The sequence below is a fragment of the Collinsella sp. Sow4_D11 genome (assembly GCF_052116465.1).
Taxonomy (GTDB): domain Bacteria; phylum Actinomycetota; class Coriobacteriia; order Coriobacteriales; family Coriobacteriaceae; genus Collinsella.
In genome coordinates this window covers 1-52,043 of record NZ_JBQKLA010000017.1, presented here as the reverse complement: position 1 = coordinate 52,043, position 52,043 = coordinate 1, and the positions used below count along the sequence as shown (strand labels likewise).

Annotated in this window: 43 protein-coding genes and 1 tRNA gene; 20 read left to right on the top strand and 24 right to left on the bottom strand. The window is 58.2% G+C overall.

The annotated features are described in order from the left end of the window. Both ACTQ40_RS07925 and ptcA read right to left on the bottom strand, forming a co-directional pair. On the bottom strand, positions 1-1,159 hold a 1,159-nt coding region (locus tag ACTQ40_RS07925), incomplete at its 3' end, for an APC family permease (protein WP_441563770.1). A gap of 266 nt (positions 1,160-1,425) precedes the next feature. Next, a complete protein-coding gene (gene ptcA / locus ACTQ40_RS07920; protein ID WP_427719844.1) occupies positions 1,426-2,496 on the bottom strand; it encodes a putrescine carbamoyltransferase in 1,071 nt (356 codons plus the stop codon). Positions 2,497-2,811: 315 nt separating this feature from the next. Here ptcA and ACTQ40_RS07915 point away from each other — a divergent pair, with 315 nt between their 5' ends. After that, positions 2,812-3,048: a response regulator transcription factor gene (locus ACTQ40_RS07915; protein WP_441062878.1), complete on the top strand. Its 237-nt coding sequence runs from the start codon at positions 2,812-2,814 to the stop codon at positions 3,046-3,048. 64 nt (positions 3,049-3,112) lie between these two features. Here ACTQ40_RS07915 and ACTQ40_RS07910 read toward each other — a convergent pair whose 3' ends face one another. Beyond that, positions 3,113-4,024: a response regulator transcription factor gene (locus tag ACTQ40_RS07910; protein WP_441555039.1), complete on the bottom strand. Its 912-nt coding sequence runs from the start codon at positions 4,022-4,024 to the stop codon at positions 3,113-3,115. Between the two features lie 241 nt (positions 4,025-4,265). On the opposite strand from ACTQ40_RS07910, the gene ACTQ40_RS07905 reads away from it, so the two are divergent. Continuing rightward, positions 4,266-6,071, top strand: coding sequence for an amidohydrolase (locus ACTQ40_RS07905; protein WP_441559333.1), 1,806 nt, complete (start codon positions 4,266-4,268; stop codon positions 6,069-6,071). A gap of 106 nt (positions 6,072-6,177) precedes the next feature. After that, positions 6,178-6,621 carry a helix-turn-helix domain-containing protein gene (locus ACTQ40_RS07900; RefSeq protein WP_441559332.1) on the top strand — a complete coding sequence of 148 codons (444 nt, stop codon included), beginning with the start codon at positions 6,178-6,180 and terminating at the stop codon, positions 6,619-6,621. 71 nt (positions 6,622-6,692) lie between these two features. On the opposite strand, the gene ACTQ40_RS07895 is transcribed toward ACTQ40_RS07900, so the two are convergent. The 4 genes from ACTQ40_RS07895 to ACTQ40_RS07880 all read right to left on the bottom strand — a co-directional run bounded on the left by ACTQ40_RS07895 (position 6,693) and on the right by ACTQ40_RS07880 (position 9,765). Beyond that, positions 6,693-6,863: a hypothetical protein gene (locus ACTQ40_RS07895; RefSeq protein WP_441563769.1), complete on the bottom strand. Its 171-nt coding sequence runs from the start codon at positions 6,861-6,863 to the stop codon at positions 6,693-6,695. A gap of 398 nt (positions 6,864-7,261) precedes the next feature. Next, positions 7,262-8,062, bottom strand: coding sequence for an SDR family NAD(P)-dependent oxidoreductase (locus tag ACTQ40_RS07890; RefSeq protein WP_123220203.1), 801 nt, complete (start codon positions 8,060-8,062; stop codon positions 7,262-7,264). 39 nt (positions 8,063-8,101) lie between these two features. Further along, positions 8,102-8,335, bottom strand: coding sequence for a hypothetical protein (locus tag ACTQ40_RS07885; RefSeq protein ID WP_441563767.1), 234 nt, complete (start codon positions 8,333-8,335; stop codon positions 8,102-8,104). Positions 8,336-8,439: 104 nt separating this feature from the next. Beyond that, entirely contained in the window at positions 8,440-9,765 is a 1,326-nt protein-coding gene (locus ACTQ40_RS07880) for an LPXTG cell wall anchor domain-containing protein (RefSeq protein WP_441563766.1), read from the bottom strand. A gap of 337 nt (positions 9,766-10,102) precedes the next feature. Between ACTQ40_RS07880 and ACTQ40_RS07875 the strand changes: the two genes are divergently transcribed. Further along, positions 10,103-11,320 (top strand): InlB B-repeat-containing protein, encoded by a 1,218-nt coding sequence (locus tag ACTQ40_RS07875; protein WP_441563764.1) that lies wholly within the window; start codon positions 10,103-10,105, stop codon positions 11,318-11,320. 129 nt (positions 11,321-11,449) lie between these two features. Here ACTQ40_RS07875 and guaA read toward each other — a convergent pair whose 3' ends face one another. Further along, positions 11,450-13,048: a glutamine-hydrolyzing GMP synthase gene (gene guaA, locus ACTQ40_RS07870; RefSeq protein ID WP_441563762.1), complete on the bottom strand. Its 1,599-nt coding sequence runs from the start codon at positions 13,046-13,048 to the stop codon at positions 11,450-11,452. Between the two features lie 268 nt (positions 13,049-13,316). Between guaA and ACTQ40_RS07865 the strand changes: the two genes are divergently transcribed. Then, positions 13,317-14,330, top strand: coding sequence for an asparaginase (locus ACTQ40_RS07865; RefSeq protein WP_441563760.1), 1,014 nt, complete (start codon positions 13,317-13,319; stop codon positions 14,328-14,330). A gap of 317 nt (positions 14,331-14,647) precedes the next feature. Here ACTQ40_RS07865 and ACTQ40_RS07860 read toward each other — a convergent pair whose 3' ends face one another. Next, the gene (locus ACTQ40_RS07860; protein WP_427719445.1) at positions 14,648-14,866 is read right to left on the bottom strand and encodes a helix-turn-helix domain-containing protein; all 219 of its coding nucleotides are present in this window, start codon (positions 14,864-14,866) and stop codon (positions 14,648-14,650) included. Between the two features lie 76 nt (positions 14,867-14,942). On the opposite strand from ACTQ40_RS07860, the gene ACTQ40_RS07855 reads away from it, so the two are divergent. Then, the gene (locus ACTQ40_RS07855) at positions 14,943-15,332 is read left to right on the top strand and encodes a hypothetical protein (protein WP_427719443.1); all 390 of its coding nucleotides are present in this window, start codon (positions 14,943-14,945) and stop codon (positions 15,330-15,332) included. 9 nt (positions 15,333-15,341) lie between these two features. On the opposite strand, the gene ACTQ40_RS07850 is transcribed toward ACTQ40_RS07855, so the two are convergent. The 4 genes from ACTQ40_RS07850 to ACTQ40_RS07835 form a co-directional block, all read right to left on the bottom strand. Then, the gene (locus ACTQ40_RS07850; RefSeq protein WP_154517947.1) at positions 15,342-15,725 is read right to left on the bottom strand and encodes a DUF1648 domain-containing protein; all 384 of its coding nucleotides are present in this window, start codon (positions 15,723-15,725) and stop codon (positions 15,342-15,344) included. Positions 15,726-15,736: 11 nt separating this feature from the next. Next, positions 15,737-16,813: a redox-regulated ATPase YchF gene (gene ychF, locus ACTQ40_RS07845; RefSeq protein WP_089572784.1), complete on the bottom strand. Its 1,077-nt coding sequence runs from the start codon at positions 16,811-16,813 to the stop codon at positions 15,737-15,739. Between the two features lie 127 nt (positions 16,814-16,940). Next, positions 16,941-18,284 (bottom strand): 6-phospho-alpha-glucosidase, encoded by a 1,344-nt coding sequence (locus ACTQ40_RS07840; protein ID WP_441049098.1) that lies wholly within the window; start codon positions 18,282-18,284, stop codon positions 16,941-16,943. Positions 18,285-18,438: 154 nt separating this feature from the next. After that, entirely contained in the window at positions 18,439-20,031 is a 1,593-nt protein-coding gene (locus tag ACTQ40_RS07835; protein ID WP_441563757.1) for an alpha-glucoside-specific PTS transporter subunit IIBC, read from the bottom strand. 368 nt (positions 20,032-20,399) lie between these two features. Between ACTQ40_RS07835 and ACTQ40_RS07830 the strand changes: the two genes are divergently transcribed. Together ACTQ40_RS07830 and ACTQ40_RS07825 are read left to right on the top strand one after the other, a co-directional pair. Then, on the top strand, positions 20,400-21,425 hold the full coding sequence (locus tag ACTQ40_RS07830) for a zinc-dependent alcohol dehydrogenase family protein (protein WP_441563755.1): 1,026 nt from the start codon (positions 20,400-20,402) through the stop codon (positions 21,423-21,425). A 65-nt stretch (positions 21,426-21,490) separates the two neighbouring features. Next, positions 21,491-22,246: a GntR family transcriptional regulator gene (locus tag ACTQ40_RS07825; RefSeq protein WP_441049093.1), complete on the top strand. Its 756-nt coding sequence runs from the start codon at positions 21,491-21,493 to the stop codon at positions 22,244-22,246. Positions 22,247-22,376: 130 nt separating this feature from the next. Here ACTQ40_RS07825 and ACTQ40_RS07820 read toward each other — a convergent pair whose 3' ends face one another. The 3 genes from ACTQ40_RS07820 to ACTQ40_RS07810 form a co-directional block, all read right to left on the bottom strand. Further along, positions 22,377-23,630, bottom strand: a complete 1,254-nt coding sequence (locus tag ACTQ40_RS07820) for a 4Fe-4S binding protein (RefSeq protein ID WP_154517950.1) — start codon at positions 23,628-23,630, stop codon at positions 22,377-22,379. A 151-nt stretch (positions 23,631-23,781) separates the two neighbouring features. Then, the gene (locus ACTQ40_RS07815) at positions 23,782-24,849 is read right to left on the bottom strand and encodes a glycerol dehydrogenase (protein ID WP_441563754.1); all 1,068 of its coding nucleotides are present in this window, start codon (positions 24,847-24,849) and stop codon (positions 23,782-23,784) included. Between the two features lie 151 nt (positions 24,850-25,000). Further along, positions 25,001-26,215 (bottom strand): iron-containing alcohol dehydrogenase, encoded by a 1,215-nt coding sequence (locus tag ACTQ40_RS07810; protein ID WP_117794788.1) that lies wholly within the window; start codon positions 26,213-26,215, stop codon positions 25,001-25,003. Positions 26,216-26,715: 500 nt separating this feature from the next. Between ACTQ40_RS07810 and ACTQ40_RS07805 the strand changes: the two genes are divergently transcribed. The 4 genes from ACTQ40_RS07805 to ACTQ40_RS07790 all read left to right on the top strand — a co-directional run bounded on the left by ACTQ40_RS07805 (position 26,716) and on the right by ACTQ40_RS07790 (position 31,434). Then, the gene (locus ACTQ40_RS07805) at positions 26,716-27,792 is read left to right on the top strand and encodes a hypothetical protein (protein ID WP_441563752.1); all 1,077 of its coding nucleotides are present in this window, start codon (positions 26,716-26,718) and stop codon (positions 27,790-27,792) included. After that, the gene (locus ACTQ40_RS07800) at positions 27,792-28,835 is read left to right on the top strand and encodes a hypothetical protein (protein WP_441563750.1); all 1,044 of its coding nucleotides are present in this window, start codon (positions 27,792-27,794) and stop codon (positions 28,833-28,835) included. The genes ACTQ40_RS07805 and ACTQ40_RS07800 overlap by 1 nt, the downstream gene beginning before the upstream one ends. Positions 28,836-28,880: 45 nt before the next feature. Then, positions 28,881-31,058, top strand: coding sequence for a MurT ligase domain-containing protein (locus ACTQ40_RS07795; protein ID WP_441563748.1), 2,178 nt, complete (start codon positions 28,881-28,883; stop codon positions 31,056-31,058). 299 nt (positions 31,059-31,357) lie between these two features. After that, a tRNA-Glu gene (locus ACTQ40_RS07790) sits at positions 31,358-31,434 on the top strand. Positions 31,435-32,007: 573 nt separating this feature from the next. Here the strand turns inward: ACTQ40_RS07790 and ACTQ40_RS07785 are convergent. Continuing rightward, a complete protein-coding gene (locus tag ACTQ40_RS07785) occupies positions 32,008-34,095 on the bottom strand; it encodes a glutamine synthetase III family protein (RefSeq protein ID WP_154517961.1) in 2,088 nt (695 codons plus the stop codon). A 495-nt stretch (positions 34,096-34,590) separates the two neighbouring features. Here ACTQ40_RS07785 and ACTQ40_RS07780 point away from each other — a divergent pair, with 495 nt between their 5' ends. The 8 genes from ACTQ40_RS07780 to ACTQ40_RS07745 all read left to right on the top strand — a co-directional run bounded on the left by ACTQ40_RS07780 (position 34,591) and on the right by ACTQ40_RS07745 (position 43,074). Further along, entirely contained in the window at positions 34,591-35,463 is an 873-nt protein-coding gene (locus tag ACTQ40_RS07780; protein WP_441563746.1) for a methylenetetrahydrofolate reductase, read from the top strand. Continuing rightward, positions 35,463-36,263: a hypothetical protein gene (locus ACTQ40_RS07775; protein ID WP_441563744.1), complete on the top strand. Its 801-nt coding sequence runs from the start codon at positions 35,463-35,465 to the stop codon at positions 36,261-36,263. Before ACTQ40_RS07780 ends, ACTQ40_RS07775 begins: the two co-directional genes overlap by 1 nt. Positions 36,264-36,335: 72 nt before the next feature. Further along, a complete protein-coding gene (locus tag ACTQ40_RS07770) occupies positions 36,336-37,259 on the top strand; it encodes a hypothetical protein (protein ID WP_441563742.1) in 924 nt (307 codons plus the stop codon). Continuing rightward, a complete protein-coding gene (locus tag ACTQ40_RS07765) occupies positions 37,244-37,765 on the top strand; it encodes a hypothetical protein (RefSeq protein ID WP_441563740.1) in 522 nt (173 codons plus the stop codon). Before ACTQ40_RS07770 ends, ACTQ40_RS07765 begins: the two co-directional genes overlap by 16 nt. Before the next feature lie 18 nt (positions 37,766-37,783). After that, on the top strand, positions 37,784-40,342 hold the full coding sequence (locus ACTQ40_RS07760) for a homocysteine S-methyltransferase family protein (RefSeq protein WP_441563738.1): 2,559 nt from the start codon (positions 37,784-37,786) through the stop codon (positions 40,340-40,342). Between the two features lie 108 nt (positions 40,343-40,450). Continuing rightward, positions 40,451-41,815: a PFL family protein gene (locus tag ACTQ40_RS07755; RefSeq protein ID WP_427719427.1), complete on the top strand. Its 1,365-nt coding sequence runs from the start codon at positions 40,451-40,453 to the stop codon at positions 41,813-41,815. A 412-nt stretch (positions 41,816-42,227) separates the two neighbouring features. Further along, positions 42,228-42,617 carry a hypothetical protein gene (locus ACTQ40_RS07750; protein ID WP_441563736.1) on the top strand — a complete coding sequence of 130 codons (390 nt, stop codon included), beginning with the start codon at positions 42,228-42,230 and terminating at the stop codon, positions 42,615-42,617. A 157-nt stretch (positions 42,618-42,774) separates the two neighbouring features. After that, positions 42,775-43,074, top strand: coding sequence for a YhbY family RNA-binding protein (locus ACTQ40_RS07745; protein WP_427795027.1), 300 nt, complete (start codon positions 42,775-42,777; stop codon positions 43,072-43,074). A 62-nt stretch (positions 43,075-43,136) separates the two neighbouring features. Here the strand turns inward: ACTQ40_RS07745 and ACTQ40_RS07740 are convergent, their stop codons facing one another. From ACTQ40_RS07740 to ACTQ40_RS07710, 7 genes are all read right to left on the bottom strand, one after another. Continuing rightward, positions 43,137-46,136 (bottom strand): AfsR/SARP family transcriptional regulator, encoded by a 3,000-nt coding sequence (locus tag ACTQ40_RS07740; protein WP_441563734.1) that lies wholly within the window; start codon positions 46,134-46,136, stop codon positions 43,137-43,139. Positions 46,137-46,672: 536 nt separating this feature from the next. Continuing rightward, positions 46,673-47,401 (bottom strand): glucosamine-6-phosphate deaminase, encoded by a 729-nt coding sequence (gene nagB, locus ACTQ40_RS07735; RefSeq protein ID WP_427747557.1) that lies wholly within the window; start codon positions 47,399-47,401, stop codon positions 46,673-46,675. Positions 47,402-47,673: 272 nt separating this feature from the next. Then, positions 47,674-48,141, bottom strand: coding sequence for a PTS sugar transporter subunit IIA (locus tag ACTQ40_RS07730; RefSeq protein WP_427719420.1), 468 nt, complete (start codon positions 48,139-48,141; stop codon positions 47,674-47,676). Positions 48,142-48,241: 100 nt separating this feature from the next. Beyond that, positions 48,242-49,579 (bottom strand): phosphoglucosamine mutase, encoded by a 1,338-nt coding sequence (gene glmM / locus ACTQ40_RS07725; protein ID WP_154517985.1) that lies wholly within the window; start codon positions 49,577-49,579, stop codon positions 48,242-48,244. Between the two features lie 123 nt (positions 49,580-49,702). Further along, positions 49,703-50,098: a 30S ribosomal protein S9 gene (gene rpsI / locus ACTQ40_RS07720; RefSeq protein WP_022094634.1), complete on the bottom strand. Its 396-nt coding sequence runs from the start codon at positions 50,096-50,098 to the stop codon at positions 49,703-49,705. A gap of 2 nt (positions 50,099-50,100) precedes the next feature. Further along, positions 50,101-50,544: a 50S ribosomal protein L13 gene (rplM, locus tag ACTQ40_RS07715; RefSeq protein WP_370450665.1), complete on the bottom strand. Its 444-nt coding sequence runs from the start codon at positions 50,542-50,544 to the stop codon at positions 50,101-50,103. A gap of 157 nt (positions 50,545-50,701) precedes the next feature. Then, a complete protein-coding gene (locus ACTQ40_RS07710) occupies positions 50,702-51,580 on the bottom strand; it encodes a patatin-like phospholipase family protein (protein ID WP_441563732.1) in 879 nt (292 codons plus the stop codon). Positions 51,581-52,043: the final 463 nt, after the last annotated feature.

Below are 52,043 nucleotides of genomic sequence, written 5' to 3'. Positions count from 1 at the left end.
GCTCGCGGTTCGGGTCGTTCTTGCGGAGGTTGAGGAACGCCGGGAACATCGGGATGTAGGTGAGCAGCAGGAAGACGACGGAGGTGCCGAAGAGCATCCAGAAGACGCCGTTGGAGATGGCGTCGACGGGAACGAGCTGCAGGCAGAGGACCAGGGAGGCGACGACGGCGTTGACCAGGTTGGCGCCGTTGGGCATGTCGTCCTCGGAGATCATCGAGGCGAAGACCTTGGGCATGTTGCCGTGCTCGGCGGCGTAGCGGGCGACGGAGTTGACGCCGAAGGACCAGGCGGCCATGTTGGCGAACAGGGTGATCAGGAAGGCGATGCAGATGACCTTGAAGAGCACGGAATCGCCCACCATGGTCTCGACTGCGACGATCATGCCGTAGTCGGGGTCGATGGAGTCGGCCGGGATGGCGGCGCCGATGCCGAAGCCAGCGAACAGGTAGATGGCGCCAATGGTCAGGCCGCCCAGGATGATGGACTTCGGAATGTCGTGGGTCGGGTTCTCCATGTCCTTGGCGAAGGTGCAGATGACCTCGAAGCCCGTGAAGTTGAAGATGATGATGGACAGGTAGCCCAGGGCGTTGGTGTTGGTGAGCTCGGGCAGGAAGGTGGCGGCGGACATGTCGTTCGCGAAACCGTTCTCCATGGCATACCAGATGCCCAGGGCGCCGACGATGACGGCAACGGCGACCTTGATCAGGGCGCCACCGTTGAGGACCCACTCGGAGTCGGCCGCCTTGGAGCGGCCCATGAGGTAGACGATCCACACGAAGGCGAGCTCGATGCCCATCTTGGCGATCAGGTTGAACTCGACGCCAAAGACCATGCCCAGGATGTCGGGGAACATGGTCGCCAGCGAGGCGATCCACAGCGGGTAGTTGACCCAGTAGTAGTACGAAATGCGGGCGCCCCACTTGTCGCCCAGGCCATCGCGTACCCAGTCGTAAATGCCGCCCTCGCCGTCATAGGTGGTGCCGAGCTCGGCGACGACCATGCCGTAAGGGAGCAGGAAGGTCAGGATCAGAAAGATCCACCAGAAGAACTGCTGGTTGCCAATGGCAGCAGCAGGAGCGGCGGCCTCGCAAACGAAGACGACGCAGATGATGGTCGAAATGACCGTCAGGAAGGAAAGCTTTTTCTTTCCGTCACTCATATTTAATCCTTTGCTCAGTCGTTTTCAGACAGGGCGCCAGTGCTTACGCGCAGTGGCGCAGATGATGGGCAGCAATAGACAAGCATCTGCTGCCGCCCATCAGAAAGCATCGTACAGGCCATACCACACGTCGGTGTAGATGAAGTCGGCGCCCTTGATGCACTCGGTTGTCGTCGGAGACTTTGCAGTTCTCCTCGCCGATGGCCATGAGGTCGCCCATCTCCTGCGAAGGCGGGCGAGCCGTAGCTCGCCCGACCTGGTACGTCTTACAGACCGTGCTTACCGAGAGCGGCCATGCGCTCATTGATGGTGGCGCGGTATGCCGCAGCCTTCTGCTCGTCGGGCTCGCTCTGGGGGCACAGAGTGGCCAGGATGGCGCGAATGGAGTGCTTGCGGTTCTCGGCCTCGACCCAGCACAGGGAGCGCTCGGGATCGTCCATGACCTCGTCGACGACCTCCTCGCCACGGTTGGCGGGCAGGCAGTGCATGAACATGCTGTTCGGACCGGCAACGTTCATCATATCCCAGGTCACCTGGTACTTCGGATAGAATACATCCATGTAGCTGGAGCTGGAGACTTCACTGTCGTAGAGGCCGTACCACACATCGGTGTACACGAAGTCGGCGCCCTCGATGCAGGAAATGTCGTCGGAAATGGTGATGGTGCCGCCGGAGACCTTGCAGTTCTCCTCGCCGATAGCCATGAGATGCTTGCCGAACTCGGCGCGCTCCTCATCGGTGCCTATATGCAGGCAGCCGTCGGGAATCTGATGTCCCTTCGGTCCGAACTGCACGAAGTCCATGCCCATCTTCGTGCAGATGAACATGAGCGACGCGCAGGTCTGGGTGGCATCGCCGATCCAGGCAAACTTGCAGTCCTCGATCTTCTTACCGGCGGGCAAGTTCTCGATCATGGTCATGAGGTCGCCGAGCTCCTGGGTGGGATGGTTGTACTCGCTCATGCCGTTGATGACGGGGGCCGCGGAGTACTTCGCCAAGCTCACTACATCCTTATGACGATCGACGCGGGCCATGAGGATGTCGACGAGGCTTCCCATAACGCGGCCGGAGTCCTCGATGGACTCATGGCCACCCAGCTGGATGGAGCCGGGGCCGAAGAACTGGGCGTGACCGCCGAGGTCGGTCATGGCCGTCTCGAAGGAGATGCGGGTACGGGTGGACACCTGCTGGAAGATCATGCCGAGGGTCTTGTCCTTCAGCAGGTGCGGGTACTCGCCGCCCTCCTTGATGAGCCCCTTCATGGCGATGGCCAGATCTACCATGCCGAGCAGCTCTTCTTTTGTGAAGTCGTTGGTGTCGATGTAATCTTTGACCATTGAAATCTCCTTCAAAATTCGTTGGCCGGACCGCCCCTTGCGGACCGCGCCCCCATGAAGCGCCCCGAAATGAGCGAGACGCTCCCTTGCGCCACACAGCATGGGGCGCACCCGTAGTTTTGAGAAGAAATAACCAGGATTATTTTCAGATTACATTAGCTCACCGCACACCTTACCCTGGCTAATCCTAGCTAATCCTAGCTAATCCTAACTAGTCCTAACGCCTAGACGGATTGATATTGAACTGGTTTCTTCGCCCTGTGCGCCGCTGTCAACACCTTGCGCCTCCGTTCTAAGGAACCGCCGAGCACCGACGTGCCCGACACCCAAGAATACGTAGACAAGCTGCTCCTCGCCTTCTGCGAGCACTGTCACCTGACCGCGCGCGAGCGCGTCATCTTGAAAGAGGTGCTGCAGGGCAAGGACAACCAGAACATCGCCAGTTCGCTGCAACTGGCCCTGGGCACTGTGAAGGCCCATGTGCACAACATTCTGAAGAAAACCGGCACCGCCACCCGCCAAGAACTCACCCAGCTGTTCTGGAAGGGATGAAGAACGGCCGTAGACGGCTGATCCCGTAGGGGGCGGCCGCATAGCCGCACCGACTCCCAGCCTCTCAGAGCCCGGCCCTTTTACGGCCACTCAGTTCCTTTCTAAGTTTTTGCGCAAGCTCGTCTCGGCTACTCACACCAAGCTTGGCGTAAATATTCGATATGTGGGTTTTCACCGTGTTGACGGAAATGCATTCTTGCTCAGCAATCTCCTTGTTCGATGCGCCCTTTTCAAGGAGCGACAGCAGTACTTCCTCGCGCTTGGTCAGCCCGTATTCGCGAGCAATCCAGGGCACAAGGGATTCCGCCAACCGCACATTACGTATCCGCCGATGATGTGCAAGAAAGACATACGCAGCCACGGTGAAGCAAAGCGCCATAATCTCAACGGGAACCCTACGAGGAGAGACAGAGCGCGCGCCGCCCTCCTGTCTAAAGGCCAAATACGTTGCCGCTTCCGCCAAGGCATATATGAGCACAAGTAAGAGCGAGAGAACCCATCGCCATCGGCTCATGCGTCGAAACTCTGCCGCCAAGCAGCAGATGCCGTACCCTATTACCCAGATCGCCAACAACCTGGTAAAGAGAAACTCGCGCCATAGTGCAACCGATTCGACTGACGAAGCGCCACTTGCCCATGCCACCATCATGCAAACTGCCCAAAAAAATCCCTCTACGAGAGAGAAGCTGCGCGAGAGCAAGCTGCCGAGAACGAGCCGATACAAGAGGATTACCACCATGTTGAATGCAAAGCGGAGCATAGGATAGGCGTTTCGCGTGCCCTCGAATTGCATCGCGAATTCCGGAACGAACTCATACATGAATACAGAACATATATCTATCGTATACAAAAGGAAGGTGAGCGCGACGAAGAGATAGCCCCGCCTGCGCTCGACATAATGCAGACTCCCATAGGCAGCACTGACAAACGCATAGGCGATGCAACTTGCCACATTGTAGAGAAAAGCGAGGGACACGACTCCTCCTTCATCAAGCGGCAACATTATAGAAGATTTAGCACCCAAAGCTAAAACTACCCCAACGTCCGATTTGTCTCCCTGCATTTTCGCTGTTCAGAGACAGGGGGATAGAAAATCATCCTCCGATTAATCTCAAATCCCTCTCTGTTTTTCTTAACAAAGGACCCCCTGACTCTTAAGGTTGAATTACTGCAGCGCAAAAAAGAGACAGCGCTGCAACCAAATTAAGGAGGGTCTTATGAGCACATCCCATCAGAAGCAACCTCTCAGCCGCCGTCGTTTCGTCATTGGATCGAGCGCCCTAGCGGCTGCCGCGTTCTCGGGCGGACTCTGGGGATGCGCATCCGGGGAGCAGCCTGGATCAAATGCCACGCCCGGTTCCGCCGATCAAAACATTGCCGATATCGTGCTCCGCAACGGCCATGTGCAGACCATGGTGTCAGAAAGCGATGTTGCATCAGCCGTCGCTATCGCGGGCAACAAGATCGTGTACGTGGGCGACGATTCGGGCATCGATGCTTTCGTAGGAGACAATACTCAAGTCATCGACCTCGATGGCAAGTTCGTCTCCCCCGGCTTCATTGACGGCCACATCCACGCCCCTGGCAACTGGTTCAACGCCCTCTTCCAGATCGACCTGACGGGGCTTACCACCAACGAGGAATACCTCGAGGCAATCCGCGACTTCGTGGAGGCCCATCCCGACGAGGAGGGCTACATCGGAGCGCCTTTCATGCTCAATGCCTACCAGCTTCCCGACGGCTCGAATCCCGGGCCCTCGAAAGAAGATCTAGATGCCATCTGCCCCGATAAGCCCATTCTCATCCACGACGTCTCCTACCACGCCGCTTGGGTCAATTCCAAGGCCCTCGAAATGGCTGGCGTAACTGCCGACACCCCCGACCCAGAAGGCGGCCTGTTCTATCGCAATGAGAAGGGAGAGCCTTCGGGGTGCGTCTCCGATGCCGCCAAGGGAATTGTGTTCGCCATCATGCCCAACACCATGACCAACGATAATCTGAAAAAGGCCATGCGCAAATTCATGAAGGAAGCAAACTCCTATGGCATAACCGGCATTACAAATATCACCCAAGGCGGTCTTGATATTATCGACATGTATCACGAGTTGGAGGACGAGGGCAATTTGACCCTGCGCATGCGCGTCGTCCCCACTATGAAAGAAGGCCGCACCTATGACGAGGTGCTTTCCGCCATCAAGTCCTACAACGACTCCGCCACAGACATGATTTCTTCGAATACCGTGAAGATTTTCTACGACGGAGTGACCGAAAGAGGCACCGCCGTCTTCCTGGAACCCTACCAGGAATCAACGGGACTCGGCGATCATTGGTGCGGCGAACCCATCTGGTCTCAGGAAGACTTTACCCGTCTTGTACACGACTTTGATGCAGAAGGCGTTCAGGTGCACGTGCACGCCATGGGCGACGGCGCCGTTCACGGCACCCTTGATGCCTTCGAGGAGGCTCGGGCGACCAATGGGAAGCGCGACGCGCGGCACACGATCACCCACGTATGCGCCATTACCGATGAGGATATCCAGCGCATGGCCGATTTGGATGTAGTGGCGAATCTCCAATTCCTGATGATGTACCACGATGATCTCATGGACCTGGAGCGCGCCTATATCGGCGACGAGCGCGCCATGGCGTTGTACCCAACAAAGCACTTGGCCGAGGCAGGCATCTGCATCAGCGGCTCCTCAGACGCCCCCGTCATTCCATTTGCCCCGCTCGATGCGATCGAGGTTGGCGTTACCCGCAACTCGCCCTATCCCGAGGAAGAGGACACCGACATGACCCGCTGGCCCGAACAGGGGCTCACTGCCTACCAGCTGCTCGAGGCCTACACCAAGAACGACGCCTACCAGAACTTCATGGACGATATTATCGGCACCGTTGAAGTAGGCAAGTTCGCCGATCTCGTCGTGCTGGACACCAACATTCTCGAAGCCGATGCCAAGGCCATCTCCGACACGCGCGTGATCTACACCATCTCCGACGGCCGCATCGTCTACAAGGGATAGAACCACGCCAGAAGGTGCCAGCATTACAGAACGGCTCACAAACCCTCGAACACAAGCCCCCGCGGCTCTGCGGTCATTAGTCCCGCAGAGCCGCGGGGGCCAATCTATGCGACTTCGCAGTCCTTACCGGCACTGCGGCAATACGCAAACACGCTGTATCCCGAAAGGGCTTCTCGCTCTCCAATTTGCTTTAGCGCACTTTACTACCGGCGAGAAAATCAGGTACTACCGTAAGCTTCGCGGGCTCTATCAGGGAGAGCTGGGCGAGAAAATCGGCGTCTCCAAGGGCGCGATCCGTCACTATGAGACGGATTTCAGGACTCCCAAGCAGCCTCAGGTGGAAGCCATCGCCGAAGCTCTCGACATCTCTCCGCTTGCCCTGAAGGACTTCAGGGTAGAGAACGCCCGAGACCTCCTGGGCCTCCTTCTGCAGCTGGAGGACGAGTTCGGCATCGTGCCTGTCGAGAATGGATCGGGCCTTTCAATCGATGTATCTGCCGAGAAGGCGCCCGCCGCTGCTTGGCCTCCCTCAGGGTCTCACTGTGTATAAGGTCGACGGCCAGCCCCCCTCAGCTCGATCACCGCCCTCAGCCTCGGCCTACTAGTCGTGTGCCTGTTCACCTAGGAGAAAGCATGCCAAAGGCAGCGCTGGACCATGGTTTGCGGCCAGGTCTCGCGCACGGCCCCGGAGAACCCGCCGTCGGGGGCGAGCGTGGGCCAGACCTCCCGGAACTCGGCCGTCCTGCTCCTGAAGGCCCGCCCGCCGCAGTAGGAGCAATAGACGGTCTTCATGGGCACCTCTTCCGAAAGGGTTTTTAACGGTTCCGGAAAAGGTTATATACCTGCGGGAACGATAGGCAACCGGACACACATTCTGTCCGAGCGGTTAAAAGCGGGCACGGAATTTATACGGCTGAAAAAGGGGCATCGACCTGCGCCGATGCCCCCAACGTGGACACACATTTTGTCCTATAAGCCTTAGCCAACAGATTGCCTGCACAAAAAACATGGCCACCCGCAAAGGGTGGCCATGTAGATTCTATCTGCAAGAAATCTTTTGCGTGCGTGGTGTGCTTTCGCGCATTCAGTCCTGCGCGCCTTCGCGCTTTCACACTCTAGCACGTTCACGCGTCCACGCTTTCCGCATTCTCGCGTTCGCGCTTTCGTACTGGTCTATTCGCCTGTACGAATTACCACGTGCGGGAATTCATCTGGCGGAACTGAGCAACGGTTGGAGCGTGCGAATTCATGCCGCCGTCAACGTTGATGATCTGTCCCGTGGTGTAGGTACTTTCATCAGAGCCAAAATATACGGCTGCATGAGCAATGTCTTCTGGGCAACCGTAGCGGTTAACCATGATGCTACCCAAGAAGATATCTTTGAGCATCTGAGGAACCTTCGCCTCGTTTTCTGGCGTAACAATCAAGCCTGGACGGATGCAATTGCAGCGGATGTTGTCTTTGCCGTATTGCAAGGCAACGTATTGCGTGAAGATGTCTACGCCCGCCTTGGCGCATGCATAAGCGGTAGAACCTAAGTCGCCTGCACATGATGCCATAGAGCCAATGTTGACGATTGCGCCGCCACCAATTTCTTTCATGTAGGGGATAGCGCACTTCGTTGCATAGAAGGTGCCGCGCAGGTCGCTTTCCAAAATAGCGTCCCACATTTCAAGGGTGAGCTCGTCAACACGACCGTCCTTGAGGGCAACGTTTGCTGCATTGTTTACCAAAATATCGAGCTTGCCGTATTGCTCTACAGTGTCTGCAATAAGCGCTTCGATGCTTGCTGGTTCGGTAATGTCGAAATAGTGGAAGCTTGCCTTGCCGCCTGCTTCAACAATTTGATCAACTACAACTTGGCCTTTTTCGGCACGACGACCACTAATAACTACCGTTGCGCCCTCGGCTGCGTATACCTTTGCAATACCGATGCCAATACCGCTGGTGGAGCCCGTTACGATAGCAACTTTGCCTTCGAGTCTACCCATTGTGTTCCCTTTCTCGTTCAAATAATCGATAAGGTATTTTTATTCCTTTTTCGCGTTTTTGTGAATATTTGCATAGAAAAAGCGGATGGCAGTCGTGGGGATTTCGGCAGGAAGGGAAGGGGCCGGCCGCGTTGCGTGCACTGCCGTATTCTTTTCTGCAGGAAAATATGTTGAGCTGCTCGTTTTTCTGTTTGAATAGTAGACAGATTTAGCATGGTCAGAGGCTGCTAGCAAACAATTTACCCCCTCAACAAAACGCTTGCTCTCTGACATGCCATGCTCGGCGCACAAAGTTGGCACCTTCCCAGACGGGAAGGTGCCTTTTCTGATTATCTTAGCACTTCATTTCAATGGAGCTGCACCAATGGTATCCGTGCTTATTTATAGTTGTTGCGCTTTCTGAACGTGAAGAGCGCCCCAGCACCGGCAGCGATCGCAACGCCGCAGATGCCCATTGCATAGAGGGCGGCACTATCGCCGGTGTGAGGGAGATTGGATGCAGACTTATCGGAGTCGCCCCCGACGATGGTCAGCTTGGCATCGTCGATGTTCACGGTGAACTGGTCGGTCACATCGTTGCCGTCGGCATCGGTCACGACCGCCTGACCGCTTTTCGTTACAGGGTACTCGCCTGCATCGGTGCCCGTTGCAGAAGCCTCAACGCCGGAAACGTAGAAGGTCTGACCATTGATCTGGAACTCCAGGGTCTCGAAACCGGATACGGACTTCTCGGTGCCGTCGTAGGCCACGGACTTGGAATTGGGAGTGAGGGTGATCTGGTACTTCTCGCTACGGTCGGTAACGGTCAGGGTTCCGTACGTCTTGTTGATCTGATAGTTGTCCAGATTGGTTCCCTCGTTGGGGATGCATTCGAATGTATTCTCAGAGGAGCCGACGATCTTCTGCGAGCCGGTGAAAGAATAGGTGGCACCTTGGCCATCGACCCAACCAGTATCCCGGGCAGCCTCCCCAACGGTGACCTTGTGATTGGTCAGGGGCTTGCCGTCGTACTCCTTCGAACCACTCGCGGAGGTCAGGGTGACCGGACGCTGTGCGACATTCAATCTAGCATAACTAATGGTAATAGCGTAGTGTTCCTTGAAGTATTCCTCACTACCTGAAGGAAACTCTACGTCAAACGTATTATCCGATTCGCCAGCATTCGTCTGAGAACCGGTCATCGTGTATTTAACTCTGTCTCTGTCAGCAGAAATCCAACCCTCCCCATCTTCATTAATTCCTACGACAGTAAGAGGTTTGCCGTCATAGATCTTATGGCCATACGAGGAAGACAAACCTACGGTACGCTTTCCAATATTGATTACGAATTGTTCTGGATCCTTATTACCTCCCGAAACCTTCAAAATCACGCTGCCGACTTCAATTCCCGTTACAGAAACAGTCTTGCGATCAGGATAAAGACCATCAAGATACGAGATTTCGATTTTTCCACCGTCCTTAGAGGACCAATCCCAATTATATTCAGACCTTGATGTTCCATTGGTATATTGCGCAGTCATGTAGTACTTAATATGATTTGGGCCACTGATTGCAGGGGTATCAGCGAAAGCTGCGACGGGCAGAAAAGATGCTGCCAGCACTGCCGCCAGCATCACCCTCGCAAATCTTTTCGCAAGCGATTGGGAGAGAACTGCAGTTGCGACCTCTCCCCATTTGGAGAATTTGGAATCCATGAAGCTCATGTCTGCTCCAATCGCATCGAATTGAACCAACGTAAAACGCAACACGACGTACAGTGTGTTGCTGCGTTTTTTCGATTTGGTAAAGAATAACCGAGTCTTTGTTGGCTATGCGTCGTTTGAATGTAATTACCTCTCTAATAAATCATATTTGTTACTTTTCTGCACCACCAAACCAGATTCTGCCTCCTTCGAATTAGGCACCCACCCCATCAAGACCACGAAGCATCCCCGCCCAGAGCAAGCCCGAGCCGAGCAAGGGACATGCCCGAAAATAATTCTCTGTTAACATGAAATGCAATGTTGCAATAGGGAGCGCACGCTTGAATTGGAGGATACGATGAAGATACAGGTTATAGAGACCTTGGCCAGGCGCCGGACGGTTTTCTTCCTCACGCTCGCAGCCATCGTCGGCGTTTGCGCTTTCACCTTCTCCGGCGCCCAGAATTACGCCTGGGCTGAAGGCGAAGGGCCCATTGCCACCTGGAATAGAGACCTAACGCCGGGAGATGTCGTTCCAGAAACAGGTGGAAAGAACCTTCCGCTTGAAATAAAAGTAGCTGGCTCGGGCGATCACCTGGAGGCCCATATCACGAATAACGGCGGAGATGCAATTCCCCCATCTGTCCTTGAGTTGACAACGAATGATGGACAAACATTAATCGCCAAATTTACATACCCTATTCCTAATGGCGGCCAAACCGGAGCATCTTCCATTGAAGGCTCGGATGCCAATACCCGATTCACTAAAGCAGAGCTTTATGAAACCGTCACCGTGACCTTCAATATGAACAGCCACGGAACCCAGATCGACCCCATTAAGGTCAAGAAGGGGACGTCCGTCACCCTGCCCGAGCCCACCGATACCGACTATGACTTCGGCGGCTGGTTCACCGATGAGAGCCTCACCACCTCGTTCAACGGCACCGCCGCTACAAGCATGACCGTCTACGCCAAATGGACAAAAAAGGAAAAGGTCACCGTTTCCTTCGAATCCGAATTCGGGACCGCACCTGAGGCCAAAACCGTGAACAAGGGTGAGATCGTCGAACTCCCCAATCTAGGCACTGACGGCGACTACACATTCGTTGGCTGGATCATGAAGGGCTCCGAAGGCACCGATCCCTTTATCGGCGAATACACCGCTAAAGAAAACATCACCTTCACGGCTGTCTGGGAAGCTCCCTCCACTCCCATCATCGAAATGGTCGATGTCACCTTCGACATGAACGGCCACGGCGACAGTGTGACCAAGCAGACCGAGAAGGGCAAGCCCATCACCCTTATCGATGATCCTGCCGCCAAAGGCTACACCTTCAAGGGCTGGACCTACGACAAGGAAGGCAAGCAGGCCTTCGACGCCAAGAAGAACGCAGACCAGGACACCACCCTGTACGCCCAGTGGAAGAAGAATGCCGACTCCGCTCCCACCAACTCAACAATCCCCCGGACCGGTGACAACCAGATGGCACTCCTGGCATCCCTCTGCTTCAGTGCAGCAGCCCTGATTGCAGTCAGCATCGCTTTAATCGCGTATCGCAAACGCAAGCACGCATAAAGCATACGTGACGTTACCGTTCTAATTCTCAATCTAAACAGAGGGGAGTCCCGCGGGACTCCCCTTCCCATTCGCGTACCTAGTTACGCTGTTCCTACTAAAATTGGGAATTCTATTCCCGATTTTCTCCTATTCCCACTCAATAGTCGCGGGCGGCTTGGACGTGATGTCATAGCACACGCGGTTGGCGCCGGGAACCTCGGCAACGATGCGGCCGGAAATGCGGGCCAGCACCTCGTAGGGCAGCTTGGCCCAGTCGGCGGTCATGGCATCACTGGATTCGACGGCACGCAGGATGATCGGGCGCTGATAGGTGCGCTCGTCGCCCATAACGCCAACGGACTTGATGTCGGGCAGGACCGCGAAATACTGCCAGCAGCTGTGCTCGGAGTTGCGCTCGCCGGTCTGCTCAAACAGGCGCTGGTTGTAGGCATCCAGCTCCTCGCGCACGATGGCATCGGCGTTTTTGAGGATCTCGAGCTTCTCCTTGTCGACCGCACCGATAATGCGGATGGCCAGACCCGGGCCCGGGAAAGGCTGACGGAACACGATATGACCCGGCAGGCCCAGTGCCAGACCAAGCGCGCGGACCTCGTCCTTAAAGAAGTGATCAAGCGGCTCAATGAGGTCGAAGTGTACGCCCTCGGGGAACGGGATCAGGTTGTGATGGCTCTTGATGGTGGCCGTCTTGCCGCCCGTCTTGCGAGCGCCGGACTCGATGATGTCGGGGTAGATCGTGCCCTGAGCCAGGTACTTGACCGGCTTGCCATCGGTCTCGAGCTGCTGCGCCACGGCGAAGAACTCTTTCCAGAACTGAGTACCGATGATGCGGCGCTTCTCCTCGGGCTCGATCACGCCGGCCAGAAGCTCGGCATAACGGTCCTCGGCGTGAACGTGGATAAAGTCGACATCGAACTGCTTGGTGAAGACCTCCTCCACCTGCTCGGGCTCGCCCTTGCGCAGCAGGCCGTGGTTGATGAACACACAGGTCATCTGCTTGCCCACGGCGCGAGCGCCCAGCGCAGCCACGACGGAGGAGTCGACGCCACCGGACAGGGCCAGAATCACGCGGTCGTCGCCGACCTTCTCGCGGAACTCGGCCGTCATGGTCTCGACCAGGTTGTCCATGCTCCAGTTGGGCTCCAGACCGCAGATCTCAAACAGGAAGTTGCTCAGCAGCTGCTGACCGTACTCGGAGTGCTTGACCTCGGGGTGGAACTGGGTGGTGAAAATCTTGCGCTCGGGGCACTCCATGGCGGCAACCGGGCACACGTCGGTGCTGGCGGTAACGGTAAAGCCCTCGGGCACCTCGGACACGGCGTCGCGGTGGCTCATCCACACGGTTTGCTGCATGGGCGTGGAGTTAAAGAGCTTGGCGCCGGCAGTGCGCGTAATAGTGGAGCGGCCGTACTCGCCCACCTCGGAGTGACCGACCTTGCCGCCGAGCGTCACGGCCGTGATCTGATGGCCGTAGCAGAAGCCCAGAACGGGAAGGCCCAGGTCAAAGATGGCAGGATCGATGGACGGAGCGTCCTCGGCATACACGGAGGCCGGGCCGCCGGAAAGGATGAGCGCAGAGGCGTTCATCTCGCGAATCTCATCGGCCGAGATGTCGCAGGGAACAATCTCGGAATACACGTTGAGGTCGCGGACGCGACGGGCAATGAGCTGACCGTACTGCGCACCAAAGTCGAGTACGAGGACCTTTGCGGAAGCCTTTTGATCCATGGTTTCCCCCTCTTGTTGGCGGGGAGCCGATGCCCACCCGCGCGAATAAACGAGAATAACTTTCATAGTGTACACGTTATATGGGGTTTCTCGTCCCTCGCAGCCATCAGCGCACGGCAAACGCACGACCTGGGCCCCTATTTGACGGCAATTGAAGTGTTACCAAACGTTACAGATGATGTAATACGTTTGAACATTGGACGCCCTGTGCCACAATACTGCCGAACGACTCCGCCTCTGGGGCGGCAAATACGATAGGAACACCAACATGAAGCGCATCCTTCTCATCGCCACGGGCGGCACCATCGCATCGACCGAGGACGGCAACGGCCTCTCTCCCGCCCTGACCGGTGAGGAGCTCGCCCAGAGCGTCCCCGAGATCTCGGGCCTCTGCGAGCTCGACGTCGTGCAGCCCATGAACATCGACAGCACCAATATGCGTCCGAGTGACTGGATGCGGATCCGCGACGTCATCGTCGAGGGCTATGCCGACCACGACGGCTTCGTGATTCTGCACGGCACCGACACCATGAGCTACACCGCGGCGGCGCTTTCTTACCTGATTCAGGACAGCCCCAAGCCCATCGTGCTCACCGGCTCGCAAAAGCCCATGGGCAACCCCTTTACCGATGCCAAGCTCAATCTGTACCAGAGCTTGCTCTATGCGCTCGACGAGCATTCGCACGACGTCTCAATCGTGTTTGGCGGCGTGGCCATCGCCGGCACGCGCGCCCGCAAGCAGCGCACCATGAGCTTTAACGCGTTCATCAGCGTCAACTATCCGCCCATTGCCTACATCCGCAACGACCGCATCGTGCGCAACGGGCTCCACGGCACCCACCAGAATGAGAGCCCGGTTCGTTTCTACGACATTATCGACTCGCGCGTGTTTGTCCTTAAGCTCACGCCCGGCGTGAATCCAGGCATATTGGACGCCCTGACCGATAGCTACGACGCCGTAATTCTGGAGACCTTTGGCATTGGCGGTATTCCCGAGTTTGGCGAGTCCGGCGAGTCATTCCAGGAGGCGATTTTCCGCTGGGTCGATTCGGGTCGCACCGTCGTTATGACCACACAGGTCCCCGAAGAGGGCCTCGATCTGGGTGTTTATGAGGTCGGCCGTGCCTACGCCGACCATCCGGGTATTTTGCGCGGCGACGATATGACCACCGAAACGCTCGTGGCCAAGACCATGTGGGCGCTCGGCCAGTCACGTGATGCGGCCGAGATTCAGCGCCTGTTCTACAGCCAGGTCAACCATGACCGCATCCCGATGGTGTAGCTAAAACAAAATCCGCCTCTTTGGGCCTTGTAGGGCACGTGGTACCTCTCGGAACGTGCAAAAAGCGGAGTTTTCAGCACCCGCCCCTTCCGGAAACGTTAAAACCGCTAGCTGTAAATCGCTTTTCGGTTCGATAGGCTCGTCCCACGCGTCAATTATTCCTCATAATAATGAATTTTGTGGATAATCCAAAACAGCAAGCATCGTATTTGCGCCTTCGGTTGCTGTCAATTTATTGAGGGATGCTGAATACTCGGGTTTTTGCACGCCGCCGTCGGGGGGACCCGTTCAGCAAACGACAAATCTAGCAAAAACGCCTACTCAATGCCCTCGAGAAGCTCTGACACCGTCATGCCAAGCGCGGGCGCAAGTTTAAATAAAATCTCGAGCGTGCTGTTTGCCGTTCCGCTTTCGATTTGATCGAGATAAGGTCGGCTGATTCCAACCGCCACGCAAAAATCGACCTTGGAGATACCAAGGGCCTTGCGCGTCCGCTCGACTCGCTCGCCAAGAATCTGTTTCGCATGTTCGTTCATGCAGACGAGTTTGAAATGGAGCAAAACAAAAACGTAAACTATAGTTTACGTTTTGCCCAATATACAGGAGTTTTCTATGTCGGGTTCTTCGGTCCGCATGTACCGAGCCACGCTTCGCACAAACAGCGCACCGCCCAAGCTCGTCGTCGTTGAAGCAGAATGCCTTTCGCCCGATGAGCGCACAGCATTTGCATTGCTATCAAGTCGCGTCGCCGCCGTTTTGGTCCCTTGCCCGGCGCAAGGTGAACTTGCCATCCAATGCCAAGCGCACGGCTGCTCACTCAATCAGGCTGCCGTAATCGTAACCAGCCAGTGTGGCCTGCCCCTTCTCTTGGAAGCCGGTATCGCGCTCTGCCTTCGCGGTGCCGGATACGAAAACGAGGCCGCCGCCGATGTGGTCTTTCAACCACGATCGAGCGGCGGCCTCGCAGCAGCCATCGAATATGCTTGCAGGCTCGTTGCCTAAAGGCGCAAGCTAAAAGCCCAGGCCAAAACCTGTGCCGGTAATCGCCGAATACATAAAGTAGACGTTAATTACGTTGAGGAATGCGCCCGTGATGCAGCCGTTTCGCAGGTAGCGCTCGCACACGATGCGCGCCATGGCGGCGGAGTCCTCATTGTTCTTTGCCTGGCGTCCCGCCGTAAAGTACGTCGCCACGCTCAGCAGCAGGTTGAGCACCGGCAATGCCAGCAGCTCGTAGCTCTTGCCCCAGCGCGTCACCTCACCGGCGGCATTAAACTTTGTTGCCACCTCGGGACCAATGTTGGGGATTACAAACGCTGCGACCACCAGCGGAAGCACTGCAAGCACCAGCAGCGCGATGCCCATGTAGCCAGCTTTTTTTCCATATTTAAACATGCTCGCCGTCCTTACACGTTAAAGCGGAAGTGCACGACGTCGCCATCGGCCATGACATACTCTTTGCCCTCGATGCGCAGCTTGCCTGCAGCCTTGGCGCCTTGCTCGCCACCGAGCTCGATGTAGTCGTCATAGCCAATGACCTCGGCCTTAATAAAGCCGCGCTCAAAGTCGGTATGGATGACACCGGCGGCCTGCGGGGCGGTCGCGCCCTGACGCACCGTCCAGGCCTTGACCTCCATCTCGCCAGCCGTAAAGAACGACTGCAGACCGAGCAGCTTGTAGGCTGCCTGCGCGAGCACGTCCAGGCCGGGCTGCTCCAGGCCCAGGCTCTCCAGGTAGTCGGCCGCATCCTCGGGATCGAGCTCGGAAAGCTCGGCCTCGATCTTGGCGCAGATCGGCAGCGGCTTGACGCCATCGATGGGCGCCAGGTCCTCGTTGAGCATGTCCTCGTCCACGTTGGCCACATACAAGATGGGCTTCATGGTGAGTAGGAACAGGCCCTTCGCAGCGGCGCGCTCCTCGTCGGTCATCTCCATGGACGCGGCGCGCTTGCCCTCGTTGAGCCAGGCAAGCAGGCGCTTGGCGACCTCAAACTTGGGCATGAGCTCCTTGTCGCGCTTAGCCTCCTTCTCGAGCTTAGGCAGCTGCTTCTCAAGCGTGCCCATGTCGGCCAGGATGAGCTCGGTCATGATGGTGTCGGCATCGCCAGCGGGATCGACGAACTCGCCCGTGCGACCCACCTCACGCATGACGTTGGGATCCTTAAAATAGCGCACGACCTCGCAGATAGCGTCGGTCTCGCGAATGTTTGCCAAGAACTGGTTGCCCAGGCCCTCGCCCTCGTTGGCACCCTTCACCAGGCCCGCGATGTCGACAAACTCGACCGTAGCCGGCACAATGCGGCCAGGGTTGACAATGTCGGCGAGCTTTTGCAGGCGGCTATCGGGCACATCGACGATACCCACGTTGGGGTCGATCGTGGCGAACGGGTAGTTGGCGGCAAGGCCGGTCTTTTTGGTAAGCGCGGTGAACAGCGTCGACTTGCCCACGTTGGGCAGGCCCACGATACCGATGGAAAGGGACACGACAGCTCCTTTTGGTACAGGTACTTCAAACTGCATAAGTATAGCGCCGCCACAGCATCCGGGCGAATCCGGACACCGCGGCGGCGCAAATGAAGCAGAGATGCGTGAGAGTTCGAGACAGCAGTCCTTACTTAAGCTCGGGCCAGTAATCCTTGTTGGCCTCGATGAGCTCGTCCAGGATCTGCTTAGCAACGCTCGCCGAAGGAATGGTCTTGGAGAGCGTGAGCGCCTGCCAGAGCTTCTGGTAGCTGCCCTCGACCCAAGCCTGGACAACGAGCTTCTCGACGGAAACCTGCTGCTCCATGAGGCCCTTCTGGAACTGCGGGATCGGGCCCTGGCAAATCTTCTCAAAGCCGTTGGAACCGACGATGCAAGGCACCTCGACCATGGCCGTCGGGTCGAAGTTGGGCACAGCGCCATCGTTGGGGACGATCAGCAGGAAGCGCTCGAGCGTGTTCTCGGCCAGCGCGCAGGCAAGGTCGACGATGTAGTTGGCATGTACATCTGGCTCAAAGCCGCCGTCTTTAGCCGTACCCTTGGCGATGATGTCGCGGCAAGCGCCAAAGACCTTCTTCTCGCGGCCGTCCATAACCTCATTGGCACGAGTGTAGTTGGGGTCAGACGTCTCGACGACATAGTCCGGGTACAGGTAATACTTGAGGTAGGTATTGGGAATCGTCTCGGGATCGACAGCATAGACATCCTTGGCCTTGCCGAAGGTGTGAATCCAGCTCTCCTCGACATGCTGCTCCTTACCGGCCTCGTGCTCGATGCCGTCCAGGTAGCCGTTCTTAGCCATGTGCTCCTTAATCTGCGGCATGAGGTCGTTGCCGTCCTTGTCGTAGATCTTGCTCCACCAACCAAAGTGGTTGAGGCCGTAGTAGCTATACTGCAGCTCGCGGCGATCCTTGATGCCGCACATACGGCTCATCTTATCCATGAGGTCGATCGGCATGTCACAGATGTTGATGATGCGGCTGTTGGGGCGCAGCACGCGGCAGGCCTCGGCGACGATAGCTGCGGGGTTGGAGTAGTTGAGCATCCAAGCGTTGGGGCTGTACTTCTCCATGTAGTCGAGGATCTCGATGACACCACCGATGGAGCGCATGCCATAGGCGATACCGCCGGCACCGCAGGTCTCTTGGCCAACGCAACCGTACTTGAGAGGAATCTTCTCGTCGAGCTCACGCATGGCATACAGGCCGACGCGGATGTGAGCAAGCACGAAGTCGGTCCCGGTGAATGCGGTCTCGGGGTCGGTGGTGTAGTTGAACTCAACCTCGGGGGCGTTCTCGTGGAAGTAGATCTCGCAGGCCTTTGCCACGATCTCCTGGCGCTCGGCGTTGTTATCGTAGAAGGTCACCTTGTTGACCGGGAAGCGGTCGCGCTCCTCAAGCAGCATCAGAGCGATGCCCGGGGTGAAGGTAGAGCCACCGCCGGCAATGGTCACGGCATAGTTTTTCTTGGACATGATGTCCTCCTCATTCTGGCCGCTTGCTCAATCCATCCCCGTACGCGGCCTGCACGGTTTGGAATTGTTACCTAGAAGTGGATTTTTTATCTCTAGAATCGGCCTTGTGGTGCATACCGGCTCTGCAAGGCCGATTGTTTCGATGGACGATGGTTTACAGAAGACTCTCGAACTTCTCGCGAACCTGCGGGACGGTAAGGCCGATGATGACCTGGATCGACTGGCCTTGGACCACCAAGCCATGCGTACCGATTGCCTTGAAGGAAGCCTCAGGTGCAACGACGCCCTTGTCCTTGACGTTAACGCGCAGACGGGTAGCGCAGTTAGTTACATCGATGACGTTATCCGTGCCACCGAGTAGATCGAGGATGTTCTCGGCAAGCACCAAGCGCTCATCATCTTTACTCTGGGCGACCGATTTGCTAGCAGCAGCACCGCCCTGCTTTTGCTTGTAGTCGGCCTTGGACTTGAGCTCGACCTCAACATCGTCATCCTCGCGACCGGGGGTCTTAAAGTCGAACTTGACGATCAGGAAACGGAAGACCACGACCCAAAGAGCGGTAAAGCACAGACCGACAAGGATGGAGATGGCGTACTGCAGACCGTGTGCGGCCCAAAGGGGCAGCCAGTCCCACGAGAGCATCGAGATGATGCCTCCGTCAAAGATGCCTACGACGCCAAGGAGGTTTTGAGCCATGCAGCCGAGCGCTCCGAGCACGCAGTGGACGACGAACAGGCCGGGCGCGACGAACAGGAAGGTGAAGTCAAGCGGCTCGGTGATACCGCAGAGCATGGCGGTAAGGGTGACGGGAATGAGCAGAGTCTTGACGCGCTGTTTGCGCTCGGGTTTGGCGGTCATATAAAACGCAATGGCGACGCCAAGCGAGCCGAAGACTTTAGTCCATCCGGGGCAGGTATAGGCAGCCCAGGGTGCGGCATCCTTAAGAGCAATGCTCGGATCGGCAGCCAGTTGGGGCAGGATGTTGGCCCAAGCGGCAAAGATGCCGCCGTTGACCGCCGCATTGTCGTAATAGAATGGCGTATAGATAAAGTGGTGCAGGCCTGTAGGGATCAGCAGGCGCTCGAAGAAAGCAAAGACGCCCACGCCAAACGTACCGGCGGAAAGGATGAATCCCTGGAAGGCGGCGATAGCAGCCTGAACATGCGGCCACACCAGGCAGGCGATAATAGCGACCGGAACCATAACGAAGAAACCGATCATATAGATGAACACGGAGCCCGAGAACACGCCCAACCACTCGGGGAGCTCGGTATCGAAGAACTTGTTATGCAGCATCGTGGCGATACCAGAGATAATGAGCGCGCCCATGATGCCCATATCAAGCGTTTTGATGCTTGCGATAGTGGCAAGACCAGTACCGCTGCCCGCCTCGACAGAGTAGTCGACCCCAAAGACAGGGCCCCACTGCCCCAAGATTGTGCTTACAAAGTAGTTGAAGGTAAGGTAGATGGCCAAAGTCTCCATGCAGCAGCGAGCGTTCTGCTTGTTCGCAAGCGAGATTGGCAACGCTACGCAAAACAGCAAAGGCATCTGGTTAAAGAGCGTCCAACCGCCCTGGAGCAGCACATTCCAGCAATCAAACCAAAGATGGCCCGCTGTGGCCATCTCGCCAAAGATCGCCTCGGTGGTAAACAACGTACCCAGGCCGACGATGATTCCGGAAAATGCGAAAAGAATTGCAGGCGCGTACATTGCACCGCCGAAACGTTGTATCTTTTGCATCATGACGGGGAATCCCCCTCTCTTCATTCGGAGCGACTGCGGTTTTGGCTTCACTCGAGACCGCAGGCGCGCCGTTTGCGTGTACCTCGTGCAATAGGACGGGTGGGCCCGTGTCCCCGACTTCTTGCGCTTCTGTTTTTATCATATCACTTATCTAGACAAGTTAATACTGTTTCTGTGTTCGGTCAGCGGTCAATAATTGACGGCGAACGGTTTATTTCTAGTATTTTGCCTGTTATTACATGTTATTGCCTGTTTGTCTTAATTATTCAAAACCAAAATATTTATCAACTTGTCTAGATATGCTTGTATAAGAATGTTTACATACCTATACTTCAATACAACATTCACCGCCATGTAAAGGAGTCACCATGAAAAGCGCGGTCTTCTATGGAAAGCACGATCTCAGGGTCGAGGATTCGGCAAAACCGGCCGTGGGCAAGCGCGACGTGCTGATCAACGTCAAAGCTTGCGGCGTCTGCGGCACCGACGTGCATATCTATGAAGGCGACAAGGGTGCAGCGGATGTTACCCCGCCCACGATCCTTGGCCATGAGTTCGCTGGCGTTATCGAGACCGTGGGCTGCGATGTCACCGGCTTTAAACCGGGCGATCGCGTGTGCATAGACCCCAACCACCCTTGCGGTTGCTGCGAACCCTGCCGCGACGGTATCAACCACTACTGCGAGCATATGACCGGCTACGGCACCACCGTCAACGGCGGCTTTGCGGAGTACTGCTCCGTCGATATGCAGCAAGTCTACAAGTTGGGCGAACACACCAGCTTCGAGCAGGGTGCCATGACCGAGCCCGTGGCGTGCTGTCTGCACGGCATCGATATGTGCAACATCAAGCCCGGCAGCACAGTTGTCGTTATCGGCGGTGGCATGATCGGTCTGCTCATGATGCAGCTTGCCAAAAACGCTGGTGCCACCAAAGTCGTTTTGCTCGAACCCGTCGAAGGCAAGCGCGAAGTTGCGCTCAAACTCGGCGCCGATCTGGCGATTGACTCCATCCATGAGGACGTCCCGGCCCGCCTGAAGCAGGAGGGCGTCGGCAACGTCGACGTTGTAATCGAATGTGTCGGTAAGCCCGTCACCATTGAGCAGGCCATTAGAATCGCCGGCCATAAGGCCACGGTTATGATGTTCGGACTTACCAAGCCCGATGAGACAATCACCGTCAAGCCCTTCGAGGTCTTCCAGAAGGAGCTCGTGCTCACCTCATCCTTCATCAATCCTTATACGCAGCGTCGCGCGCTCGAGCTCATCGACTCGGGCAGGATCGACGTTTCTTCGATGGTCGCAAAGGTGGCTTCCCTCGAAGAACTCGCCGCCATCCTGTCAGACCCAGCTCTGCGTGCCATGGGTAAATATATAATCGACCCCAGCAAGTAAATCGATCGACACTTGCACGAGCAGTCCTCATCCACCGCTCGCGCACTCAGCTCTAGGAGACCGTCATGGCGCGAGCCATCTTCCAAACCATTTATGACAACGTGAAGCAGTCGATTGACGACGGCACATACGCCTATCTAAGCTATCTGCCTTCGGAGACTGAACTCACGCAGCTGTTTGGCTGTTCGCGTATGACGGTCCGTCGCGCCATCTCGATGCTTGCGGCAGATGGCTACGTGCTCCCCCAGCAAGGCAAAGGCATGCGCGTCATTCGCAACATCAGTGACGAGACGAGTCGTGGCGGCGGCGGGCTCGAGACCTTTAAGGAAATCGCAGCCAGCCGAGGCTTTGAGCTCAAAACGGTTACCACTGTCTTTGAGCTCCTCGTCTGTAACAAGGCGCTCTCCAAGATTACCGGGTTTCCTGAAGGCTGTGAGCTCACGCGTGCCAAACGCATCCGTTATGCAGACGGACGAGCCGTATGCTCCGACGACTCCTATTACCTAAGCTCACAGGTACCGGGGCTGACACCCGAGATTGTCAACGACTCGATCTATCGTTACCTCGAAGAAGGCCTTGGCATTAAGATTGCCACGGGCAAACGCGATGTAACGATTGAGCATCCCACGCCCGAGGATGCACGCGTGCTCGATCTCGACGACTTTAACGCACTCGCCGTTGTACGCGGGCAGACCTACAACGCCGACGGCATCCTTATGGAATACACCGAGACCAAACAGGTCCCCGGGTTCTTTTTGCTCCATGAAACCGTGACGCGCAACGGTACCGGTCGAACCGGCCACCAAAGCAGCATGAACTAACCATCTATTAGTTGCGGTGGGATAGTTCCTAGAATGGCCCGCTTAAGGGCAAAACGGGAACTATTCCACCGCAACTTTTTTGCCGGCGGGGCAGTACCTGTCCCACCGGCCATCATTTACGCTCTTTTAGCTAGTCCGCGAGCTTCTCCACCTGGTCGAGCATCTTGTCGAGCTTGGCCTTCGCCTCGGCTTTTACCTTTTGGGCCTCTTCGTGGGCTTTTGCCTTCTGAGCGGCCTTTTCCTCGGCTTCGGGGTCGACGACAACCAAGTTGGACGCATCGTGTTCGACCAGCTTGAGCGCATGTTCGGGACAAACCTTGACACAGGCGCCGCAGCCCAAGCAATACGTAGACTCCAGCGCAAAGCGACCGCTTCCCACCAAATCGCAGGCGAACGTGGGGCACACGTTGACGCACTCGCCGCACGACGTGCACTTGTCAAAGTCGCACTCCGGCGTGCTCACCTGCATGTTCTGGGCAAGCTCGGGGTGGTTCTGCAGTGTCGAAAGCACCAGCTGCCGCCCGTGCGTGAGCGAACGGCGACGCTTTGCCGTCGTGGTGCCGCACATGGTGTTGAGCGTGCGCTCCAGCTGGGTAATCTGATGGCGATGGGCCTTCAACTTTTGCGTCACCGAGGCCAGCGCCGCCGTCGCCGGGTTGAGCTTGGTCACCGTCAGACCCGTCGTGCGGGCAATCTTTTCCATGTACTCCTTGCGCTCGTACTCGCGAAGCTTATGGCACTTGAGGCTCTTGGGGTCGACCTCCAGGCCCATACCCGTGCCAGACCACTCCTCAGCCTTCGCAATCGCCTCGCCCAGGATATCCTCGCCACCGGTGTTGCGGCATTTATCGCACACGCCCAGGGGCAGGTACACACTCACGTTGGGATAGTCCGCCAGTACCGAGAACCAGGTCTCGGCCGTAATATCGCCCACGCAGGCAACGACGACCTCGTTCTCGCGCGGCATGCGCTTAAGGGCGCGTGTGCAGGTGACGTAGGCGGTCTCGTGGCTCGTTGCCGCCGAGACAATGTCGTCATACAGGTTTTTGGGCGCCAGGCGCGGCGAGATGATTGCCTCGGTCGGACAGGCAGCGGCGCACAGGCCGCACTTGCGGCAGGAGTCGAGAATCTCGATGGAGTCTTCCTCGACCTCGATAGCGTTGACCGGGCACACATCCATGCACGCGGAGCAGCCACTCTTTTCGTTTTTGCAGGTCAGGCACGGAATGGTGTTGCCGCGCGGACGCTCCTTGTAGTCGGCGGGATTCCACTGCGGCGCCGACGGATCGAGCGCATCGGTCACACCGCCAAGCGGGTTTTTAAGAAAGTCGAAACCCTTGCTGATCTCGATAATGTCATCAAACAGATCGTGTTCCTGCGCCATGCGCGGCCCCTCCCTGAGCAGTGCAAACAAGCAAGAGATAATGATACGCTATCGGCCCACGCCTCGGGCAAATTACACGCGGCGCATCTTTGAGAAAAATAGCCTATGGCCTATCGCCGCCTCGATTGCACAAGGTCAATCAAGCGCCAAGCTATGCCCCGCACATGAGCTGCACGAGCTTTTGTTTGGTCACCTTGGCCTGTTCGTTAGCCATATTGCGCTCGTTCTTAAAAGTTGCGTCCGCAACGCTCAGCAGGTCATCATCGGAAATCTCACCAAGGCCCAGCTCCTCGAGTGTCGTCGGCAGACCAACGCGCCGGCAAAACTCGAGCACCTGATCAAGCTCGGGCGCGCACTCCAAACGAAGCTGCACCACCAGGCCAAATGCCACGGCCTCACCATGCATGGCCTTGCACTCGGGCAGAATCGTCAGGCCGTTGGCGATGGCATGCGCCAACGCCAAGCCACCGCTCTCAAAGCCGACGCCCGAGAGTAGGATATTGCACTCGATCAGTCGCTCAACCGCCGGCGATATACGGCCCTTTTTGAGATCGCGCTTGGCAGCGACACCAAACTCCATAAGCGTGTCATAGCAGGCACGAGCCGCAACCAAGGCCAAGTGTCCCGGCGCGCCACCGTGCTCGTTGGCGCCGTGCGCCGCGGCGCACGAACGAGCCTCGAAATACGTTGCCAGTGCGTCGCCCATACCAGCGACCGTCATACGCAGCGGGGCTGCCGCGACCACGCCGGTATCGACCACAACCAAATCTGGATTCTTTTCGAGCATCAGGTAGCGGTCGAACGACCCATCCTCGTGATACAGCACCGAAATCGCGCTGCACGGACCGTCCATCGAAGCCGCCGTGGGGCATACGCACAACGGCAACTCGGCATAAAACGCAACGGCCTTGGCGATATCGAGCATCTTGCCGCCGCCAATGCCCACCACCATGTCGCAATACTCAGCCTGGGCTTCCTTGGCCATTTCGACAACGGCCTCTTCCGTACACGGACCGTCATAAATCTTAAAGAACGGCTCGCTTAGATCTTCGTCCAGAAATCCATCGACGATCTGCCTGCACAGCCGATCCTCGGTGCCCTGGTCAAACAAGACATAGGCAGCGCAGCCCAACCATGACAAATATCTGCCCTGACGCGAAAGTTCGCCCGACCCCTGAACATACCGGCCGGGACCGCCATAAACCATAGGAAGCGCCATACGAGAATCCGCCCTTCATCAAACAACGATTGGTGCAAAGCCACCTGTCCCCTTGTGGCAACTTGGCACATTGAGGACAGGTTAGATTGCACCATAGAAAAAGGGTCCCGCGCACAGAGCGCGAGACCCTTATCAGAACAATGTGTGCCGATTAGAACGTGACCGGGGTGTCGGTGTAGACGCACTCGAGCAGCTGCTCCATCTCCTCCTGAGACGGCTGGCGCGGGTTGGAGCCCGTGCAGGCGTCGAGGATGGCGTTGGCGGCAACGTCGTGCTTCTTAGCCTCGAACTCATCGTAATCGATGATGGACTCGTCGGCCTTCACGCCCTTGGCACCGTAGTTCTTGATGCCCTGCGGGATGTCGAGCTTGTCGTTGAGGTCGCGAATCTCCTGGACCAGAGCCTCGACCAGCTCGTCCTCGGTCTCGCCGGCGAGGTGCAGGATCTCCTTGGCGATGAAGGCGTAGCGGCTCTTGGCGCGAGCGTCCTTGGCGTTGAACTGGATGACCTTGCCCAGGTACATGGCGTTGGCGCAACCGTGGATGATGTGGTCGCCCTCAAAGGCGGCACCGGTCTTGTGAGCCATGGAGTGGACAATGCCCAGCAGACCCGAGGAGAAGGCGATGCCGGCGATGCACTGGGCGTCGTGCATGTGCTGGCGGGCCTCATGATCGCCCTGATAGGACTTGGGCAGCCACTCGACGATCTCGCGGATAGCATGCAGGGCGTTGGCGTCGGTGTACATGGAACCAGCGGTGGAGACGTAGGCCTCGATGGCGTGAGTCAGAGCGTCCATACCGGTGTGAGCGCACAGCTTGGCGGGCATGGTGTAGGTGAGCTCGGGGTCGACGATGGCGACATCAGGGGTGATGTTGAAGTCGGCCAGCGGGTACTTGATGCCCTTGGCGTAGTCGGTGATGACGGAGAACGCGGTGACCTCGGTAGCGGTGCCGGAGGTAGAGGAGATGGCGCAGAAGTGAGCCTTCTGACGGAGCTCCGGGAAGGAGAACGGGACGACCGCCTCCTCGAAGGTCTCCTCGGGATACTCGTAGAACAGCCACATAGCCTTAGCGGCATCGATGGGCGAGCCACCGCCAATGGCGATAATCCAGTCGGGCTGGAACTCGGTCATGGCCTCGGCGCCCTTCATGACCGTCTCGACGGACGGATCGGACTCGACGCCCTCGAACAGCTTGACCTCGAAACCGGCCTCCTTGAGGTCGGCCTCGACGTCCTGCAAAAAACCGCCGCGGCGCATGGAGCCGCCGCCGGTCACGATGATGGCCTTGCTGCCCTTGAGGTTCTTCACCTCGTGGCGAGCGCCCTCACCAAAGTACAGATCGCGAGGATTGGTAAAACGTCCCATACTGTGCCTCCTAAACAAGCCCCTCTTAGACTTGCGTATATAACGGAGCACCCGATTGGCTCCGTTAGGACCGTTTTGCGCCTTGCCGGCGATGACAATGCGCGATGTCTAAACGTCTCAACGCTCAGACAAACATTATTTTACCGTTCTGGTTGGTCAGTTATTTACCGAAAGTCGACAATGATGAAACGTTTTTTCTATCCCTGAAGACCCTTATGCGGCATTCATACTCCCAAGCTGGGCAAACGTTTTATCAAGGTTGACCACATATCCAGGGCAGGACTGTGCCCCTCCAAAAGACACACCGTTCGCCGCCAAAAATCGACCGTTTGCGGCACCGTGATACCACTCGGTCGTCCAAGGTGCCGACATTTATGCGACATCCGTCTTCGTGGTGCAAAGGTGCATGTCCAAGTGCGGCACTCCCAATGTGCCTCATGCGGGTAAACTAGAACCTTATATAGAGACATTTGAACCCTAACCGCAGCAAAGGAGGCCCCATGGCATTCGATCCCATTCAAGAAGATTGCCATCGCCTCGTTCTTGAGGCCTTGCGCCGCGACAATATCCCGCTCACCGACGGCCCTGCCGTAGAGCGTCTGATGGAACAATTCACCCGCAACCCCGCGCCGCTCATCGTGCACGACCGCGACCGCGCCGGACATCTGATTGCCAAGGTAGTCGAGGCTATCGACTACCGCATTCCCTTTATCCCTGACGATACCCAGGCAGAGCAAGAAGAGACCGCTGCCGAAAACATGCTTCGCGAGGCAGCCGCACTCGACCCGACCAACTGGGACGCTCAGCGCATGTTGACCGCCCTCACCGCTAACTCCAACGAGGAGTACGTACAGTACTTGGTATCCAAGCGCGATGAAGTCGAGCACGACCTGGCACTCAAGATCGCCTCGGCGCAGGACCCCTACGAGCGCGAGGCCGCAGGCGACCTTACACGCCGCCCCTACCTGCGCTGGCTTGCCGCCCTTGCGTCGCGCGCCCTCATTAGCGGCCGTTACCGCCTGTCGCTCGAAACCGCAAACCGCAGCCTGGACTTTGCCCCCAACGATCCGGCCGGTGTCCGCCACACTGCGATGCTCGCCATGGCAAAACTCGAATACCCCGCCGAGGAGCTCAAACGCTTTCGCTCTGCCCACTCCGTCCCCTATCTTGCCAACACGCCGCTGCGCCGTCGTCCCAAGGACGCAGAGCGCGACTTAGACCCGTGGACGCTCATCGCGCTGATGAGCGCTGCCTGGCGCGAGCTGGACTACGAGGGCGCCGAGCACTACTTGCGCATCCTTGCGCGCTCGTGCCCGCACGCAGCCGAGGCGCTTTACTTTCAAACCGAGTTTCCCGATGGCGTCTATGCCCGCGTCAACGTGGGCGTGGGCTCCACCGACGAGCTTGTCCTTGCGCTGTCCGAAGCGACGCCGGTACTGCAGGAGGGCTTGGGCGCCCCCGACAACGCCAGCTTTGCCGCCTGGGTCGCCACCAACGATATCGTGCGTTCCCAGATCGACGAGCGCATCCTGCGGGCGGCCGAGCAGGGCTTGCCGTTTAAGGGAGGAGACCTCTAATGGATCCGAGCGTCTACATCCCCGCCTACCTGGAGCGCGCCTACGTTGCGTCGCACCCCGAACTCACCGATGCAGCACGCGATCTTGTCCATAACGATGTGAGCGTCAACCCTCATAAGTATGCGCAGACCGAGCATGCCCAGGCGCTGCTGTCCTATGCCGGCGTTCACCGCCACCTGCTCGACGAGCTCCATCGTATCGAGGATATGGGCAGCGATGAGGAGTTTGAGCAGACGCGCAACCGCCTGTTCGACGATATGCGCGATGAGCTGCTCAAGATCGTCCGCGTCGATGCGTATGTCTTCGATGCCCATCTGCTTGCCATCATTTTGGCGGACACGCCCGTCGACGCCTGCCTGGGCGACCTGATGAAGCTCGAGGCGACCACAGCCGATTACCTGCGGCAAAGCGTGCCCGGATTCGATATGGAGGCCCCGCACTACTGGACCAACAAGGTGCTGGCAGACGGCGTGACGGCGGCCGATCTCACCGTGAGCGAGCCGGCGCTTATCGGGTGGCTCCACACGCTCGAGGCCATCTCGCAGCTGTGCATGGCGAGCGCTCGCTACCGTGCTGCCGTCAACTATTCTCGCCGTGTTCTTAAGGCGGAAGGCTATCCCACCCGAGCTGCCGGCACCGTGCTACTTGCCCTCGCTCGTCTGGAAGACGAGGACGGCTTTTTTGCCCTGGCCCACCAGCTCGAGGAGCAGATGGGGGCCGATGCCCTCGAGAACTCCCCCTGGTACCTACTCGCCCGCACGATCCTGCTGTTCAAAACGAACAAGATGCGCCCGGCGACACGCGCCCTGCGTGAGTTTGCCAACCGCTGCGAGGGCGGCGCGTTCTTTTTGCTGAACCCCATGTATCAGACGCCGTACCTTCCCTGCCGGCCCGAGCCGCACGACCCCTGGGACCTTTCGCACCAGGCAGTTTGGGAGGCCGACGGTATCATCTCGGATACTCCCGACTTTGCCCCCTGGGCCAACGCTTGCGAAGACGTATCGCGGCTTGCCCAGGAATTTGCGCGCCGTTATGGCTTTTAACGGCACGATCGCCACGACCATGTCATTCACGTTAGGAACGGCTTCATGAACTTCCGCTCATCTCTCGCCTGCACCTCGAGCGATATCGCCCGCTGGGGGCTGCGCTCCATCCTTAAGCGCCAGGGCGGCGTACTCCCCGGCCGCATCGCCATGAAGATCGACCCCGATCTGCTAAGCGACCTCGCGAGCCTTGTCGACCGCAGCGTGGTGGTCACCGGCACCAACGGTAAGACCACCACCTCCAACCTCATCGCCGACGCCGTTGCCGCCAGCGGCGCCACCGTGGTATGCAACCGCGCCGGCAACAACATGGAGCCGGGCGTGGTGGGTGCCCTGCTCGAGGGCCGCAGCGATCTTAAGCGTGCCGCCAGCGGCAAGCGCGTAGGCGTCTTTGAGTGCGACGAGCTCTACACGGTGCGCGTCTTGCCCAAGCTCAAGCCAACGTACTTTGTGCTGCTCAACCTGTTCCGCGACCAGCTGGACCGCTACGGCGAGATCGACCACACCCAGGACGTCATAGCCCACGCGTTGGAGCTTTCGCCGGCAACGACGCTCATCTATAACGCCGACGACCCGCTCTGCGCCTCGATCACCGCACGCGTCCCCAATATGAGCATCGCCTTTGGCATCGACGGCGCCACGGGCACCGAGTCCGATCGCATTAGCGACTCGCGTTTTTGCTCGCAATGCAACGCGCCGCTGGAGTACGACTATGTGCAGTACGGCCAGCTCGGCGCCTATCATTGTCCTTCGTGCGGTTGGAGTCGCCCCGCGCTGGTCCGTCGCGTGACAGGCGTTGAGCTCGGCTGCGACGGCTACGGCTTTGACCTGACCTTTGGACCCGAGGCAAAAGCGCCCGCAACGCACATCGCCACACGCTACAACGGCCTGTACATGGTCTACAACGTTGCCGCCGCCTTCTTTGCGGCGCGCGAGTTGGGCGTGGACGCAGCGCATCTGCAGCCCACGCTCGATGCCTACGTCCCCGCCGGCGGACGCATGGGCCGCTGGGAGATTGCCGGCCGTACCGTCGAGGCAAACCTGGCCAAAAATCCCGTGGGCTTCGATCGCCAGATCCAGTCCATTAAAACGGCAGGCGGCAGACTCTGCGCCTTCTTCCTGAATGACAACGACGCCGACGGCCACGATGTCTCGTGGATCTACGACGTCGACTTCGAGCGCATCGCCGATACCCCAGGGCTTGTCGCCTTTGCCGGGGGTACGCGCGCGCACGACATGCAGGTGCGCCTGAAGTACGCCGGCATCGACGCCGGCATCATCTCGAATATCGAGCAGGCGATCGGCGCCGTGGCAGATGAGGCAGCCGATGACACCTTCTACGCCGTCGCCAATTACACGGCATTCCCGCCGCTGGTCAAAGAGCTCGATGGACTTAAAGACGCCGATGCGAGCTCGGTTGCCTCCTGCGCCGTAACACGCACCGATGGCAGCGCCGTCCCCACCGATATTGCGCCGGTCGAGCTTCCGCGCCCGCTGCGTATCGTCTATCTGTATCCCGATGCCCTCAACCTCTATGGCGACGGCGGCAACGTCATCGCCCTCGAGCGCCGCTGCGCCTGGCGCGGCATTCCCGCGCGCGTGGACGAGGTCCGCATGGGCGAGACGCTCGATCTTACCGACGCCGACATCGTCATGATGGGCGGCGGTGCCGACCGCGATCAGTTGGCTGTGGCACACGAGCTGCTCGCTCAAAAGGACAAGGTTGCGACATATGTTGAGGACGGCGGCTCGTTGCTCGCTATCTGCGGCAGCTATCAGCTGCTCGGTCGTTCGTACTATATGGGCGAAAATCGCATCGAGGGTCTAGGTGTCATCGCCGCCGAGACCGTGCGCGGCTCCGACCGCCTGATAGGCAACGTCGCCGTCAAGACCGACCTGGCACCCGAGCCCTTTGTGGGGTTCGAGAACCACGGCGGCCGCACCCTGCTCGATGCAGAGGCCACGCCGCTCGGAACATCTGTCGTCACGGGCACCGGCAACAACGGCGACGACGGCTTTGAGGGCCTCATCTACAAGGGCGTCATCGGCACGTACCTACACGGACCGGCACTGCCCAAGAACCCCGAGCTCGCCGACTGGCTCATCGCCCATGCCCTTGAGCGCCGTGGCGATGCACAGGCCGCCGCCCTGCTGCCGCTCAAGCCCCTCGACGACACCTACGAGCACGCCGCCCACGACGCCGCGATGAAGCTCCTTCCCTAACGCCCCGCCACCACAAAGGGACAGGCATCTTTGTGGTGGTTTTGACCCGTCCCAGCGGCTTGTCTCAATCTGTAACATCTAGACCACCAAAGGTCGTCTTACTGTTACAGATTGAGACGTTCGTCCCGACGCCTGCATTTTGTCTCAATCTGTAACAGATAAGGCCGATTTACCCGCCCAGATGTTATAGATTGAGATTTTTGAAGATCGGGGGGAGAGGGCCAGCTCCTGTGTGGTGGTTTTCCAGTTTGCCAACGATATACGCGCCGACAAAAAAGTCTGCTATACTCTTTCCCGCTGTCCCCATCGTCTAGCGGCCAAGGACGCCACCCTTTCAAGGTGGATATCGCGGGTTCGAATCCCGCTGGGGGCACCATTTGAAACGAGAAGCCCGTTACCCCCGCGGTGGCGGGCTTTTTTCTACCCATGTGCCGGGATTCGAACCCGGCAGGGTGCGGAGCTGAGGAAACGCGCAAGCGTTTTCCAGCGCAGCACGCAAGGAGCGAAGCGACGCAGCGAAAGCGGGCGGCGCCAGCCGCACGCGGATATCCCGCTGGGGGCACCATTTAAAACGAGAAGCCCGTTACCCTCGCGGTGGCGGGCTTTTTTCTACCCCAACGCCGGGATTCGAACCCGACAGGGTACGGAGCTGAGGAAACGCGTGAGCGTTTTCCAGCGCAGCACGCAAGGAGCGAAGCAACGCAGCGGAAGCGGGCGGCGCCAGCCGCCCGCGGACATCCCGCTGGGGGCACCATTTGAAACGAGAAGCCCGTTACCCCCGCGGTGACGGGCTTTTTTCTACCCATGTGCCGGGATTCGAACCCGACAGGGTGCGGACCCCGGCAAATCGGCGGCAAAACGGACTCCAAAGCGTCCTTCGCAATCAAAAAGCCAGGGCCCGCGCGATGCGGACCCCGGCTTAATACCGTGACGATATGTTGGCTATGCCCTACACGTAGAACAGAATGTCGTCGTAGGTCGGGACCGGCCAGTAGTCGGCGGCCACGATCTCCTCCATGGCATCCACGGAGGCACGCAGCGTATCCATAGCGGGAACGACCTCGTGTGCATACACATTGGCCTGCTCCTGGCCATCGAGAGCCTCGGCCTTCTGATGCACGGCGTCGAGCGCCTTGATGGAGTCGTTGATCGCGGTGATACCGTTGCAGAGCTTGTTGAGCGTGTTCTGCTCGCACTGCATGGCGGCCTCAGCACCGGCAGCACGAATTGTCTCAAGGCCCTTAGCGACCTTGGTGGCATAGGCGGTGATGACCGGACGATAGGTACGACGTGCCTCGCGAATCATCGTGGTAGCCTCGATGTTCATGAGCTTGTTGTACTTCTCGAGCTTGCAGTCGTAGCGGCACTGGGCCTCGGCCTTGGTCAGAACGCCCGTCTCCTCAAAGAGCGCGATAGCCTTATCGGAAACAAAGGCGGGAAGAGCGTCGGCCGTGGTCTTGTTGTTGGCAAGGCCGCGTTTCTCGGCCTCGATGGGCCACTCGTCGGAGTAACCGTCGCCGGAGAACAGGATGCGCTGGTGATCGGTCAGCACCTTCTTACAGTACTCGAGCGCGGCGTCCTGGAACTTATCCTCGGGCGTACCCTCGAGTGCATCGGCGAAGGACTTGAGCGACTTGGCCACGGCGGCATCGAGCACCAGGTTGGAGTCGGAGACGTTCTGCTCGGAGCCGCAGGCACGGAACTCGAACTTGTTGCCGGTGAAGGCGAACGGAGAGGTGCGGTTGCGGTCGGTGTTGTCCTGCATCAGCTTGGGCAGGGTATCGGCGCCCAGGTCGAGCACGCCGCGCGTGGCATGGACGGAAGCCTTGCCATCGATAATCTTCTCGACGACCTCGGTAAGCTGGTCGCCCAGGAAGATGGACATAATCGCCGGAGGAGCCTCGTTGGCGCCCAGACGATGGTCGTTGCCGGCCGAGGCAACGGAGGCACGCAGGAGCTCCTGATAGTTATCGACGGCCTCGATCACCGCGGTGAGGAAGACGATGAACTGCAGGTTGTCGAGCGGGGTGTCGCCCGGATCGAGCAGATTCTCGGACTCGGTGCCAAGCGACCAGTTATTGTGCTTGCCCGAACCGTTGATGCCCTCGAAGGGCTTCTCGTGCAGCAGACAGACCAAATCGTGGCGGGAGGCGATGAGCTTCATCTTCTCCATCATGACCAGATTCTGGTCGATGGCCTCGTTGACCTCGCCATAGACGGGGGCGAGCTCATGCTGGCAGGGAGCGACCTCGTTGTGTTTGGTCTTGGCGGGAATGCCAAGCGCCCAAAGCTCATCGTCCAGGTCCTTCATATAGGCCGAGACGGTGGGGCGGATAGCGCCAAAGTAGTGCTCCTCGAGCTCCTGGCCCTTGCAGGGAGCAGCACCAAAGAGGGTGCGGCCGGTGATGACCAGGTCCCTGCGCTTGCGGTAAGCGTCCTTCTTGATCAGGAAGTACTCCTGCTCATCGCCCACGGAAGGAACGACCTTCTTGGGGGTCTTACCAAACAGCGCCAAAACGCGCTTGGACTCACGCGAGAGCGCGGTCATGGAGCGCAGCAGCGGGGTCTTCTTGTCCAGGGCCTCGCCCGTGTAGGAGCAGAAAGCCGTGGGGATGCACAGGACATCGTCCTTGATAAAGGCGGGGCTGGTGGGATCCCAAGCGGTATAGCCGCGGGCCTCGAAGGTGGCACGCAGGCCGCCGTTGGGGAAGCTGGAGGCGTCCGGCTCGCCCTGGATGAGGTTCTTTCCCGTAAACTTGGTAATAGCGGTGCCGTCGTGGTTGGGTTCGAGGAAGCTGTCGTGCTTCTCGGAAGTAATGCCCGAAAGCGGCTGGAACCAGTGCGCGTAGTGCGTCGCGCCCTTGGAGATGGCCCAGACCTTCATGGCATGGGCAACGGCGTTGGCCACATCCAGGTCGAGCGGCTCACCGTCCTCGAGGGTTGCAGCAAGGCGCTTCCAAATGTCCTTGGGGAGGTAGTCCTTCATGACTTCCTCAGAGAACACCATGGTCCCGAAGCGGTCAGTAAGTTCGGCCATACGGAACTCCCTTCGTATCGGCACCGCGTAAGAAGCGGTGTTGATTACTAACGAACGAGTCATAGCTTAGACTCGCCGTGTTTCCGCGACATTACCGTTATGTTGCCGTCGCGAAACTAATCAATGAGGTTACCGCATCGCGGCAATGTTGCCACCCTCAACAGCCAATCAACTGTATAAATTGCAGACCTCTCCGCATGGTTTACGGGTAGTCTTTTTGGGACGGGGCTTTTTTAGCTGCCCTATTTAAATATGGTCTCAAGCTTTGGAGGCGCCGGATTGGGTAGCTAAAAAAGCCCCGTCCCAAAAAGACTACCCTGCGTACCTGGTTGATGGGGTAAAAAAGCTCCAAATTAGCTACGCTGTTATAGGGAATGCCGATAGCGAAGCATCTTCGATTGATATTTCCAAATAGCGAGTAAAACTCCACCGTAGCGCAGCGGTGCTGTAGAATCCTTACAACACATCACGCTAATGTATCTAAAGGAGCACGATATGCGCGTCGACGAGGTTTTTAAGCAGGCAGCATCCCAGGGCACCACGCCCGTTTCGTTTGAGATGTTCCCGCCCAAGGGCGAGCTTACCCTCGACACGGCTCGCGAGGTGGCTGGCAATCTGTGCAAGCTTTCGCCGAGCTTTGTCTCGGTCACCTGCTCGGCCGGCGGCTCGGGCAACGGCGCCACCACCGCCCCCATCGCGCATATGATTACGAGCGAATTCGATACGCCCTCGGTGGCGCACCTCACCTGCGTTGGCCGCACGCATGCCGATATCGCTGCCAAGATCGACGAATACCGCTCCGCCGGCGTAGAAAATGTGCTGGCCCTGCGTGGCGATCTTCCCGCCGGCGCGAGCGAGGATGACAAGCCCGCCTCGGACTACGCCTACGCCCGCGATCTCATCCCCGAGCTCGTCGACGCCGGCTTTTGCGTGGGCGCCGCAGCCTACCCCGAAGGCCACATTGCCTGTGAGAATCTCAACCTCTCGGTCGAATATCTCAAGCAAAAACAGGACGCCGGCGCGAGCTTCTTTGTGACGCAGCTCTTTTTTGATAACGAGTGCTTCTACCGTTTTCGCGAGCTTGCCGACAAGGCCGGTATCACTGTGCCCATTACCGCAGGCATCATGCCGTTTATGGGCAAGTCGCAGATCAGCCGCATGGTCTTTATGTGCGGCGCGTCGCTGCCCTCCCCCGTCATCAAGATTCTCGCCAAGTACGAGAATGATCCCGAGAGCCTGCAGGCAGCCGGTGTAGATTATGCAGCCCGTCAGCTTTGCGACCTTAAGGAGCACGGTGCCGACGGTCTGCACCTATACACTATGAATCGTCCTGAGATCGCCGCAACCATTATGGAGCGCCTGGGGTAATGGAAAAACCGCACATCGATACAGCTTTTGGTGAAGTGCCGGCCGACCTTGCGTCGCCGGCGCTCTACCGTATCGATGATGCCCACCATCCCCGCGTCGATCGTGCCGAGATGCTGCGGTATCTGGGTTACGGCGGCCAGCAGATTGAACCCGAGCTGTCACGACGTATTGAGCTTGTCGTTGAACGTTTGGAACTGGACATTGAGCCCCGTGGCGTGCGCCGCGTATTTGCCGTCGACGCCATGGGCGTGGACGAGCAGGGAGAGCCCAGCATCCGTCTGGTTGGAACCAACGTTGAGCTGCGCGGTCGCGATATCTATCGACATCTCAAAGACGCCCGCTTTGCCGCGCTCATGGCATGCACCCTCGGCATGGACGCCGAGCGTCGTCTGCGCACCACGGGAGCCCAGCAGCCCCTAGAGGGAGCCGTGCTCGATGCCGCGTGCTCCGCCTATGTGGAAGCTGCCGTCGAGCAGATGGACCAGCAGGTCAAGGCTGCGGCCGCCGCACACGGACTCGCCGGTAACTGGCGCTTCAGTCCCGGCTACGGCGACTGCCCGCTTACGGCTCAGCGTTCAATCGTGGCTGCACTCAACGCCACGCGGCTCATCGGGCTTACCGTCACACCTACCAGCCTGCTCATGCCCACCAAGAGCGTGACCGCGGTGATCGGTCTGTTTGACGGCGAGGTCCACGACGCCCAGAGTCGCCCCACCTGCAATATCTGCCGCATGCGCGAGCACTGCCGCTTCCGCGCCGCCCACACCACCTGCTATTCCAGCCACCTGGGGACGGGGTAGAAATGGCAGATTTAGCGCTTGACTTATACTAAATGCCAAAGTTGAATCCGATGTTAAGTTACGAGGTCAGAAATGAAATTTGGAATCAGAACCCCCAGTGTTTCAAAGTCCATTTCCGCCCGAACAAAAGGAAGGATTACTCGCTCAGCAAAAAGTGCGTTCATTCCTGGATATGGACAACGAGAGACCGGAATGGTTAAAGATCCTTCTCGCGCACTATACAATCGCGTTTACAACAAAACCACTGTTGGAATTAACGACTCGTTCTGTTCAAGCAAAAAGACGCGTTCATCGCAACGGTCAAAAAGCCATACTTACGAATCAACTTGCGTAGATTTCTTTGATGACAATTCAGCCGTGTCTTCAAACTACTACCTCAAACGTAACTATGAAATCACTTACGACCTCCCCTTCGAAATTAGCTCATCTGCTCTCGCTCTCATACAGGAAATTGAGCAGAGGGAAACACAGAGTCAGAGAAATAAAGCCATAGAGGAAGCGCAGCTGCAGATTAAAAAGACAGAAGAATTTTTATCCGATTTTGATAGTCGTAATATTCTCTCTCTTATTAGAAACGCCCCTAGCGATGTTCTAATTCTAAGCATAGAGACAACAGGAAGCAGCAAGCTCGGTGAGGAGATGCTGTCTCTTATTGTTGAAACCTCTGACGGTACGAGGCTATTCGATCATTTATTCAAACCGCCGACAAGAAAACGCTGGCAAAAAACACTCTGCCAGCACGGAATTCACTGGCAAGACGTTAAAAACCAGCCGGAGGCGTCCAATTATCGAAAGGAAATACAGTCTCTTCTCTCAGGATCAAAAGCTATCGTTTTTTCTGATATATCAAGACTAGCGGTCTTTACATCAACGTTCCCGTCTGCCCTACCTTCTGTACCCCTTGTTTTCGTTGAAGATGAATATCAAAAACTTGAACGGAAAGAAAAAGCCGCTACAGAAGAATTAGACCTTTTGCCAAAATGGCCATCAACTTAAATATTAAAGATTGGCAGTATGGGACTTCATCGAGCAACGCAAATACCCTATACAAAATATCCCGAAAGCTATTTTCAAGCAAAAAGTACAGCTCAGCATTAAAGCAGGATCGAGAGATATTCGAACGAAGCCTTTCATACGAAAAGAGCAACCTAAAGTGGCTCGAATCACAGCAAGACCCATCTGCAGAAGATGTTAAGCCCATATTTGACCAAGAATTTGAACGCGCCATTAAAGGGGTCGAAGAAGAAGCGGAAACATTGCGTATTGCCTCGTCAAAGGAAGTTCTACCTGGATATATATGTTGCGGAATCGGTCTTTTAGCATGCCTGTTCAGCCATTTCGTTATAGGCACCATCCTCATTGTCTTGGGAATTATCTTCCTTATATCCGGTTATTCGATCTGGAACGAATGTCAGCAATCGCTGGACAAAGCAGCAACCTATAAAGCAAAAAAGGATAAATACCTGTCCTCGATCACCGTAAAGAAAATCAGTAATTACTAGCAGAAGAAGAGTTCATTAATGTTCACCCCGCTTATCACTCATGATCTGGACGGCGCCGCCCTTGCGGCGCCCGTTGATGCTGCCCGCCGCAAGGGCGCCACGTACAAGACGCGCACGATCGACGACCTTTGCATTAAGGACGATCGCCTGCGCGCCGCCATCGAGGGCACGGGGCACCTGCTGTTCGACGGCGGCATGGGCACCATGCTGCAGGCGGCCGGCATGAAGGCCGGCGCCCTGCCCGAGCTGCTCAACTTTGAGGAGCCCCAGGTCATTACCGATATTCAGCGTCAGTATGTCGAGGCCGGCTGCGATGTGATCACCGCCAACACCTTTGGCGCCAACGCCCACAAGCTCGACGGTGCCGCCACCGTGGCAGATGTCTTTGCCGCCGCTGTCGCCTGCGCCCGCGCGGCCGGTGCCCGCTACGTCGCCGGCGACATCGGCCCCATCGGTGCGCTGCTTCGCCCCTTGGGTACCCTCAGCTTCGACGAGGCCTATGACCTCTTTGCCGAGGAAGTGCGCGCTGGCGTCGACGCGGGTGTGGACCTCTTTATTATCGAGACCATGACCGACCTTGCCGAGATCAAGGCGGCGGTCCTTGCCTGCCGCGAGAACTCCGACCTGCCCGTCTTTGCCACCATGACCTTTGAGGAAGACGGCCGCACCTTCCTGGGTACGAGTCCCGAGGTTGCCGCCATCACGCTCGACGCCATCGGCGCCGACGTCCTGGGCATCAACTGCAGCCAGGGACCGGCCGAGCTCCGAGGACTCGCCGCACGCATGCTCACCGTTACCGACAAGCCCGTTATGGTGCAGGCCAACGCGGGACTCCCCCACGTGGACGACGACGGTAACACCGTCTTTGACATCCAGGCCCCCGAATACGCCAAGGCCGTCGCCGGCATGATCGCCGACGGCGTGAGCGTCGTGGGCGGTTGCTGCGGCACCACGCCGGCGCACATGGCAGCGCTGCGCACGCTTATCGACAACCACACGCCCAGTCCGCGCCGCCGCAAGCCCAGCATGTCGGTCACAAGCGCCCAGACCGTGGTGGACCTTCCCTGTGACGGCCACAAGATCGCCGTCATCGGCGAGCGCATCAATCCCACCGGCAAAAAGCGCCTGCAGCAGGCCCTACGCGACGGCGACCTGGACTACGTCGTAAGCCAGGGCATCAGCCAGCAGGAGCAAGGCGCCGACATCCTGGACGTCAATGTGGGCCTGCCCGAGATCGACGAGGTCAAGATCATCCAACAGGCCACCGAGCAGCTCCAGGGTTCCACGCTGCTGCCGTTGCAGATCGACTCCACCGATCCCGCCGCCGTCGAGGCTGCCGTGCGCCGCTACGCCGGCAAGCCCATCATCAACTCGGTCAATGGCAAACAGCAGATCATGGATGAGATCTTTCCGCTGGTCGCCCATTACGGCGCCAACGTCGTCGGCCTCACGCTCGACGAAGGCGGCATTCCCGATACCGCCGAGGCTCGCTTCGCCATCGCCGAGCGCATCGTGGCCGAGGCCGCCCGCTACGGCATCGGACCGGACCGCATCCTCATCGACTGCCTGGTCATGACCGCCTCGACCAATCAACGCCAAGCCGAACAGATCCTGCGCGCCATGTCCCTGTGTAAGGAGCGTCTGGGCGTCAAATGCGCGCTCGGCGTGTCGAACATCAGCTTTGGTCTGCCCGCCCGCCCGCTGCTGGGCTCGGTCTTTTTGGCTGCCGCTTTTGGCGCGGGCCTGGACGCCCCCATCATGAACCCGGGCTCCAAGCGCTTTATGGATACCGTCTACAGCTATCGCGTCTTGAGCGTTGAGGACGAGGGCTCAACCGGATACATCGAGCGCTACGCCGGCTGGACCGATCCGTACAAGATCGCCGCGAACCCGGCGGCGGCTCAGACAGTATCGACCGACACTGTGCCCGCCGCTGGCACCGACGACACCGACGGCAACGACGACCCGATTCGTCGCATGGTCGTCTCGGGCCGCAAAGGCGAGATTGCGGCCGAGACCGAGCGTCTGCTGGCAGACCACGACGCCATGGACCTCATCAACAACCACTTTATCCCCGCCCTCGACGAGGTTGGCGTTCTCTTTGACCAGGGAAAGTTCTTCTTGCCGCAGCTCATGGCCTCGGCCGAGGCCGCACGCGTGGGTTTTGACACCATCAAGCGCCGGATGCCCGCCGGCGAGATTGCCGACAAGGGCAAAATCTGCGTGGCCACCGTCAAAGGCGACATCCACGACATCGGTAAGAACATCGTCAAGATGCTGCTCGATAACTACGGCTATACCGTCTTTGACCTAGGCCGCGACGTCGACCCGCAGGAGGTGCTCAAGACCGTACGGGAGCGCGACATCAAGCTCGTCGGCCTCTCGGCGCTTATGACCACCACGGTCGTCGCTATGGAGGAGACCATCAAACTGCTTCATGCCGAGGTGCCGGACGTCAAGATCATCGTAGGCGGCGCCGTACTCACCCCCGAATACGCCAAGCAGATCGGCGCGGACTACTATGCCAAGGACGCCGCCGAAAGCGCTCGTATCGCCGAAGAGGTCTTTGGGCAGTAACACAACGGAAACAACCGAGCACCAAAACGTGCCGCATGCGCCACTTGGCACGTGCGGCACGTTAGAATAGACAAGACTATGCTCGTTTTGGCAGATAGGAGTGCAAGGATGGCGATCACGCCCGCAGAAATCGCGGAAACCCGCGGCATGGTTGAGGAGCAGAACCTCGACATCAGGACCATCACCATGGGTGTTTCGCTCATGGGTTGCGGCGACGAGAACCTCGACCGCATGTGCACGAAGATCTACGACCACGTGACGCACACGGCTGAGCATCTGGTCGAGACCGCCGAGAACCTCGAGCGCGAGTACGGTATCCCCATTGTCAACAAGCGCGTTTCCGTCACCCCGGTGGCGCAGATCGCCGCGTGCTGCAAGGATGAGGACCTCACCCCCATCGCGCATGCCCTCGACCGCGCGGCCGAGACGCTCGGCATCGATTACCTGGGCGGCTTCTCCGCACTCGTCCAGAAGGGCATCGGCGACGCCGACCGCCGCGTCATCCAGTCCATCCCCCAGGCGCTCGCTACCACCAGCCGCGTCTGCTCCAGCGTCAACGTCGCCAGCCTGCGCGCCGGCATCAACATGGACGCCGTGCTCATGGCGGCTCAGACCATCATCGATGCCGCCAAGCTTACGGCAGATGAGGATTCCGTCGGTGCTTCCAAGTTTGTCTGCTTTGCCAACATGGTCGAGGACTCCCCGTTTATGGCGGGCGCCGTTCACGGCGGTGGCGAGGCCGACGCCGTCATCAACGTAGGCGTCTCGGGCCCCGGCGTTATGGCCGCAGCCCTGGAGAAGCTGCCCGATTCCGCATCGATGATGGAAGTCGCCGAAAAGATTAAGCAGACCGCCTTTAAGATCACCCGTGCCGGCGAGCTCATGAGTCGCGAGGCCGCCCGTCGCCTAGGTGTCGAGAAAGGCATTGTCGACCTGTCGCTGGCGCCTACGCCTGCCGTCGGCGACTCCGTCGCGCGCATCCTCGAGATCATCGGCGTGGGCACCTGCGGTGGCCCCGGCACGACCTGCGCGCTCGCCATGCTCAACGATGCCGTCAAGAAAGGCGGCGTCATGGCCAGCTCCAGCGTGGGCGGCCTCTCGGGCGCCTTTATCCCCGTGTCCGAGGACGCCGGCATGATCGCCGCCGTCGAGGCCGGCGCGCTTTCGCTCGAGAAGCTCGAGGCCATGACCTGCGTGTGCTCCGTTGGCCTGGACATGATCGCCATTCCCGGCGACACCCCGGTCGAGACTATCGCCGGCATTATCGCCGACGAGATGGCCATCGGCGTCATCAACAATAAGACCACGGCCGTGCGCGTGATCCCCGCCATCGGCAAGGGCGTGGGCGACTGCGTCGAGTATGGCGGCCTGTTTGGCCGTGCGCCCATCATGCCGGTGAACCCCAACGCCGGCACCGTGCTTGCCCACCGCGGTGGACGCTTCCCGGCGCCGCTGAACTCGCTCAAGAACTAGCTGAAGGATTCGGGCGGAAGCCCCGGTGAGGGCAAATATATAAGGTCGCCTGCTCGGACAGTCCTGCTCGCACGGAGAGCACATTAAGTGCTCTCCGGCTCGTGCGGAACTCGCGATCGACCTTATATATTTGCCCTCACCGGGGCTCCCGCACAACGGGACCTCAGTTGGGTTCTATCCCGGTTGCAGTTGCTTCGCTCCTGCACCACTTGGCTGGTGCGGCGGTTTGGCGTTGGAACGGTTCTTTTTCTGATATATGCTGGCTGCGGTTCTTCTTTTGGGAGGGGCCGCTTTTTTGTTGTAAGGGGGATGGCCCGTGGCTGATGGTGTAATTCAATCTGAGCTTCTTTCTGCGGATTGGAATGGCGAATGGATGCGTCTACAGGCTGCTCGGCGGCGTTGTGCTGTCACGATGGTCGCCAACTCCAGCCCGCGCTATGACCTGCACGTGATGAATGCCATCGGTGCCTCGGTTACCCGTAGCAATGGTTTTGTGTACGCCTTTAACATCCTTATTCAGATGGGTGCACTACCGCTGGTCACGTATTTTGAATCGCCCCGTCGTGACACCTTCGATAGCCTCGAGGCCGCCGTGGCAGACCTCTCCCGTATGCTCGAGCATGGCAACGAGGATAAGATCGATCGTCTGCGCGACTATATCGCCCAACATATGATCGAGAACCCCCATGCCGGCGAGCCGGGATCCAAGGGCGTGCCGCAGGGACGTTACATGCTCGACCACATCCGCAAGGTCCGATGGGCGTTTATCGCCTGGGAGCCGGTCTCTGCGCCCCGACCGTAGCCCATCTAAAGTATGCATCGTCTACCCGCCCGGCATCCGCATTCTTTGCGAACTGGCAAACGCGCTCCACACCGCGCCGTTCCTGCGCTATCGTGGGACAGCTCACGTAGATTAAGGCCCCATCGCGGGGCGCCCCATACATAGAAAGCGAGATCCCATGGCACTGACAGGAGCCCAGGTCAAGCAGCTTCGCAGCATGGCCCATCACCTCAACCCCGCCATCATCATCGGTAAGTCCGATGTCAACGAGGGTACCGTCGAGCAGACGGCCGCCTACCTGGAAAAGCACGAGCTCGTTAAGTGCTCCGTGCTGGACGGCTCCAGCCTTTCTGCCCGCGAGGCCGCCGAGGAACTCGCCGAGCGCTGCCACGCCGACGTCGTTCAGGTTATCGGCCGCAAGTTCTCGCTGTATCGAGAGTCCTCGCGCAAGGATATTGAGAAGATCAAGCTCGTCTAAGGGCTGATCGGTTCACACAGAGCAAGCCTGCGGGCGTCCGAATGATACGGGCGCCCGTTTTTTTATCGCTCAATGAACGGTCGGTTGACCCTGCTTTCGACCAGACGCTCGTAGAGACGCTTGGTCTCGGGCTCGGGAACACCTGCGACCTGTTCCTTAAGATGATGGATATGCCCGCTATAGAGCTCGACGATATCGCGGCGTCTCCCCGCCGCTCCGTACACGCGCATGGCGCATCGCACCATGTCCTCGCGTGCGGTCTCCTGACGTAGCCCCGCTTCTACCAGCCAGATTGCCGACTGCAGGTCGTTTTCTTCCAAGGCAGCGCTTGCTCCCACAATCATGCAGTCGATAAACTTCGACTGCATGATGCGGCGCATGCGCAAAAAGTACGTCGGATTGCAACCGTTGGGGATATACAGCGGTCCGGTATAGAGCTGTTCGATCTTAAGACACAGCTCGACCAGGTGAGGCCCACGCACTCTTGTGCGATTACCCAAAATCTCGCGGCTTATCTGCTCAAATAGCTTCACATCGGTCTTAACGTAATCCCTGTTGAGGCCAAGGCAGTCGTTTTGAATCAGGACGCACGACTTGCCATCTGGCGTGGGTCCCAAAGCGGATCGTAAGCGTGACACAGTCGAATACAAGTTGTTACGGGCGCTACTGTACTCGGCATGTGGCCACAGTTCCATAGCCAAGGTCTCGCGATCGACAAACGAATCGATACCCAACGCAAGCCGCTCGGCAAGCGTTGCCGCTTTCTTACGACGCCACATCTTGTCTGTGATGGGAAATCCGTCGCGCTCGGCACGAAACGCGCCAAACATACGAATCTCGATATGATCGATAGCGTCGACGGGTTCGACCTCGCCGACCTGGAACAGCCGCTCGCTCTCTCCCTCCAAATCGTCGCGCAGCGAATATCGCGATAGCTCACGCACCGGGAGCTTCTTTCGAATCTTGGCAGCAGGCTCGCCCAGGCAATGCATCGCAAGGCGTGCAAACAGCCGATACGCTGGCTCCAGAATCCCAGAACGATTCATAGACATCCAGGCGGCAAGATCGCTGTCACGGCCCGCAGACGCCAAATGCAGCGCTACGACCCAAGCCTCCGCGCCGCCGACTTGTGTCCGACTTAGGTCGAGCAGCTCTGCCTCTTCTCGTACCGACACCATCGACGTATTGCGAAGGCTTGATGCACGCTCCAACAGCAACGCGTTGTCGCGCATGTATGCGATCGACTCGTCAGCAAGCTTGAGTACCTGGACCGCGCGGAACTTCGCGTTGACCGGGCGCCCCTCGGCGAGCGCCTGCCAGCCTTCAAGTAGCAGGCCAAACAGCTGGATTTGATTGTCACGCACGCGCACGGCAAAGCGATCGAGCTCATTAAACGCCGTATCGTCAGTCATTGGCAGGCCTGCAAGCAGACGCCGTGCCGCCAGCACCATACGCACCCAGACAGCCGGCGCCTTAAGCCCACGAGCATCGAGTGCCTCCCGTGTCCGAGACATCTCGTCGTCACGCTCATCGATTCCCATAAAGGACCCATCAAAGAGCTCCGCCAACATCCGATCTGCCCGTATGAGAATCTCTGCAATATCGAGTTCGCAATCATATACCTTGTTCGCCTTGAGTCCCGAAAGTGCTGCGCCGTCTTTCGCCTGTTCGGTCAGCCGGCTCTTAACCTCGATATGCGCCGACAGCATATCGAGCGCAGCACAAGATGCCTCATTTTTTGGAAGAGCAGGATTGGCTGGAAGCCCAAGCTCGCAATCTCCATAACAGACGACCGTAAGCACCTGGGCGACTTTCCAAGAAACCAAATCAATCTCGCGGACCGACTGTGCGCTCGCATGTTCGACAATCGAGGCCATATACCGGGCCAGTTTAGTATTCGAAACGCTTACCGCCGCCAAATAGACACCAAGTGCCTCGGTGGGCGTCGGCTCCAACGCGGGCTTGTCGGCATCCGTCGTCCTCAGTACCGCGCGACAGACATCCCCTCCACGCCCAGTCAGAGCCAAATCGACACCATACTGTCCAGCAAGCTCAAGGACGGCGTCGCGATCCAAAAAGGCATCTGCCAAATCCATCGCAGCATCGCATCGGCCCGCCTTGAGCAGAATGCGTGCCGCGCGCATAACGAGCTCTGGACGAATTTCCGCAACCATTTTTCGTAATCTCAGGCGCGCGTTATCCTCGGTGCCCATACACGTAAAGCTTCGGTCGACCGGATCGACACCAAAAATCGGATAATCACGAACAAGATAGGACTGATCGATCATGGAGAGCCTGACACCGCATGCCTCAAGTTCCGCAATCTTGCCCTCGCCCATCAGGGCCATCACGCACGCCACGTTAAATAGGGCGCCGTTATCGATTGATGCCATATCGGCAAGTGCCGCACCGTATACGTTGACAATCTCGTTTTCGAGCAAGCTGGCAACGTCGCCCTCTCCGTACAGCCCCGTCTGCATAGCCGAAACCAACTCGGGAACACCCTGTGTGAGCTGGTAAAAATCGAGCGACGTGCTAATCGAGAACGCCGATGCCCAAGCCGAATACTCATAGGCATGCACCTTGAGCATCTGCGCATTGATCTTGACCGAGTCACCCAGCCCGCGAATCAACTGGCGATTTGAGGGGCGGCAGGTGACAAAGACCCCGATCCCCATAGTGCGCAGGCCTCGAATTCGATCGATAAGCTCCTCGGTATCTTGCTGATCGAGGTTGGGGACGTTATCAATCGCAATCAACGATCGCGGTTTGTCCTCAAGTTCATCTGTGACCACTTCGAGCTGCATAAACACCTCGCGGGCAATCGCGCGGTCAGCCTCGATGATTCGTACCAGACCGCGCGTCGGGTCGCTTTTGACTTCCTGAGTGTACTGAAGCAATATCGATGTTTTCCCAAACCCATCTGGTGCATAGAGCAACACAATGCCCGCCTTGCGGCCCTTGACAATCAACTCGCTCATCAGGCGATCACGTCGGACCATATAACCTGTGCCCAATGGCGCCAATTCGAGATCGTCCGTATCGTTCAGCCCGTTCATCATGCTCGCTCCTTACCTCGGCCACATGGACACCGTAATCGCAAGACAGCCCAAGCCATCCCGTAAATCGAACGACGCAGAGTTTTAGGTTGTCTTTCGGTTCGCATTTGGCAAGTTTTTGTTCAGCGAGCGCCGATTGAAACTTTTCCCCCAACCAACCGGTCTTTGCGCAGGTCAATGCGCTTGCCAGCATGTCCCACTCATTTGGCAGTGTAACGCAATGGGGCTTGTAATATTTTGTTGCGCAACTCGCCTACGCGCTGCTACCGTTTGCGACTCATTAGTAGCATTTTTGAATAGAATATGCTAGAGAATGCATCACACTATTCGAGGCACCACCGTCAAGCTTTTGGCAAGCTAATGTTATGCACACCATAAAGCCCGCGCTCATTCTGATTCCGCTGGCAGATATTGCGGACGGACGCAGCATAGGGGCCCATGAGTCTATAAGCTAGCCGCCATCCCGCATATGCATAATAAAAAAGGCCCCCGCAGAACGGGAGCCTGTAACAAAGTAATAACAAATCGCTCGGATTGTACTACTCGCAGAGCGAAAGGGCAGCCTCGTCGGCAACGACGACGCAGTTGGTGTGCAGCTGCAGGATCGAAGCCGGGCACTCGGGCGTAACCGGGCCATAGCACATATCGTGCACAGCCTGAGCCTTGGCCTCGCCGTTGGCGACGACCAGGATCATGCGGGCATACATGATGGTCTGGGTACCCATGGTGTAAGCCTGGCGGGGAACGTCGTCGATGCTATCGAACAGGCGGCTGTTGGCCTGAATGGTGCTCTCGGTGAGGTCGACGCAGTGCGTACCCTTGGAGAAGTGGTCATCGGGCTCGTTGAAGCCAATATGACCGTTATTACCAATGCCGAGCAGCTGCAGATCCGGGTAACCGGCGGCAGCGACGATCTTATCGTACTCGGAGCAGGCAGCGGCGGCATCGGGGTTGGAGCCATCGGGCACGTGCGTGTTATTCAGATCGACGTTGATGTGATCGAAGAAGTTCTCGCGCATGAAGTAGTGATAGCTCTGGGGATCATCGTGCGAAAGGCCGCGATACTCGTCCAGGTTATAGGTGCTGACCTCGGAGAAGTCAATATCGCCCTTCTTGTACCAATCGGCGAGCTGCTTGTAGGCGCCAATCGGAGTGGAGCCGGTGGCAAGACCGAGCACGCAATCGGGCTTAAGGATAACCTGCGCCGAGATGATATTGGCGGCCTTGCGGCTCATATCCTCGTAGTCTTTAGCTTTAATGATCTTCATTACGCATCCTTTCTCGTAGAAGAGAGGCAAGGCTCCCCTTACAAGCACTTGCCCGCGGCCTGCGTCGGCCGCAACCAACGTGTGCGGCCACCAGGGCGAGGTCGCGTAATGTATGTATCTCGTGTCTAGCCGCGTCGAGGCCCCTGCCCGTCCACGGTGACCCGAAGCCTTTTAGCCTCGGACATTTTTCATCTTGCCACGAAGGGCGCCCTCTTTCAAGGGCGCCCTCCGTAAACGTGTTTGAATTGTAGGCCAAAGGGCAAGCGAACGAGTTAGCGCTCGCGAGCGACGATGAGCTGATCCATCTCCTCGACATGCTCGCCGACGGAGCCCTTGATGCTCGAGAACTCAACAGAGTTGCACACCAAAATGGGAACCGTCACATCGTAGCCCTCGGCCTCGATTGCCTCGCGTTCAAACTCGATAAGCACATCGCCCTTATGGACGATATCGCCCACCTGTGCATGCACGGTAAAGTGTTTGCCCTCAAGCTGAACGGTATCGAGTCCAACGTGGATTAAAACATCCAAGCCATCGACCGTGTTGAGCGCAACGGCGTGTCCCGTTGGAAAAATCGCCTCGATCTTGGCATCCGCAGGTGCAATCACGCGCGTGCCCGTAGGCCGAATGGCAACGCCTTGGCCCAAAAGGCCCGTGGCAAACGTCTGGTCGTTAACCTCGGAAAGCGGAATGACATCGCCCGAGATGGGAGCATCCAGCGTAAGGACTCGACCACGCATACCAAAAGACCTTAGGACTTTAGTGAACATGCTCCCCCTTGGACATACCAATAATCAAAACCAGCTTACTAGTTTACCACTTGGCATTGGTTTTTGACCATTAGGGAAGTTCGCGCTTGACAACCTCGACGATGTCGTCAACGACGCGCTGAGTCAGCTCGTGCGTCTCGGCCTCGGCCATCACGCGAACCAGCGGCTCGGTACCGCTCGGGCGCACCAGAATGCGGCCGCGACCGTTAAGCTCCTTCTCGGCGGCAGCGACAGCGTCCCAAATGGGCTGGCAATCGTCCAGACCGGCCTTGTTGTCGGAATGCACGTTGACGAGCACCTGCGGGTACTTCTTCATGATGCCGGCAAGGTCGGTGAGGGTGCGGCCAGTGCGCTTGAGCACGGCCAGCAGCTGCAGCGCCGTCACCAGGCCATCGCCGGTGGTGTTGTGCTCCAGGAAGATGATGTGGCCGGACTGCTCTCCGCCGATAACGGCGCCGTCCGCGAGCATGCGCTCCAGCACGTAGCGGTCGCCCACGGCGGTCTGCACCATCTCAAAGCCCTGTTCCTTCATAGCGATGGAAAAGCCCAAGTTGCACATAACGGTCGAGACGATCTCGGAGTTGGCGAGCTTGCCGCGAGCGGCGAGGTCAGAGCCGCAGATGGCCAGGATGTAATCACCATCGATCTCGTTGCCCTCGCTGTCCACGAACAACACGCGATCGGCGTCACCGTCGTGGGCCAGGCCGATGTCGGCGTGGGTGCGCAGCACGAGCTCGCGCAGGGGCTCAAGATGAGTGGAGCCGCACTCGACATTGATGTCGGTGCCACAGTAGTCGGTATTGATGGCGTGGACCGTGGCGCCCAGACGCTGAAGCGCGGCAGGCGTGGTCTGGCAGGAAGCACCGTGACCGCAGTCAACGGCAACGACCAGGCCGTCGAGCCTAAGGCCGTCGAGGGTGCTGATAGCGTGGTCGACGTATGCCTTGCGAGCATCCTTCATCTTGATGATGTGGCCCACACCGGCGCCGGTAGGCAGCGTGTCGGCAGCCATGGCCTCCTCGGACATGACCCAGGCGCTGATCTCTTCTTCAACGGCATCGGGAAGCTTCATGCCCTTGCGGCTAAAGAACTTGATGCCGTTAAACTCCGGCGGATTGTGCGAAGCGGAGATGACGATGCCGCCGTCGAGATCGTTTTGGACAGTGAGCAGCGCCACGGCCGGCGTAGGGATAACGCCGCAGCAGTGCGGGCGACCGCCCTCGGCCATAATGCCAGCGGTCAGAGCGCTCTCGAGCATGGTGCCCGAAAGACGCGTGTCGCGGCCAACGCAAATGTCCGGACCAAGGAACTTGGTCGCCGCACGGCCAAGGCGAAACGCGAGGTCGCACGAGAGGTCGGCGTTGGCGACGCCACGGACGCCGTCGGTGCCAAAGATGTTCTGGGGCATAGGATCGCTCCTTCCCAAGTGGGCAAAACGCACTCGCCCACCCTAGTCGAAAAAGAAAAGCGGGACCCGCCGAGCAATCGGCAGGCCCCGCTTGTACATTGTATCTCGTAAGGAGATAAAACCTTAGCGCTTGGAGAACTGGGGAGCGCGGCGGGCCTTCTTGAGGCCGTACTTCTTGCGCTCGACCACGCGAGCATCGCGCGTAAGGAAACCGGCCTTCTTGAGGTCAGCACGGTAGTCGCCAGCGTTCAGAAGAGCGCGAGCGATGCCCAGGCGCAGAGCGCCGGACTGACCGGAGATGCCGCCGCCATCGCACAGAGCGATAACGTCGAACTGACCGGCGGTATCGGTCACCTTGAAGGGAGCAAGGGCGTTCTCAACGAGCTGATGACGGCCGAAATACTGCTCGGCGTCACGCTTGTTGATAGTCACCTTGCCGGTGCCGGGGACGAGACGGACGCGGGCGACGGCGTTCTTACGACGGCCGGTACCCTGGTAGACAACGGTGTTCTCAGCCATCTTTAAGCCTCCAGCTCAATCTTCGTGGGGTTCTGGGCAGCATGCGGATGCTCGGCACCAGCGTAGACCTTAAGCTTGGTCATCTGGGCACGGCCGAGGGTGGTCTTGGGCAGCATGCCGCGAACGGCGCGCTCGATGACCTTCTCCGGGTGCTTCTCCATAGCCTGGTGGAAGCTCTCAGCCTTGAGGCCGCCGTTGTAGCCGCTGTGGCGATAATAGGTCTTCGTGTCGGCCTTGTTACCGGTAAGCTGGACCTTATCGGCGTTGATGACGACAACGAAGTCGCCGCAGTCGCTGTTGGGCGTGAACTGGGGCTTGTTCTTACCGCGCAGGATCATTGCGATCTGGGTGGCAAGACGGCCCAGGACAGCACCATCGGCGTCGACGAGAACCCAGTTGCGCTGGACCTCGCCCTGCTTGGCGTAGTGAGTCGATTTCGAAATCACTTAGACTCCTCCATGTACAGTACGTGTTGTTACAGAGATTCACGGGGCTCTGCAAGTAACCCGTCCATATTACCCCGCCCGTCGACCGAGTCAACAGGTATTTTGGCTCTGACCAGACTTTCTGCACATGTCGTCCATCGGTAATGATGTCGCGACGCTAGCGCTCGACAAATGCCTCGATATCACTCAGCAGACGCTTTGCCTCCTGACGACCCTGAATATACAGGTCGAGAAGCTTTGCCGGATCGTGCTCGACGTGACCGACCTCGACAGGCTTTTGCGGGGCAACGACCAGCGCGCGGCCCTCGCGCTCATACTTCCACAGATGCATGCGCTGGATGTTATAGCGGTCGTGGCGCGTCTCAATAGCCTCGAGCAGGTAGGGGTAGTCGGCATAGCGGGCGCGTGCGGCAGGCATAAACTCGTAGGGCTTTTTCTCGTACGAGCGGTCCTGCGTGACAATGACAACCGCACGATCGAAGCCGGCCTGCTCCAGCACGTGCTCGATGGGGACCGAATCGGCTACGCCGCCGTCGACGTATTTGTGCCCGTCGATCTCGACCGGCGGCGTCACCAGCGGCAGCGACGTCGAGGCGCGCACGGCATCGAGGTCGAGCACGGCGCTTTTGACCGGCAGGTATGCAGCGGTTCCAAAGAGCATGTCCGTCGCGACGGCGTACATCTCGATGGGGCTCGCGTCGAATGCCTCGTTATCAAAGGGATCCAAGCGGTCCTGGACATCGTTGAAGATGAAGTCGTAACCCACGATGGAGCCCGTGGACGCAAACGATGCGGCACCCATGAAGCGGTTGTCGTTGCAGAAAGTCAGGTTGATGCGGTTGGCACGGCCGATCTGGTGCGACTTGTAGTTCACGCCGTTGAGGGCGCCGGCCGATACGCCATATACTGCCGGAATCTCGACGCCGGCTTCCATGAGGACGTCGAGCACACCCGCGGTAAACTGCCCGCGAAAACTGCCGCCCTCCAAGACGAGCGCGACCTTGCCGGCGTTCTTTGCCTTATCTTCTGCCGTCATGTTGACCTCCTACTGTTTCGTTTTGGCCTTCTTCTACCCAGTTTTGAGATGGCGAGCGCATGGGTTTTGGAGTTGAGTAGGACGGGGCGACTGGCGGAAAGCACGTCCCGTTCTGGGGGGCGATTCCAGGATGGACTTTCCGCCAACAACCCATCCGGAAAATGCATCCCATTCTGAGCGTAGATTCTGGGATGCAACTTCCGCTTGAGGCGTCAACGTGAGTAGTCAATTTGGGACGGGGCTATTTTAGCTGCCCTTTGACTGTCGACGAATTATTGGGGACCGGAACTAATATCGACTGGCTTATAGGAGTAGCTAAAAAAGCCCCGTCCCAAATTGACTACACCTTGTAGAGGCTTTGCGCGGAGAATCCGCGTATTTGCTTCGCAAATCCGCACCGGCTTCGGCCGCCTGCCGGCGTCCTCGCCCGCGGGCTAAAAACGCTTACGCGTTTTCTTTACGC

Excerpts from the sequence above, each read along its gene's own strand:
- ptcA (WP_427719844.1), bottom strand. The coding sequence starts at position 2,496 with ATGGTCAAAGATTACATCGACACCAACGACTTCACAAAAGAAGAGCTG.
- ACTQ40_RS07905 (WP_441559333.1), top strand. The coding sequence starts at position 4,266 with ATGAGCACATCCCATCAGAAGCAACCTCTCAGCCGCCGTCGTTTCGTC.
- ACTQ40_RS07900 (WP_441559332.1), top strand. The coding sequence starts at position 6,178 with ATGCGACTTCGCAGTCCTTACCGGCACTGCGGCAATACGCAAACACGC.
- ACTQ40_RS07895 (WP_441563769.1), bottom strand. The coding sequence starts at position 6,863 with ATGAAGACCGTCTATTGCTCCTACTGCGGCGGGCGGGCCTTCAGGAGC.
- ACTQ40_RS07890 (WP_123220203.1), bottom strand. The coding sequence starts at position 8,062 with ATGGGTAGACTCGAAGGCAAAGTTGCTATCGTAACGGGCTCCACCAGC.
- ACTQ40_RS07885 (WP_441563767.1), bottom strand. The coding sequence starts at position 8,335 with ATGTCAGAGAGCAAGCGTTTTGTTGAGGGGGTAAATTGTTTGCTAGCA.
- ACTQ40_RS07880 (WP_441563766.1), bottom strand. The coding sequence starts at position 9,765 with ATGAGCTTCATGGATTCCAAATTCTCCAAATGGGGAGAGGTCGCAACT.
- ACTQ40_RS07875 (WP_441563764.1), top strand. The coding sequence starts at position 10,103 with ATGAAGATACAGGTTATAGAGACCTTGGCCAGGCGCCGGACGGTTTTC.
- guaA (WP_441563762.1), bottom strand. The coding sequence starts at position 13,048 with ATGGATCAAAAGGCTTCCGCAAAGGTCCTCGTACTCGACTTTGGTGCG.
- ACTQ40_RS07865 (WP_441563760.1), top strand. The coding sequence starts at position 13,317 with ATGAAGCGCATCCTTCTCATCGCCACGGGCGGCACCATCGCATCGACC.
- ACTQ40_RS07860 (WP_427719445.1), bottom strand. The coding sequence starts at position 14,866 with ATGAACGAACATGCGAAACAGATTCTTGGCGAGCGAGTCGAGCGGACG.
- ACTQ40_RS07855 (WP_427719443.1), top strand. The coding sequence starts at position 14,943 with ATGTCGGGTTCTTCGGTCCGCATGTACCGAGCCACGCTTCGCACAAAC.
- ACTQ40_RS07850 (WP_154517947.1), bottom strand. The coding sequence starts at position 15,725 with ATGTTTAAATATGGAAAAAAAGCTGGCTACATGGGCATCGCGCTGCTG.
- ACTQ40_RS07840 (WP_441049098.1), bottom strand. The coding sequence starts at position 18,284 with ATGTCCAAGAAAAACTATGCCGTGACCATTGCCGGCGGTGGCTCTACC.
- ACTQ40_RS07835 (WP_441563757.1), bottom strand. The coding sequence starts at position 20,031 with ATGATGCAAAAGATACAACGTTTCGGCGGTGCAATGTACGCGCCTGCA.
- ACTQ40_RS07830 (WP_441563755.1), top strand. The coding sequence starts at position 20,400 with ATGAAAAGCGCGGTCTTCTATGGAAAGCACGATCTCAGGGTCGAGGAT.
- ACTQ40_RS07825 (WP_441049093.1), top strand. The coding sequence starts at position 21,491 with ATGGCGCGAGCCATCTTCCAAACCATTTATGACAACGTGAAGCAGTCG.
- ACTQ40_RS07820 (WP_154517950.1), bottom strand. The coding sequence starts at position 23,630 with ATGGCGCAGGAACACGATCTGTTTGATGACATTATCGAGATCAGCAAG.
- ACTQ40_RS07815 (WP_441563754.1), bottom strand. The coding sequence starts at position 24,849 with ATGGCGCTTCCTATGGTTTATGGCGGTCCCGGCCGGTATGTTCAGGGG.
- ACTQ40_RS07810 (WP_117794788.1), bottom strand. The coding sequence starts at position 26,215 with ATGGGACGTTTTACCAATCCTCGCGATCTGTACTTTGGTGAGGGCGCT.
- ACTQ40_RS07805 (WP_441563752.1), top strand. The coding sequence starts at position 26,716 with ATGGCATTCGATCCCATTCAAGAAGATTGCCATCGCCTCGTTCTTGAG.
- ACTQ40_RS07800 (WP_441563750.1), top strand. The coding sequence starts at position 27,792 with ATGGATCCGAGCGTCTACATCCCCGCCTACCTGGAGCGCGCCTACGTT.
- ACTQ40_RS07795 (WP_441563748.1), top strand. The coding sequence starts at position 28,881 with ATGAACTTCCGCTCATCTCTCGCCTGCACCTCGAGCGATATCGCCCGC.
- ACTQ40_RS07785 (WP_154517961.1), bottom strand. The coding sequence starts at position 34,095 with ATGGCCGAACTTACTGACCGCTTCGGGACCATGGTGTTCTCTGAGGAA.
- ACTQ40_RS07780 (WP_441563746.1), top strand. The coding sequence starts at position 34,591 with ATGCGCGTCGACGAGGTTTTTAAGCAGGCAGCATCCCAGGGCACCACG.
- ACTQ40_RS07775 (WP_441563744.1), top strand. The coding sequence starts at position 35,463 with ATGGAAAAACCGCACATCGATACAGCTTTTGGTGAAGTGCCGGCCGAC.
- ACTQ40_RS07770 (WP_441563742.1), top strand. The coding sequence starts at position 36,336 with ATGAAATTTGGAATCAGAACCCCCAGTGTTTCAAAGTCCATTTCCGCC.
- ACTQ40_RS07765 (WP_441563740.1), top strand. The coding sequence starts at position 37,244 with ATGGCCATCAACTTAAATATTAAAGATTGGCAGTATGGGACTTCATCG.
- ACTQ40_RS07760 (WP_441563738.1), top strand. The coding sequence starts at position 37,784 with ATGTTCACCCCGCTTATCACTCATGATCTGGACGGCGCCGCCCTTGCG.
- ACTQ40_RS07755 (WP_427719427.1), top strand. The coding sequence starts at position 40,451 with ATGGCGATCACGCCCGCAGAAATCGCGGAAACCCGCGGCATGGTTGAG.
- ACTQ40_RS07750 (WP_441563736.1), top strand. The coding sequence starts at position 42,228 with ATGGTCGCCAACTCCAGCCCGCGCTATGACCTGCACGTGATGAATGCC.
- ACTQ40_RS07745 (WP_427795027.1), top strand. The coding sequence starts at position 42,775 with ATGGCACTGACAGGAGCCCAGGTCAAGCAGCTTCGCAGCATGGCCCAT.
- ACTQ40_RS07740 (WP_441563734.1), bottom strand. The coding sequence starts at position 46,136 with ATGATGAACGGGCTGAACGATACGGACGATCTCGAATTGGCGCCATTG.
- nagB (WP_427747557.1), bottom strand. The coding sequence starts at position 47,401 with ATGAAGATCATTAAAGCTAAAGACTACGAGGATATGAGCCGCAAGGCC.
- ACTQ40_RS07730 (WP_427719420.1), bottom strand. The coding sequence starts at position 48,141 with ATGCGTGGTCGAGTCCTTACGCTGGATGCTCCCATCTCGGGCGATGTC.
- glmM (WP_154517985.1), bottom strand. The coding sequence starts at position 49,579 with ATGCCCCAGAACATCTTTGGCACCGACGGCGTCCGTGGCGTCGCCAAC.
- rpsI (WP_022094634.1), bottom strand. The coding sequence starts at position 50,098 with ATGGCTGAGAACACCGTTGTCTACCAGGGTACCGGCCGTCGTAAGAAC.
- ACTQ40_RS07710 (WP_441563732.1), bottom strand. The coding sequence starts at position 51,580 with ATGACGGCAGAAGATAAGGCAAAGAACGCCGGCAAGGTCGCGCTCGTC.